This window comes from Bacteroides sp. 1001302B_160321_D4 (assembly GCF_015667765.1).
GTDB classification, from domain to species: Bacteria; Bacteroidota; Bacteroidia; order Bacteroidales; family Bacteroidaceae; genus Bacteroides; species Bacteroides xylanisolvens.
Map to the genome: position 1 here is coordinate 1 of NZ_JADPLO010000053.1, position 49832 is coordinate 49832.

General features: G+C 40.2%; 35 protein-coding genes and 1 pseudogene. 17 read left to right on the forward strand and 19 right to left on the reverse strand.

The window, feature by feature from the left end:
* From KFO40_RS18565 to KFO40_RS18580, 4 genes are all read right to left on the reverse strand, one after another.
* On the reverse strand, positions 1–1105 hold a 1105-nt coding region (locus tag KFO40_RS18565; protein WP_211146692.1), incomplete at its 3' end, for a DUF1735 and LamG domain-containing protein.
* A 31-nt stretch (positions 1106–1136) separates the two neighbouring features.
* Complete coding sequence (locus tag KFO40_RS18570; protein ID WP_128859217.1) at positions 1137–2273, reverse strand: glycoside hydrolase family 18; 1137 nt, start codon at positions 2271–2273, stop codon at positions 1137–1139.
* Between the two features lie 25 nt (positions 2274–2298).
* Positions 2299–3873: a SusD/RagB family nutrient-binding outer membrane lipoprotein gene (locus tag KFO40_RS18575; RefSeq protein ID WP_248005604.1), complete on the reverse strand. Its 1575-nt coding sequence runs from the start codon at positions 3871–3873 to the stop codon at positions 2299–2301.
* A gap of 11 nt (positions 3874–3884) precedes the next feature.
* Positions 3885–7196 carry a TonB-dependent receptor gene (locus KFO40_RS18580; protein WP_151923314.1) on the reverse strand — a complete coding sequence of 1104 codons (3312 nt, stop codon included), beginning with the start codon at positions 7194–7196 and terminating at the stop codon, positions 3885–3887.
* Between the two features lie 379 nt (positions 7197–7575).
* On the opposite strand from KFO40_RS18580, the gene KFO40_RS18585 reads away from it, so the two are divergent.
* The 6 genes from KFO40_RS18585 to KFO40_RS18610 all read left to right on the forward strand — a co-directional run bounded on the left by KFO40_RS18585 (position 7576) and on the right by KFO40_RS18610 (position 17160).
* Complete coding sequence (locus KFO40_RS18585) at positions 7576–8811, forward strand: site-specific integrase (RefSeq protein ID WP_049702915.1); 1236 nt, start codon at positions 7576–7578, stop codon at positions 8809–8811.
* A gap of 624 nt (positions 8812–9435) precedes the next feature.
* A complete protein-coding gene (locus tag KFO40_RS18590; protein WP_128859708.1) occupies positions 9436–12240 on the forward strand; it encodes a SusC/RagA family TonB-linked outer membrane protein in 2805 nt (934 codons plus the stop codon).
* Positions 12241–12257: 17 nt separating this feature from the next.
* On the forward strand, positions 12258–13808 hold the full coding sequence (locus tag KFO40_RS18595; RefSeq protein WP_128859709.1) for a SusD/RagB family nutrient-binding outer membrane lipoprotein: 1551 nt from the start codon (positions 12258–12260) through the stop codon (positions 13806–13808).
* A 27-nt stretch (positions 13809–13835) separates the two neighbouring features.
* Positions 13836–14975: a glycoside hydrolase family 18 gene (locus KFO40_RS18600; RefSeq protein ID WP_004313624.1), complete on the forward strand. Its 1140-nt coding sequence runs from the start codon at positions 13836–13838 to the stop codon at positions 14973–14975.
* Positions 14976–14983: 8 nt separating this feature from the next.
* Positions 14984–16183: a DUF1735 and LamG domain-containing protein gene (locus KFO40_RS18605; protein ID WP_004313623.1), complete on the forward strand. Its 1200-nt coding sequence runs from the start codon at positions 14984–14986 to the stop codon at positions 16181–16183.
* A 23-nt stretch (positions 16184–16206) separates the two neighbouring features.
* Positions 16207–17160, forward strand: coding sequence for a DUF4999 domain-containing protein (locus tag KFO40_RS18610; protein WP_008770989.1), 954 nt, complete (start codon positions 16207–16209; stop codon positions 17158–17160).
* 665 nt (positions 17161–17825) lie between these two features.
* Here the strand turns inward: KFO40_RS18610 and KFO40_RS18615 are convergent.
* Positions 17826–18818, reverse strand: coding sequence for a FecR family protein (locus KFO40_RS18615; RefSeq protein WP_008022195.1), 993 nt, complete (start codon positions 18816–18818; stop codon positions 17826–17828).
* A 163-nt stretch (positions 18819–18981) separates the two neighbouring features.
* Between KFO40_RS18615 and KFO40_RS18620 the strand changes: the two genes are divergently transcribed.
* Genes KFO40_RS18620 through KFO40_RS18645 form a run of 6 tightly spaced genes read left to right on the forward strand, consistent with a single transcriptional unit; the run spans position 18982 to position 27741 of the window.
* The gene (locus KFO40_RS18620) at positions 18982–19590 is read left to right on the forward strand and encodes an RNA polymerase sigma-70 factor (protein WP_008022194.1); all 609 of its coding nucleotides are present in this window, start codon (positions 18982–18984) and stop codon (positions 19588–19590) included.
* A complete protein-coding gene (locus KFO40_RS18625; RefSeq protein WP_008022193.1) occupies positions 19587–20213 on the forward strand; it encodes a YhcH/YjgK/YiaL family protein in 627 nt (208 codons plus the stop codon). Before KFO40_RS18620 ends, KFO40_RS18625 begins: the two co-directional genes overlap by 4 nt.
* Positions 20214–20221: 8 nt before the next feature.
* A complete protein-coding gene (locus KFO40_RS18630; protein WP_087321850.1) occupies positions 20222–23392 on the forward strand; it encodes a UvrD-helicase domain-containing protein in 3171 nt (1056 codons plus the stop codon).
* On the forward strand, positions 23389–24006 hold the full coding sequence (locus tag KFO40_RS18635; protein WP_008022191.1) for a radical SAM protein: 618 nt from the start codon (positions 23389–23391) through the stop codon (positions 24004–24006). Before KFO40_RS18630 ends, KFO40_RS18635 begins: the two co-directional genes overlap by 4 nt.
* A 4-nt stretch (positions 24007–24010) precedes the next feature.
* Positions 24011–24832, forward strand: coding sequence for an energy transducer TonB (locus tag KFO40_RS18640; RefSeq protein ID WP_409012588.1), 822 nt, complete (start codon positions 24011–24013; stop codon positions 24830–24832).
* Positions 24833–24861: 29 nt separating this feature from the next.
* Positions 24862–27741 carry a PD-(D/E)XK nuclease family protein gene (locus tag KFO40_RS18645; protein WP_008022189.1) on the forward strand — a complete coding sequence of 960 codons (2880 nt, stop codon included), beginning with the start codon at positions 24862–24864 and terminating at the stop codon, positions 27739–27741.
* Between the two features lie 147 nt (positions 27742–27888).
* Here KFO40_RS18645 and KFO40_RS18650 read toward each other — a convergent pair whose 3' ends face one another.
* Both KFO40_RS18650 and KFO40_RS18655 read right to left on the reverse strand, forming a co-directional pair.
* Positions 27889–29022 (reverse strand): hybrid sensor histidine kinase/response regulator, encoded by a 1134-nt coding sequence (locus tag KFO40_RS18650; RefSeq protein WP_008017655.1) that lies wholly within the window; start codon positions 29020–29022, stop codon positions 27889–27891.
* A gap of 19 nt (positions 29023–29041) precedes the next feature.
* On the reverse strand, positions 29042–29971 hold the full coding sequence (locus KFO40_RS18655; RefSeq protein ID WP_004300450.1) for a UDP-glucuronic acid decarboxylase family protein: 930 nt from the start codon (positions 29969–29971) through the stop codon (positions 29042–29044).
* Positions 29972–30171: 200 nt separating this feature from the next.
* Between KFO40_RS18655 and KFO40_RS18660 the strand changes: the two genes are divergently transcribed.
* Positions 30172–31131: a hypothetical protein gene (locus tag KFO40_RS18660; RefSeq protein WP_004313613.1), complete on the forward strand. Its 960-nt coding sequence runs from the start codon at positions 30172–30174 to the stop codon at positions 31129–31131.
* A gap of 236 nt (positions 31132–31367) precedes the next feature.
* Positions 31368–32327: a hypothetical protein gene (locus KFO40_RS18665; RefSeq protein ID WP_211146693.1), complete on the forward strand. Its 960-nt coding sequence runs from the start codon at positions 31368–31370 to the stop codon at positions 32325–32327.
* Between the two features lie 99 nt (positions 32328–32426).
* Here the strand turns inward: KFO40_RS18665 and KFO40_RS18670 are convergent, their stop codons facing one another.
* The 12 genes from KFO40_RS18670 to KFO40_RS18725 form a co-directional block, all read right to left on the reverse strand.
* Positions 32427–35654 (reverse strand): fimbrial protein, encoded by a 3228-nt coding sequence (locus tag KFO40_RS18670; RefSeq protein ID WP_211146694.1) that lies wholly within the window; start codon positions 35652–35654, stop codon positions 32427–32429.
* Positions 35655–35698: 44 nt separating this feature from the next.
* On the reverse strand, positions 35699–37306 hold the full coding sequence (locus KFO40_RS18675; RefSeq protein ID WP_211146695.1) for a fimbrillin family protein: 1608 nt from the start codon (positions 37304–37306) through the stop codon (positions 35699–35701).
* Positions 37307–37347: 41 nt separating this feature from the next.
* The gene (locus KFO40_RS18680) at positions 37348–38460 is read right to left on the reverse strand and encodes a fimbrial protein (protein WP_004308184.1); all 1113 of its coding nucleotides are present in this window, start codon (positions 38458–38460) and stop codon (positions 37348–37350) included.
* Positions 38461–38462: 2 nt separating this feature from the next.
* Positions 38463–39461 carry a FimB/Mfa2 family fimbrial subunit gene (locus tag KFO40_RS18685; RefSeq protein WP_004308186.1) on the reverse strand — a complete coding sequence of 333 codons (999 nt, stop codon included), beginning with the start codon at positions 39459–39461 and terminating at the stop codon, positions 38463–38465.
* A 276-nt stretch (positions 39462–39737) separates the two neighbouring features.
* Positions 39738–41447 (reverse strand): Mfa1 family fimbria major subunit, encoded by a 1710-nt coding sequence (locus KFO40_RS18690; protein ID WP_211146696.1) that lies wholly within the window; start codon positions 41445–41447, stop codon positions 39738–39740.
* 57 nt (positions 41448–41504) lie between these two features.
* Positions 41505–43016: a DUF3868 domain-containing protein gene (locus tag KFO40_RS18695; RefSeq protein WP_087321852.1), complete on the reverse strand. Its 1512-nt coding sequence runs from the start codon at positions 43014–43016 to the stop codon at positions 41505–41507.
* Between the two features lie 8 nt (positions 43017–43024).
* Entirely contained in the window at positions 43025–43597 is a 573-nt protein-coding gene (locus KFO40_RS18700) for a DUF3575 domain-containing protein (protein ID WP_004313607.1), read from the reverse strand.
* 21 nt (positions 43598–43618) lie between these two features.
* Complete coding sequence (locus KFO40_RS18705) at positions 43619–43984, reverse strand: hypothetical protein (protein ID WP_004313606.1); 366 nt, start codon at positions 43982–43984, stop codon at positions 43619–43621.
* A gap of 702 nt (positions 43985–44686) precedes the next feature.
* Entirely contained in the window at positions 44687–45229 is a 543-nt protein-coding gene (locus tag KFO40_RS18710; protein WP_004313605.1) for an IbrB-like domain-containing protein, read from the reverse strand.
* The gene (locus KFO40_RS18715) at positions 45226–46530 is read right to left on the reverse strand and encodes a DUF3440 domain-containing protein (protein WP_008640579.1); all 1305 of its coding nucleotides are present in this window, start codon (positions 46528–46530) and stop codon (positions 45226–45228) included. Before KFO40_RS18715 ends, KFO40_RS18710 begins: the two co-directional genes overlap by 4 nt.
* Before the next feature lie 3 nt (positions 46531–46533).
* Positions 46534–46941: a hypothetical protein gene (locus KFO40_RS18720; protein ID WP_008770983.1), complete on the reverse strand. Its 408-nt coding sequence runs from the start codon at positions 46939–46941 to the stop codon at positions 46534–46536.
* Between the two features lie 112 nt (positions 46942–47053).
* Positions 47054–47461 (reverse strand): hypothetical protein, encoded by a 408-nt coding sequence (locus tag KFO40_RS18725; protein WP_087317949.1) that lies wholly within the window; start codon positions 47459–47461, stop codon positions 47054–47056.
* A 232-nt stretch (positions 47462–47693) separates the two neighbouring features.
* Between KFO40_RS18725 and KFO40_RS18730 the strand changes: the two genes are divergently transcribed.
* The 3 genes and pseudogenes from KFO40_RS18730 to KFO40_RS18740 form a co-directional block, all read left to right on the forward strand.
* Positions 47694–47996 (forward strand): DUF4248 domain-containing protein, encoded by a 303-nt coding sequence (locus KFO40_RS18730; RefSeq protein ID WP_055236512.1) that lies wholly within the window; start codon positions 47694–47696, stop codon positions 47994–47996.
* 285 nt (positions 47997–48281) lie between these two features.
* Positions 48282–48530 (forward strand): annotated as a pseudogene (locus KFO40_RS18735) (DnaB-like helicase N-terminal domain-containing protein); the annotation flags it as partial.
* Positions 48531–48839: 309 nt separating this feature from the next.
* On the forward strand, positions 48840–49832 hold a 993-nt coding region (locus tag KFO40_RS18740), incomplete at its 3' end, for a beta-ketoacyl-ACP synthase III (RefSeq protein ID WP_211146697.1).

Below are 49832 nucleotides of genomic sequence, written 5' to 3' on the forward strand. Positions count from 1 at the left end.
ACCTTTGAAGTGCACCATTAGATGTTGCATTGTGTCCGTTTCCTGTAGCATCTCTAAAGGAAGTGCCATCTCCTTCATCCATCGGCCAAAGGGCAATCAAATTAGGATTCTTAGGATTAACTTCAAAATACATATTGTTTGCGATCTCCGATTCTGTACGAGCTACTTTCCATAGGCGAACCTGACTCATAGCACAATTATTACGGAAATAGCTACCACTATCCACTATTTTCATAAAATCAAAGCGTACGCTTCCACCTTTCGGTACAGGAGGATCAAAGAAGGTATCTTGTTTTCCATTCCTATAAATGGTAAGTGTTGTTCCATTATAAACGAAAGCCCAATGATACCAAGTGTTTGCTTCCAAATCACTGGCTGTTTGTTTTTGACCTCCCAAAGACTTTATCTGTAGATAATTGTAAGGCCTATTGGCATCTCCAAAACGGATATAGATTTCATGATCATTACTTCCGGAAGTGAAAATAGCCTGATTATTTATACTATAACCATCCATACGTACCCATGCTTCCAATGTCCATGCATCTACTGTAATTCCCCAATCCGTTTCAGGAAGTGTTGTTACATTTCCGGCATTACCACGTAATACAGGAACAGAAACATTCAAAGGCTTAGCTAATACATAAATAAATTTACTTTGAGCTTTTGATTTTACAATATTACCTTTTATAACATTTCCTAATGTAAGAGGAATGGCATAAGTAATACCATTAGTCACAAAATCATCCACATGAAGTCGATAATTAGCACTAATTTCACCTGCCGGAATTATCACTGTCGCATTCTTTGGAAGCATATCGGCTGGCAAGACTTCATATTCCGTACCGCTAGTTGCATTGTATTCAGCCAGTAATTCAGGAGAGAACTGGATTTCCACTTCCACATCTTCCATAACTTTTTGAGCTAAACGCACAACAACGTTAATGTCTGCACCATCATCCATGGTAACAGTAGTAGCATTGTTTGTACCAGCCGCATCTGTTATGTAAAGGCTGTTTGACTGTGCCTTGTATTCTGCATTCTCACATCCTATAAGAAAGAATGCTGACAATGCAATCATAAGACTTGATAAATAGATATATTTCATAATTTTCATTCTTATAAAATTCGTTTAATCATTATTCTTCGTTGGCAGCATTCATGCGATCATAGAAATTCCTATATATGTTTGTAATTCCCTGACGCAAGAAATAATATTCCGGTGAACCATCATAATCGCCCTTACCTTGTGCATAGTCAAAGCCTACACGATAAAGACCACATCCACCAATTAACTGGTCTATTTCATAAGGTTTTCCATTAACAGTATAAGTATTTTTATATACGTAGTTTGACATACCTAGGAATCCTCCTCCAGTATTAGCATACGATTCAAAATTCTCGGTAGCTATGGTTCTACGGACAATTTCATCCGGAGTAATAATCCCCTGTTGTATCCAATCATCCATATCACGCAACACGCCTGTCATTCTATAATCTGCCATTCCACCATAAGCTTGCAATACAAAATAGTCTACATAGTATGAAAGCCATTCTTTATCCATACCTGTTCGGATTCCAACCTCACCGTCAATCAAGAAAAGAAGGCGTTTCTCTGGCATAGGGCGATCTCCACGATCGCGGTTAGGATCCATAGCACCATGTCCAAACCAGTAGGAAAGTTCCTCGACAAAAATAGTTCTCTGTACTTTATTTGACCAAAGCGGACCAACTCCCATTCCACCACCAGGCTCATAATCCCAGTCATAACCATCATATCCACATTCAAGACAAGCTTTATAAATATCCTCTGCATAGGCTTTAATTGCAGGCCTCACCTTTTCCGGATCACTACTGGTTCCAGCTTCGTGATAAATTTCTTTATCCGGAAGGTCGTCGCCTACATTTTGAGAAAATAAGGTAACAACAACCTTTGTGCCTTTCACTTTTTGTACATATTCCATATCAGCCTTTCGCTCCGAAGTTAATTCAAATTTCGGATGCCCACCCCAGTTGGAAGCAATGGTTACAGAATCAGGCAGACCTCTCAAGCTATTTTCACCAGTAGGAGAAGTTCCTGTCCAATTGTCGAACCAAACGAACACTTGTGGAAGTCCCGGTGTTTCTTTCCACTTGCGCAAAGCAGCATAATATTCATCAGTTTTAATTGTTTGATTCAAATCAACATCATTAATAGATTCCACATCCGTACATCCAACGAAGAATATAGCGGCAAATACAAATCCGAATGCATTTTTTATATGCTTTATATTCATATTCTATATTTTATCAGGTTAAAATTTAATTCTTTTTCGCCCACCACAAATCTGTAGCTCCGGTGTCCGGACCACCTAACATAGTTGCAATAGCTGCTTCTACATTGGCTGAGTTACTAGATTTTTCCGTTGTAGGATATGGTAAACGACGTACCATACGTTTACTATCAATATCACCGATATAACCAACAGAGCTTAGATTATCTCGCGCCGTAAACAATTCAGGATAACCAGTTCGGCGATAATCACACCACGCTTCGATTCCCAATGGATAGTTGGCAATCCATTTTTGAGTAATAATCTTCTGAAGTTTATTACTTCCGTTTTCCCATGCAACAGTAGGAACATCAGTAAATGAAATATTATTTTGAGAGTTCCATCGATCTGTATACCCTTGAGGAACAACTGTACTTGAAAGATAATCACCAATCTCTACGCCATATTGATTCATTGAAATTTGAATACCTTGTTCATAGTAACTCTTAGCTGCCGCTGTTCCACCTGCAATCCATCCTTGTAAAGCCGCTTCAGCTTTTAAGAAATAAGTCTCTGCCGCATAAAAAACTGGCATAGGAAAAGCATCTGTTACAGCTGGTTTAGAGTACCTTGCAGCACTACCTTCAACGCTTTTACTTGTATCTTTAATACCCATACGTACACCACGATACTCTCTATACGAAGTCGAGGTATTCATATATTTGCTGATACGTGGATCATTATATCCATTCATGTATGCAGAAAGTGTTGCATTGATAGCTAAATCACCCCAATCTGAAGCAATCCAAAATGGGTTATATGGCATAGATGGAAAAAAGGCATTATCATCATTAGATTCTATTACTCCGCCATCAATCGCTTCCGCCATCATTTGTTTGGCATATTCTGTATCTTCAGTATTAGAAGCGATACGTACGGCCATACGAAGTTTTAATGAGTTAGCGTATTTGATCCATTTGCTAAAATCACCATTATATATGATATCATATTCGGCAACAGGTACTTCTTTTCCTTCATTTTCCTGAACAAATGCCGAAAGTACATTGATACTACGTGTCAAATCATCAAACATATTATGATAGAGTGTTTTCACATCGTCATATGCCACTTGGAATTCTCCTTTTCCCATTTCAGAGTAAGGGATAGGACCATAAATATCAGCTACACGAAGCATAACACCGACCCGCAGAATAGATGCCCACGCATAAATATATCCGGTACCTCCTGTAGATTCTTTTATTGTCTGGAAATTCGGATAAAACTCTGTAAACATATCTTTATAAGGAACATCTACCCAGTCAGCACTAGGATTGAATGTTCCAAAATTAGTACCATTCCAAGGAGCAGTTGTTGCAAAATACCCGCCATACTGCCCTACCATTTGTTCAGTGTGTTGACTGTTATTTTCCTGACAGGCATTCAATAAGCGAGTCATAGCCACAAACAACGTACCGACCCGTTCCGTCGGAGTCATATCTTCGGGATACACGTCTGTTGGATGTGTGTTTAATTCGTCAAAGTTTCCCGTACATGAAGCGAATAGCAGAGTAGTAGTGAAAGCTGCCACGCTTACAGTCTTAATTATATTGAATCTTTTCATCATTCGTTGCTTTATTAGAATTGTACTTTTATACTAAATCCCATGTTTCTCAAGCTAGGTTGCATGAAATAATCCACACCAGTATAGAATGTACTGGTAGATGACGCAACCAATTCAGGATCGAACGGTGCCTTGCAATATATCATGCCCAGATTATTTCCGATTAAACCTAATGTTACATCAGCAATGTTATACAACCACTTTTTAGGGAGTGTATATTCAAGACTAACCTCCTGCAAACGAATATTGGTTGCTTCATATACATAGTGGTCACCTTCACCAGTACCAGCCGCTACTATGCTGAGATAATCCTTAGCGGATACATTTCTGTTATTGATGGTTACTCCTCCAGCCTGACGAAGTTGTGCGCTATATTCGGAAACACCACAACGATCAAGGAAAGCTTGTGTATTAGATACAACCAAACCACCAAAACGTCCGCTTAACAATATATTCAGACGTAAACCTTTATAAGTAAATGAGTTTCTCCATCCTAAATTAACCTTTGGAAGCAATGAACCGATTTTCTTATATTCGGTTTCCACCATACTTGGCAAACCTGTCTTGGCATCCAAATAGATATAACCATTATTATCGCGTTTAAAGTCACGGTTGATATACAGGTCTCCCATAGAACCACCTTCTGTCAGGCGTACTACCGGTGAAGTAGAGCCTCCTAATCTTGCTTTGTCTACATAAGGCATTTCAATCGGTTCCCCCGTAATTCTGTTTGTAACACCATCAGCCAATCTTTTAATTTTATTCTTATTATAAGTAAAAGTAAAATTACTGGACCAACCGAAATCACGCCACTCATTTTTATATCCTAAGGCCATCTCTATACCTTGGTTCTGTACACTACCTGCTTGGATGTTAACAGCCGTATACCCAGAACTTGCCGGAAGAGGCGCAGCGAATGTTTGGTTACGTGTATCAGAGTTGTAATAAGTAATATCAAAATTCAATGTATTCTTGAAGAAACGCATATTCAATCCCGCCTCATAAGATTTAGTAATTTCTGGTTTCAAATCAGAGTTTGGATACAAGGATTCTGCTTTATATTGGTCAAGCTGATCATCATAAACATAACGTACCTTTGTCAAATATGGATCATAGGCATTACCCACCGAAGTGAAAGAAAAACGTGCTTTTAAGAATGAGAACCATTCAGGCAAATCAATAACTTCACTCAAAATGCTTGAAAGACCAATAGAAGGATAGAAAAACGGTTTATTTCCTCTTTCTGAAAGAGCCAGAGAAGAATCCCAGTCAGCACGTCCGGTGAGACTTAAGTAGAGAAAACTTCTCCAGCCTATTTCCGCATTGGCAAAAACTGATTGTGTCTGACGCTTTAAACCATCAGCATTTACTTTATAATAACCACTGCGTGTAAGGTTTTCGATAGTAAAATGATTAGTTACATTGTTCAAGTCTCCATGTAAAGAAGTCAACTCCATACGAAGATCCTTAATAGAAGCACCCAAATTGGCCGTTACATTAAATTCATTGAACGTTTTATTGAAGTTCGCCAATACATCAGCATACACTTGTCTGTCTAGACGGTTTTCTTCTTTATATCGCCCTTTTGGACCGGCAAAATTACCGACCGTACCTGCGTGGAATTTTTCGGTGTATTTACTTTCGGTGTTATCGATGCTCACACGTCCTTGTACATTTAGCCCTTCAATGATATTATATTGTAGACTAGCAGCCAATTTATAACGTCTTCTATCGTTCTCACGATTCATACGATTCATAATCCAATAAGGATTTTGAGACGAAACACCGCCTAAATCACCATATGGCCAATACTGAGTATTTACACCCGACAAATCATCATAACGTTCGTATACAGCTACATCAGAAAAATCTTCGCCACGTGGGAACAAGTACAAAGAAGTAAGCGGGTTAAAATACTGCCCTTGCGATACCATATTCTTATCGTTTTGAATAATATAGTTAGCACTTGTATCCAAAATAAACTTATTATTCAAGAAGTTGGTAGTATTACGGAATGAGAAATTATATCTATCATAGTCATTATTGGGCATAATGCCTGTTGCATTAGTTGTGGCTACAGAGATATAGCTTTGACTCTTATCATTACCTGTAGAGAGAGAAAGTGCATTGGATACATTGCTTCCTGTATTAAAAAAATTTGCAGGATCGTATCTCTTATCAGTTTCTAATCCCCAGCTCATCATTTCACCTGTCATATTACCATAAGTGTTTTGAAACTTAGGCATCATCATAGGATCACTGAATGTGGTATTATTACTATAAGTCACGGTTGTCTTATCAGCACGTCCCTTCTTGGTAGTAATTAATACTACTCCATTAGCTCCTTCATATCCATACAATGCAGCTGCAGAAGGTCCTGTCAACAACGACATGCTCTCAATATCATCCGGATTAATGTCAGCTATTGATTCACTGCTCGGTTGTGTAGCCATAGCTCCATCACCCCCGGAAGAAGCACGATTATACATTGGAATACCATCAATCACATAGAGAGCGTTATTATTCTGCGTAATAGATTTAGCACCTCGCATTACAACCTTTACACCACCGCCTGGACCTGAAGCACTAGAATTAATCTGTACCCCTGCTGCTTTACCAGCCAGTGCTCCCATAAAGTTAGTACTCTTTACAGTTGTAAGTTCATCCCCTTTCACCTGTTGTACATTATACGTCAATGCTTTCTCTGACCGCTTGATACCCAATGCAGTAACAACTACTTCATCCAATACTTGCGTATCTTCTCCTAGGGTAACTTTCATGGGTTGTGCGTTGGTAAGTGTGATTGCTTGGGAGGCATAACCGATATAGGATACTTCAAGTACATCACCTTTAGCTGCTTGTATTTTGAAATTTCCATCCATATCAGTGATAGTACCATTTGAAGTTCCTTTTACCAAAATACTAACTCCAATCAATGGTTCTCCTTTTGAATCAGTAACAGTACCACTTGCAGTAATTGGTGTTTTTTTCTGCTGCTCTTCTTTATTACTCTTCGCAGAAAGTACAATATGATTATCTACTATTGAAAAACTGACATTAACTCCTCTGAATAACTGATTCATTACATTATTCAAAGATTCTTTTGTTACCTTGATAGATATGACACGATTTATATCGACATCATTTGTGTTATAGACTACTGACATTGAAGTTTGTTTCTCAATTTCTTTCAAAGCAGTGTTCAAGGGTACTTTCGATAGATTAAGAGTGATCGTTCGTTTTTGCCCATAAGCTGAAGCAAAACACGAAACCAACAAAAGGAAGAATAACAAGTGTGAGAACTTGTGTTTTATAATTTCTTTCATCTTATTCTTTTTAATTAGAAATAGTTTTTAGAGAGTTTGTAATTAGAAGCGGTAAATGTGATTACCGTTTTCACACAAAGGTTTCATGTATCTCTGTTTATCATAATTAATAAATTTAAAGGTTACACTTAAAATAAATTCCATAAGCGCTTATTCAATAGTAATACATTTTATGTTGTAACCTTACTAAACGAAGATAAGATTTTTTTTATCAAAAAAATAGAATAGGTAGATTTCTAATTGAAAAATAAATACTCAAATATTTGATAAATAGAAGCTTATGCGTTTATTAAAATCAGGCTGATTTATTACATTTGCATACATTTTGCATACAATATATGTATGCTTTACCTATTGTATAGATATAAATATTCATTTTATGTTCAAATATTCAAAAGATGGAATTTCGGTTTTAACCATATTAGATACCAGAAGAGCAAAAAAGAGTGGACAATTTCCTGTTAAAGTTCAAGTGGTATATAGAAGAAAGCAAAAATATTACTCAACTGGGAAAGAATTGTCAAAAGAAGATTGGGCAAGGTTATTAAAAGTAAAAAGCCGGTTATTGGCAGAAATTCGATCAGATATAGAGAGTAGTTTTTCAACTATTAAGCAACAAGTTAACGAACTGATACAAAAAGGAGAATTTAGTATTGAAACATTAAGCGCCAGGTTAGGAAGGCAGATGAATGATATGACTTTGCGCAGTGCTTTTCGCTTAAAAATGAAAGAACTGGAAGCCAATGAACAAGCAAACACTTACTTAAATTATCAAAGTGCTTTAAAAAGTTTAGAAGATTTCGGAGGTTCCACTATACCTTTGGAAAACATTACAATTGATTGGCTTAAACGTTGTGAAAAATTTTGGATATCAGAAGGTAAAAGCTATTCAAGCATAAGTATTTATTTCCGAGCTTTAAAGTGTGTCTTAAATCGTGCTGTACATGATGGTATCATAAAAGAATCATCTTTTCCTTTTGGAAAGAATAAATATGAAATTTCTGAAGGGTGTGGACGTAAATTAGCACTTACTCTTTCTGAAATAAAAAAAGTAATGTCTTATCAATGTGAAACAAAAGATATAGAAGAATTTAGGGATCTCTGGGTGTTTTCTTATTTATGTAATGGCATTAATTTTATGGATTTATTATTTCTTCAGTATTCAAATATTATGGATGGAGAAATATGCTTTGTACGCTCTAAGACATCTCGAACTACCAAACATAACAAAGAGATACATGCAATCATTACTCCTGAAATGTGGAATATTATTCAAAAATGGGGTAATCCAAGATTAAGCCCGCAAACGTATATTTTTAAATATGCTAGAGGATCTGAAGATGCCTTTGAAAAGATTAGATTGGTACGGCGTATTATAACCAAATGTAACAGAAGACTTAAAAAAATAGCCCAAGACATTGGAATTTTTCAGTTGACGACTTACACGGCAAGGCATTCTTTTGCTACAGTATTAAAACGTGGAGGTGCGAAAACCTCATATATTTCTGAAAGCTTGGGACACTCTAACTTATCTGTAACCGAGCACTATTTAGCATACTTTGAAAAAGAGGAAAGAATAAGGAATGCTCAATTATTGACTAACTTTAATCTCTAGATTAATACATTTGCATGCAAATTGTATGTACAATGAAAAATGGACCAATAATTGATATAGGATAAAAGTGAGTATAATATTAAAAAACGCATATTCAGATTACCTATAATTTAGAATATGCATCTTGTTATCAGGAGTGTTTTGAAAACCGCAGGGATTTCCACTTTAGCCAAACGTAATTCAAATAAAAAAGGATAATATTATTGCAAATTATTCTTTTTATCGCCCGCGTAGTGATAGAATAGTATCTAATATTGACAATATTAATCAAATGAAAAGATTCCGTTCTTTGTATTATCGGCACTAACTAGAAGAAAACAACTACTATAAAACAAGTTATTATTATTCTTTAAATGATTTGTTAGGTTCCATTTAAAGAATCAAAATGTTCCACACCGAGAAACGAAGTGATTCTCGGTGTGGAACATTCCTGAGAAAACGTCTTTTATCGAATATTCATACCGCATATATGAATAAAAACAATTTAATTACTGCATATTCATGTGCAATCTTACTAACTTTTTCTTTCATTCATTGATTTTGCTCAATTGTATTTAGCCTGATATCTTAAAAATAGAACATCTAATCTATTTATCTAACAAGAATTGGATCTAGAAAAAGTATATGAAACTGATTTTCTCCCAAACAATCACGCTTGCCAACGCACAACCTATAAAAGTAACTTTAGGAGAAGATACGCAAGTATTGGACGAAGTAGTTGTTACTGCATTGGGTATCAAGCGTGCAACTAAGGCGTTAAGTTATAATGTACAAGAGGTAAAAGGTGACGAATTGACAGCTGTAAAGGACGCCAATTTTATGAATTCACTATCAGGAAAGGTTGCCGGTGTTCAAATTAATAGTGGTGCAACCGGTGCTGGTGGTGCCACACGTGTTGTTATGCGTGGTATGAAATCTCTGACTAAAGATAACAATGCATTGTATGTAATTGATGGTGTACCTATTTTTAATACAGGAAAAAGCGGTGGCGAAGGATTATTTGGAGAGATGGGAGGATCAGATGCTGTTGCTGACTTAAATCCGGATGATATTGCTAGTATTAGTATGATGACCGGTCCTTCTGCGGCAGCACTATATGGTTCTGCTGCGGCAAACGGTGTTGTTTTAATTACTACTAAAAAAGGCCAAACAGAGAAAACTACCATAACAGTATCCAACAGTACTACTTTCTCTAAAGCATATATTATGCCGGATATGCAGAACCGTTATGGTACAAGTTCCGGATTATTCAGCTGGGGAGAATTGACAAACCGTCGATATAACCCATCTGACTTCTTTGAAACAGGATCCAATGTTATCAATTCGGTAGCATTATCTACAGGAAATACCAAAAACCAGACCTATCTTTCTGCTTCTACAACTAACTCCGGTGGAATTCTTCCGAATAACTCCTATAACCGTTATAATTTTACGGCACGTAATACCACCCATTTCCTGAATGATAAACTTACTCTGGATATCGGTGCACAATATATCGTTCAGAACAACAAAAACATGGTTTCTCAAGGACAGTATTATAACCCTCTCCCATCACTGTATCTATTCCCTCGTGGAGACAACTTTGACGAAATTCGTTTGTATGAACGTTATAATACTAACTACGGCTATATGGAACAATATTGGCCTTATGGTGATGCAAGTTTGTCATTACAAAATCCATATTGGATACAAAATCGCATCAACCGTACTTCCAACAAGAAACGTTATATGATGAACGCTTCTTTGAAATGGCAGGCTACAGATTGGCTCAATGTTGTCGGTCGCGTCAATCTGGACAATTCCGACTACCGGAATAAAAACGAAAAATCAGCTTCTACATTAACAACATTCTGTGGTGTAAGTGGTGGTTTTGAAGATGCCATGCGTCAGGAACGTTCTTTATATGCCGATTTCCTGGCTAATATAGATAAAACATTTGGTGATTTTCATTTAACAGCCAATGTTGGTGCTTCCATATATCATACTTCAATGGATCAGTTATATATTGCAGGTGACCTGGTTATCCCCAACTTCTTCCAGATCAACAATATTAATTTCTCTGCCAACTATAAACCGGATCCTACCGGATATGAAGATGAAATTCAAAGTATTTTTGCCAGTGCTGAATTAAGTTGGAAAAATCAACTGTATCTAACTGTAACCGGACGTAATGACTGGGATTCAAAACTCGCATTCTCCAAACAAAAATCGTTCTTTTATCCGTCAGTCGGTTTATCGGCTTTATTATCAGAAATGGTTAAACTACCAGAGGTGATTTCTTATGCTAAAATACGCGGTTCGTATACAGTGGTAGCCTCTTCTTTCGATCGTTTCCTTACTAATCCGGGGTACGAATACAACAGCCAGACACATAACTGGGCGAATCCGACCGTATATCCGATGGACAATATGAAACCTGAAAAGACTAAATCCTGGGAAATCGGTTTGAACTTGAAATTCTGGGGAAATCGTTTTAATTTAGACGCTACTTACTATCGTTCTAACACACTGAACCAAACATTTAAGGTAGATATCCCCTCTTCTTCCGGATATAAACAAGCGATTGTACAAGCTGGTAACGTGCAAAATCAGGGTATTGAATTAGCTTTAGGATTCAGTGATAAATGGGCAGGATTCGGATGGTCTTCTAATGCAACCTTCACTCTAAACCGTAACAAGGTGAAACGACTGGCAAGCGGTAGCGTGAATCCCGTGACAGGAGAAGCTATCCAAATGGATGAAATGAATGTGGGTTGGTTAGGTAAAGAGAATGTAGCTCCTCGCGTCATCCTGACAGAAGGAGGTTCCATGACTGATATCTATGTATACAACCAACTGACAAAAGACAATAACGGTAATATAAAAGTCGATCAGAATGGTAATCTGGGTATCACTTCATCAAACACTCCGGTAAAAGTAGGTAATCTGGATGCTGATTTCAATCTCGGATGGACCAATCATTTCACTTATAAAGGAATTGATTTAGGAGTTGTATTATCAGCCCGTGTAGGCGGATTAGCTTATTCGGCTACTCAAGGTATTTTAGATTATTATGGAGTATCCGAAACATCTGCAACGGTTCGTGATAATGGTGGTATACCTATTAATAACGGCAAAGTTAACGCCCAAAAGTATTACCAGACTATTGGTACGGGTGAAGGTGGCTACGGTCGTTATTATCTATATAGTGCAACCAATGTACGTTTGCAGGAATTAAGTCTAAACTATACACTTCCTAAAAGATGGTTTAAAAATGTGGCGAATGTTACTTTGGGTATTGTAGGACGTAATTTATGGATGATTTATTGTAAAGCCCCATTCGACCCGGAATTGTCTGCCTCTACCTCCAGTAACTATTATATGAATGTAGACTACTTTATGCAACCTAGCTTGCGTAACTTCGGTTTTAATGTGAAAGTTCAATTCTAAAAGAAAAAGCTAATGTTATGAGAAAATATTTAAGAAATATCACAGTCGGTGCCGCTCTGTTGTTACTGGCAGGAAATTGTACCGATAAATTTGAGGAGTATAATACGAATCAATATCAAATTCATGATGCAGACCCTGCGACTTTGATGAAGTCTATGATTGAAACAATTGTGAATATTCAACAGAATGACTCTCAAATGCAAGATCAGATGGTGGGACAGCTGGGCGGCTATCTATGCTGTTCTAACACATGGAGTGGTACAAACTTCAGCACATTCAATCAGAGTGATGCCTGGAATGCTACCCCCTGGAACACTCCGTTTGAAAAAATATATGGAAACTTTTTCCAAATACAGGAAGCAACTAATTCTACGGGACATTATTATGCTTTTGCGTGTATGATACGTGCAATAACGATGCTTCGTGTAGCAGACTGTTATGGACCGATGCCTTATAGTCAAGTAAAGAAAGGTAATTTTTATGTTTCTTATGATACTCAGGAACAAGTTTATGCAAATATATTAAGTGATTTAGCTAATGCTGCTGACGTTCTTTATAATTATTATGTAGAGACTAATGGTAACGCACCATTAGGTGCCAATGACCCGGTTTTCGATGGAGATTATTCAGGTTGGGCTAAGCTAGCCAATTCAATGCGTTTACGTGTTGCTATGCGAATCAGCGGAACATGGCCTGGCATTGCTCAAGAGGCAGCTGAAGCAGCAGTAACACATAAAGCAGGATTGATTGAAAGTAATTCGGATAATGCTATGCTTTCTTGTGGCACACAGAGTAATCCATATCAACTGGCAGCTGTAAGTTGGGGTGATCTGCGTGTGAATGCAAATATTGTAGATTATATGAATGCATATGGCGATCCACGTATGCCGAAGTTCTTTAATAAGTCTACCCTTGCCGGGAAAACAGATAAATATGTAGGTATGCGTACTGGAGATGCCGATTTTAAAAAGGCAGATGCAGCAGGATTCTCTATTCCTGCATATACGGCAACTTCTAAATTAATGGTTTTCTGTGCTGCAGAGACAGCGTTTTTACGTGCAGAAGGAAAATTGCGTGGTTGGAATGTCGGTTCTAAAACAGCAAAAGCCTATTATGAAGATGGTATTAATTTGTCAATGGAACAATATCAGGTTTCAGCCACTGAATACATGAAGATTGACGAAGCTCCTGTCGTATCACATGAAAGTGATGCTGTGCAAAATGCTACTGCTACAATTACCAATACAGTGAGTGTGATGTGGGATGACAGTGAGGCTGACAACGTAAATGGAAAAAATTTCCAACGTGTCATTACTCAAAAATGGATCGCCAATTATCCATTAGGATTGGAAGCATGGGCTGAATATCGCCGTACAGGTTATCCGGAACTTTATCCTTGTATCGACAATCTATCAGATTGTGGTGTGAGCAGCCAACGCGGTATGCGTCGTCTAAGTTTCCCTTATACAGAGGCACAAAACAATAAAGCCAATTATGATCTGGGAGTAGCAGAACTAGGCGGTGCTGATAACGAAGCTACTGACTTAAAGTGGGCTAAAAAGAACTAATTTATATAATGCATAAAAAGGACTTTTATGAAGAAAATTTATTTATTATACATTGTACTCATATCACTGGCAACGACCTCATTGATCGGTTGCAGTGACTGGACGGAGTCAGAAGCAAAAACTTTTCCCGAATCGATCGTATCGGATGAATATTATGCGGCCTTGCGTGCCTATAAACAGACAGATCACCAAGTTGCATTTGGTTGGTTTGGTGGCTGGAGTGGTGAAGGTGCCTATATGAAAAGTTCTTTAGCCGGTATTCCTGATAGTGTAGATATTGTTTCTATTTGGGGAAATTGGTCGAACATTACAGAAGCTCAAAAAAAAGATCTGGAATTTTGCCAACAAGTTAAAGGTACTCGTTTTACCATGTGTTTTATTATCAGAAGTGTAGGCGATCAAATTACTCCGCAGAATATTCGTGAAAATTGGGAAAATATGGGATTTTCATCCGAAAAAGAAGCTGTGAATGATTTTTGGGGATGGCCTTCCGATGAATCAAATAAGGAAGCAATAGAAGCATCCATTCGCAAATATGCAAGCGCCATTGCCGATACAGTAAACAAATATGGTTACGACGGCTTTGATATCGATTATGAACCTAATTTTGGCAACCCCGGTAATATCGTAGACGAAGACGATAGAATGTTTGCATTTGTTGATGAACTAGGCAAATATTTCGGTCCGAAATCAGGAACTGGCAAATTATTAGTTATCGATGGCGAACCACAGAGCATAACAGGTAGACCTGAAGTCGGGTTATATTTTGACTATTTTATCATTCAGGCTTACAATAATAGTAGTCCTGGCAGTGATTCTAAACTCGATAAACGTCTTATCACAGGCGGCGTAGCAGGTGCAGGACTTGTTCAGACGTATAGCAGTGTCATGTCTGAAGAACAAATCACGAAGATGACCATCATGACCGAGAATTTCGAGGCTACCGATGCTGCTATGGACGGTGGATATGATTACACTGATCGTTATGGTAACAAAATGAAATCTCTCGAAGGAATGGCACGCTGGCAACCAAGTAACGGATTCCGTAAAGGTGGTGCAGGAACCTATCATATGGAAGCAGAGTATGGAACTTCACCAGAATATAAAAATATACGCCGTGCTATTCAAATTATGAACCCGTCATCACATTCATTACTTAAAAATTAATGTAAACTATGAAACGTATGAATTATATAAAAATTTTATGCTTCTCCGCAGTCATAACAGGCTTAGGAAGTATAGTAAGTTGTGGAGATGCAAAATACGATACTTTAGATACACATGCTTATATTGAAGAAGCTCTTTCCAGTACAAGTCAAAAAGTGACCGTACAGGCTACTGGAGAAAGTTTTACTACCCTAAATGTGCATCTAAGTAATCTTTCTTCTACAGACAATCATTATAAATTGGTTACAGATCAATCAGTACTGGACACTTATAACCATATTAATGGAACCGGATATATAATGTTGCCCAAAGATTATTATACGTTGCCGGAAACGATTACTGTAAAAGCAGGACAATATGCAGCCGATGCCCTCTCCATCGCTTTGAAAGCTTTCAGTCAGGAAATGATGAAATCGGGAGAATCATATGCACTGCCTGTAAAACTAGTATCGCAAGATGGAAGTATTTCACCGATGGAAAATACCGGAACCTTTGTTATCTTGGCAGAAAGTATTATCGAATTTTCAGCTCCAATGTTTGTTGGCGCTCCTAGTTTAAAAGCTAATAAATTCACAGAATCTCCCGAAACGTATTCACAATATACGATAGAGGTTCGTTTTCAGGTAGCCAACACAGCTGACCGTGACCGTGCAGTATTTAAGAACGGAGGAGATGATGCAAACTTCATCCTTTTACGTTTTGAGGATCCTCAAAGTGACAATGAAAATTATAAGGCACATTCATTAGTACAGATTGTAGGACGTAACCGGCTTTATTTGAATCCAAGTAATTCTTTCAAGCCAAACGAATGGCAACATTTAGCATTGGTCTGTGATGGTTCCAACTATCGACTTTACATAAACGGAGTTGATTCGGGTGTGTTGAGTATACCAACAGGAGCAACAACTTTCTCTGATGTAAATTGGTTCTGCTTAGGTGATGATTCTTATAGTAGATGGGGAAACTGTAAAATTTTGATGAGTGAAGCACGTATTTGGTCCGTAGTTCGTTCCGCTTCTCAAATTCAGAATAACATGACGCAAGTTAGCCCTAAATCTGTAGGTTTGGAAGCTTATTGGCGATTCAATGAAGGACAAGGTAATGTGTTCGAAGATGCAACCGGTAAAGGTCATACTTTGACAACTTCTGCTACTCCTACCTGGATTGACGGTATTTTATCTACAGATAAGGCTACTGAATGGAAATAGTAAAAATTAAATTGTATATGTATATGAAAAATATATTTCAATCACTATCAATAGCAACTCTACTCGGCTTGTTTGTCCCATTCATTTCGTCCTGTAGTGATGATGAAGAAGTTTTTAACGAGTGGAATGCTACGTATGTGTCTCTACAGAGAAATGACTATTTATCGGGGAATGTAAAAAAGTTCAATCTGACTCATGATGCGAATGGAATCGGAGGAGATGAAATTAAGATGGCTTTTACTGTAAAAACACAGAAAGCAGTCTCTACAGATATGGTTATCGCATTAAGTGCAAAAAGTGAAACAGAAGGGCTTGATGCAAGCCAGATCGTTTTAAGTTCCTCACAGGTTACTCTCAAAGAAGGACAGATGACTTCTGAAGAAATCACTGCAACGGTCGATCCAACGATATTCGCCAGTATCATGGAAAAAACAAGTTTCTCTTTCAGTGTATCAATCAGTAATGTAACTACCAATGATAAGAACACTGTCATTAGCAGTAATTTAAGTATCTTACCTGTCATCATTAATAAAGCTGCCTACTGTAATCTAAAAAGTGGTACTCCTAGCAATAGCCAACTTATCAGTAATCGTGCAGGTTGGATTGTTAATGTGGAAGAAGGAGTAGACGGCGCACCTAATAATTTAATTGATGGCAAGACTGGAACTGACGTTGCTCTAAATAATAAAGGCTTCTGGTTCACCGTTGATTTAGGAGAAACTAAGGTTTTAACAGGCATCAAAACGAATCACTGGGGAAATGCATATGCTCCTAGAGAAGTGGAAATATTACAGTCTGAAAATGGTATGACATGGAAATCATTAAGTTCATTAGCAATACCCGGTAGTAGTACACAAAACATCACGTTCATCTCTCCTATTACTACGCGATATCTAAAATATCAGATTATCACTATCTCTACAAACGGTCGTACGGATGTTACAGAATTTAATGTTTACGAACCCAAAAGTGAATAAACATAATGAATAGGTAACATAGAAATGATAAAATAGAGGGTAATCCAATGGATTACCCTCTATTTTAGAAACATACTTCACAAACATACTTCCAGACTATCAATCTATCTCCCAAAAGAATACTCCAGATCTCTACTTGTTAGTTCATCTTCGTACATCTTTCTTATGACTTATGGTTTTGAATTAAATTTCTCCTACTGAATCTTTACGCTATCATCCGGTTTCAGCCGTTTCAGTCTTGTTCGTAAACGCCTTGATAAAGAGCGACATTGACATGTCGGGTTAAAGTCGTCGACATGCCGGGTTAGTAAATCAGAGTCTCTATTCGCATAAAACGAAGGCCATGTTTCACTCAAACAGCGGCTCTATTGAAGGTAAATAGAGACTCTAAAAAAGAGACTATTTACATCTCCTTTTTGTTTTCAGGTTCGCGTTCAGCCAAAAGCACCGATGAAAAGGAACTTTTTAAGTAGACTGAAAGCTGAATGCGGTTTTTAACTAATTCTATTTAGATGGGCTCATCACGGTGAAGTTTGTTCAAAACTGCACCAAAACAAAATTTTCGATCAAACACTTGTTTCTCTAATGATCTAAGAAAGCCATAAAGGAAAGGGGGATTCTTAATGAGTTAAGAATCCCCCTGTAAAAAGACTTATGTTTATATCTTATTTCTTCATCACCCGAATAATCCGTCCGTCTTTCTTATAAGAAAAATGATTTGTATGCATCAAAACATTCAATATTTCATCAGCAGTGCTATCAGTAGAGAATTCACCGGTAAACCGTTCTGATTTCAAAGCATCATCCTTATAGATAAATTTAATATCATACAACTTCTCCATAATATTGGTTATTTCCAATAAAGAATGTTGTTTGAATTCCAACTTACCTTTCATCCACAGGAGCACATCCGTAGGCTGGTTATATTCAATCAACTCTGCCTGATAAGTATCCGTATTCACATTCAATGTCTGTCCCGGTTTCAGTAAATAGCCATTCTCTTCCGTTCGTGGAGAATCCACCCGCACCAAACCTTGAAGCAAGGTAGTCACTACCCTATTCTCTTCTTCACGCGCACGCACATTAAATTTCGTACCAAGCACACAAGTCTTGATTTGTTTACTGTTTACGATAAATGGAGCATGTTTATCATGGGAAACCTCGAAATAAGCTTCACCCGACAAATCGATTTGGCGATCCGAACTCCAGAAAGAATTATGATAAACTAATTTAGAAGATGCATTCAGCCATACCCTACTACCATCCGGCAGTACAGTCTGTGCTCTCTGTCCGGCAGCAGTTATCACCTCATAATCTGAAAGTTTATCGGAAAGTAATCCCCAGGCAATTCCACCGGCAAAAACAAGTCCGGTAAGAAAAGCAGCAGCCACAGTAGCATAACGCCCCCAACGGATTGAGATATTTTTCTGTTTAGTATTTCTCTCCTTTTCTCTGATAGCCGACTTAAATTTATCTAATGACGCCTCTGTATCTACAGCATTCATCACCGCTATACGTTCACCTACAAAAAGAGTATAATAAAGTTGCTCTAAAGTTTTCCGATTCCCCGGTTCTTCCTCGCACCAAGTTTCCACCCGGGCAGCTTCTTCATCATTACATTCACCCTGCAGATAATTCAACAAGATAGTTTCATCCATGCTCATTTGACCTTTTACAATAAAAAAACTATAAAACCTTTGTAGTAATACAGTTGTGAGTACAAATATACTAAACGAAAAAAGAAAAAAATATTTTTTCTCGCATTTTTATTTCATTTATCTACTTCTTTCATTATTTTTGTCTTACATAAATTAAAAGAGAATGTCACAATCTTCGATATATTTGGATATTAATAATAATAAGTCCGTTATTACTGCCCTAAAAGCAGGAGAAGAAAAAGTTTTTGACGTCGTCTACAGACATTATTTCCGTAGGCTATGTGCTTTTTGTTCTCAATACGTAAGTGAGCAGGAAGAAATAGAGGAGATTGTGCAGGAAACAATGATGTGGCTGTGGGAAAACCGTTGTACTCTGATGGAAGAACTGACACTCAAAACTCTTCTTTTTACGATTGTCAAGAACAAAGCCCTCAACCGTCTTTCCCATTTTGAAATTAAACGAAAAGTACATCAGGAAATCGTTGATAAATATGATAGTGAGCTCAATAACCCGGACTTCTATTTGAGTGATGAGCTTTTCCGTCTATATGAAGAAGCACTAAAAAGACTTCCGAAAGAATATCTCGAAGCCTACGAGATGAACCGTAATCAACATCTGACGCATAAAGAAATTGCCGAGAAACTGAATGTATCTCCACAAACGATTAATTACAGGATTGGACAAGCTTTAAAGCTATTACGAGTAGCTTTAAAAGACTATCTACCTTTATTCATACTTATTTTCGGACCTAACTTTTTCGAACAATCATGAAATCAAACTTCGTATTTAGTAGTTCAAGCCTGTTTATCGGACTTTTTCTTTTCTTCTTCACAGAAAATGTATATTCACAAGAATCTGCTGACAACTGGACTCTTAAACAAGCCCGCCAATGGACACAGAAGCAAAAATGGGCGAACGGGCTGAAGGCAATGCCTCATAAGACAACCGATTATCAGGAGTTTGCCTCACAATATCACAAGAACAAGAAAGTGTGGGACAAGACTTTCCAATGGCTAGCTACCCACGACCTCGTAAATATGCCTGCCGGACGATACGAAGTAGATGGTGAACATTGCTACATCAATGTGCAGGATGCAACAACACAAGATGTCAGTAAACGTAAAATTGAAGCACACCGCCACGGCATCGATCTGCAATATGTAGTAAAAGGTACCGAACGTTTCGGAATTACTTCAGCCGAATATGCGGAGCCTATCACCGAATATAAACCGGATGTTACTTTCTACAAAGCCAAAAAAATAAAATATGTAGATTCCACTCCGGACACATTCTTCATGTTCTTCCCTAAAAACTTCCATCAGGCATTAGTAAAAGCCGGGAAAGAACCGGAAGAGATACGAGTAATCGTTGCTAAAATCGAATATATCCCTTAAACAAAAACATGAGTGAACTTTTAGTCTATAAAGCCTCTGCAGGTTCGGGTAAAACATTTACCCTGGCCGTGGAATACATCAAACTATTAATTTTCAATCCCCGTGCCTACCGGCAAATTCTCGCTGTTACCTTTACCAATAAGGCAACAGCAGAAATGAAGGAACGTATTCTTAGTCAGCTTTACGGCATACAGATAGGTGATAAAGATTCGGAAGCCTATCTCAACCGTATCAAAGAAGAGACTGGAAAAACCGAACAGGAGATACGGGAAGCGGCAGGTGTCGCCCTTAACTATATGCTGCATGATTACAGCCGGTTCAGGGTAGAGACTATTGACTCATTTTTCCAATCTGTCATGCGTAATCTCGCACGGGAACTGGAACTTAGCCCGAATCTGAATATCGAGTTAAACAATACCGAAGTTCTTAGTGACGCCGTAGATAGTATGATCGAGAAGTTAGGTCCCACTTCCCCTGTCCTCGCATGGTTATTAGACTATATCAACGAACGAATTGCCGATGATAAACGATGGAATGTATCAGACGAAGTTAAAAGTTTCGGACGCAATATTTTCGATGAAGGCTATATTGAAAAAGGAGAAGGACTTCGGCAACGACTGCGTAATCCGAACACCATCAAAGAATACCGCAAACAACTGAAAGCTCTGGAAACGGAAATACTGGAGCAAATGAAAGGATTCTACGACCAATTCGAAGGAGAACTGGATGGTCACGCATTAACTGCTGATGATCTGAAAAACGGTTCACGGGGAATCGGAAGTTATTTCCGTAAACTGAATAATGGCGTTTTAAGCAATGATATCCGTAATGCCACAGTAGAGAAATGTCTGGAAGATGCCAAAAATTGGGCAACCAAGACTTCTCCCCGTTATGCGGATATCATCAACCTGGCTAATTCCAGCCTTATACAAATTCTGGAAGATGCTGAAAAGTTGCGTTCCAAGAATAATTTGTTACTGAATAGTTGCCGGTTATCCTTGCAACATCTCAATAAAGTGCAACTTCTCGCCAATATCGACGAAGAAGTACGTCAGTTGAACCACGACAACAACCGTTTTCTGTTGTCAGACACGAACGCCCTGCTTCACCAACTGGTGAAAGACGGTGACTCCTCTTTTGTATTCGAAAAGATAGGGACAAATATCCATAATGTCATGATAGACGAGTTTCAGGATACCAGCCGAATGCAATGGGGCAACTTCAAACTGCTTTTGCTCGAAGGGCTGTCTCAAGGAGCAGACAGTTTGATTGTAGGAGACGTCAAACAGTCCATTTATCGTTGGCGGAATGGTGATTGGGGAATTCTCAACAGCCTGAATGACCACATCGAGCATTTCCCGATCCGCGTCAAGACGTTAGCCACCAATCGGAGAAGTGAAACGAATGTCATCCGGTTTAACAATCGAATCTTCACAGCTGCTGCCAACTATCTAAACGGAGTGTATAAACAGCAATTAGGCAAAGATTGTGAGGATTTGCAGAAAGCCTATGCCGACGTTGTGCAGGAATCTCCCCGAAGTACAGAAAAAGGATACGTTAAAGTCTCTTTTCTCGAACCCGACGAAGAACATGACTATACCGAGCAGACACTTATTAGCCTGGGAGCAGAAGTGGAAAACCTCCTCGCCTCCGGAGTACAGCTTAATGACATCGCCATCTTAGTACGAAAAAATAAAAGTATTCCCCGTATTGCCGATTACTTTGATAAGGAGCTACACTACAAAGTGGTATCAGACGAAGCCTTTCGCCTTGACGCCTCTCTTGCCATTTGTATGATGCTGGACGCCTTGCGATTTCTTTCCGACGAAAACAATAAAATAGCACGTGCCCAGCTGGCCATAGCCTATCAAAACGAAGTTTTACAAAAAGGATTGGATTGGAATACCCTCCTACTCCTCCCTGCCGAGAATTATCTTCCCGCCGCTTTTCTTGAAAAGATAAAAGAATTAAGGCTAATGCCTCTCTATGAGCTATTGGAAGAGCTTTTCAGTATATTCGAGATGAATCTTATCAAAGACCAGGATGCCTACTTATTCGCATTCTTCGATGCTGTCACTGACTATCTACAAAGTAACTCTTCCGAACTCGACGGATTCATCCGGTATTGGAATGAAACGTTATGCAGTAAAACAATTCCAAGCGGAGAAGTAGAAGGAATCCGGATTTTCTCCATACACAAATCCAAAGGATTGGAATTCCATACCGTGCTCCTCCCTTTCTGCGACTGGAAACTGGAGAATGAGACCAATAACCAACTTGTATGGTGTACCCCGCAAGCAGCACCATTCGACGCGTTGGATATTCTCCCTATCAACTACTCCACCCAAATGGCAGAATCTATTTATGGAAACGACTACCTGCAAGAGCGTCTCCAACTTTGGGTAGATAACCTCAATCTGTTATACGTTGCTTTTACCCGTGCAGGAAAAAACCTTATTATCTGGAGCAGAAAAAATCAAAAAGGTACCATGTCCGAACTGTTGGCAAACACTCTCCCAATCGTAGCTAAGGAAGAAGGTATTGATTGGGAAGAAGACTGTTACGAACAAGGACAACTATGTCCGTCAGAAAAAGAAAGAACAAAGACATCGACCAACAAGCTAACCCAGAAACCGGAAAAGCTCCCTATCCGGATGGAATCCATGCGCCATGATATTGAGTTTCGTCAGTCCAACCGTTCAGCGGACTTCATCCAGGGAATTGAGGAAGAAGACTCGGACGACCGCTTTATCAACCGCGGGCGTATGTTACACACCCTGTTTTCTGTTATCGAAACAGCAGAAGATATAGATCCGGCCATCGAACGACTTATTTTTGAAGGAGTGATCAGAAATGATGAGAAAGAAAAAGTAGCCCGCGAAGTTGCAACGAAGGCTTTTTCTTCTCCTGAAATTCAAGATTGGTATTCCGGGAAGTGGACATTATTTAATGAGTGCGCCATTATCTATAAAGAAAAAGGAGTGCTGCAAACCCGTCGCCCGGACCGCGTAATGATGAAAGACAACCAAGTTGTTGTAGTTGATTTCAAATTTGGTAAGGAAAACCCTAAATATAATAAACAGGTAAAAGGCTACATGCAGCTACTTACCAAGATGGGATATAAGAATATCACCGGTTACTTGTGGTATGTGGATGAAGAAAAAATAGAAAAAGTATGAAAGCAGTTCCCCTCATCGGCATCGCCCGCCATCGACTAACAATTGACGGTGAAGGAGTTACAACACTAGTTGCATTTCACGGCTGCCCATTGCGTTGCAAATACTGTCTCAACCCGACATCTTTGCAGCCTAACGGTGTTTGGGAGAGCTATAATTGTAACCAGCTCTACGAGGAAGTACGCAAAGATGAACTTTACTTTTTGGCGAGTTGCGGCGGAGTCACATTTGGAGGTGGAGAACCTTTATTACAAAGCGAATTTATCAGGCAATTCCGCCAACTCTGTGGCCCGGAATGGAGAATCACTGTCGAAACCTCTCTCAATGTTCCGCAACAGAATGTAGAAGAACTGATTTCTATTATAGATAATTACATAATCGACATCAAAGATATGAATAATGACATCTATCAGCGATATACCGGAAAGAATAATGAAAACGTCTTAGGTAATTTACGGTATTTAATCGGGCAAGACAAAACCAAGCAAATCGTTATTCGGACACCACTCATCCCCTCCTATAATACGGAGAAGGATATTGACCAAAGCATAGAACTTCTGAAAGAAATGGGAATTACCCAGTTCGACCGGTTCACTTATAAAACCCCTAATGATTAATGACATGGTACGAGGAAAACAAACTTGCAAAATTTTAAAAGAGATTCGTCGGCAGATAGCTGAAGCGAATGATATTGAATTCATCACCTCTGAATGTCAGTATCAGGGAGACTGTTTGGGCACTTGTCCCAAATGCGAAGCGGAAGTTCGTTATTTGGAGCAGCAGCTTGAACGAAAACAGATAGCGGGAAAAGCAATCACAGTATTAGGCATATCTGCAGGGCTGATAGCCATGACTCCAATGACTTCATGCACTAATTCGGCTAATAAAGGAATGAATAAAGAAGTGTCTAGTGATACAACTTCCTATGAAAATCTCATTATGGGAGAGCCTGTCCCCACTCCGGCAGAAGACACCATCATTGCCTCCATAAAAGATGCACCACCTCCCCCGCCACCAGCGCCAACACCCGATGATGTGCTAGAAGGAGATATTTGTGAAGAACCACCTGTAGTAGTTGGATTTGTTGCCCCCGATATATCAAATACTTCACTGTCGGCTAGTGATACACTGGAAGTAGCTCCGGTTATGCCGGAATTCCCGGGAGGTCAACAAGCATTAATACAATTCCTTGGAAAAAAAATAAAGTATCCGACAGTCGCTCAAGGAGAGATGGGACCACAGGGACGTGTTATTATCCGGTTTGTTGTTGATAAGGAAGGAAATGTAGTCAACCCCAAAGTTGTACGCAGCGTAGATCCTTACTTGGATAAAGAAGCATTGCGCATCATCAACCAAATGCCCAAATGGAAGCCGGGAGAACTGGAAGATGGTACTAAAGTAGCCGTTTATTTCACCGTTCCAGTTATGTTCCGGGCACAATAAATATATGAATTAGAAAAAACTTAATCAATATGCAATCATTTCTCCAACTAGTCGCTCACGATTTATATGCCAAAATAGGAAATAACCTGTCACGTACAGCACTCATTTTCCCCAATAAACGTGCTAACTTGTTTTTCAATGAATATTTGGCAGGAGAATCCGATCAACCGATCTGGTCACCAGCCGCCATGAGTATCAGCGACCTGTTTCAGAAACTATCAGTACAAAAAAGCGGTGACCCTATTCGATTGGTTTGTGAGCTTTATAAAGTATTCAAAGAGGAAACACAGAGTCAGGAAACATTGGATGATTTCTACTTCTGGGGAGAGTTGTTGATTAGTGATTTTGATGATGTGGATAAGAATATGGTTGATGCCGACAAACTATTCAGTAATCTGCAAGATCTGAAGAACCTGATGGACGACTATGAATTCCTCGACAAAGAACAGGAAGAAGCCATTCAACAGTTTTTTCAGAATTTCTCCATTGAAAGACGAACCGAACTCAAAGAGAAATTTATTTCCCTTTGGGACAAACTAGGCACTATCTACCATCATTACCGGGAAAACCTGACAGAGCTAGGCATCGCATACGAAGGCATGCTCTACCGGAATGTGATTGAGCAACTCGATACCGATCAACTCAAATACGACAAATACATATTTGTCGGTTTCAATGTACTGAACAAAGTAGAAAACGAATTTTTCAGAAAGCTGAAAGATGCAGGCAAAGCACTTTTTTATTGGGACTACGATATTTTCTACACCCAACAAATCAGAAAACATGAAGCCGGAGAATTTCTGAAACGTAATCTGGGGGAATTTCCGAACGAACTTCCGGAAAGCTTTTTCGATACCTTCAAAGAACCGAAAAAAATACGTTATATTTCCGCTTCCACCGAGAATGCACAAGCCCGTTTCCTCCCCGAATGGATCAAAATGATTACGGACAATCATTCACAAATCGCTGAAGAAAAGGAAAAAGAAAATGCCGTAGTACTTTGTAATGAAGCCCTGCTGCTCCCTGTACTTCATTCCATTCCGCAGGAAGTGAAGAATGTCAATATCACCATGGGATTCCCATTGGCTCAAACTCCTATTTACAGTTTTATCAATGCCGCTATGGAGCTACAAACCAACGGTTACCGCTCCGATACCGGCCGATTCACTTACGAGGCGGTATCAGCCATATTGAAACATCCCTATACCCGGCAAATCTCATCCCATGCCGGTCCACTGGAACGCGAACTAACCAAAACAAACCGCTTCTATCCACTTCCATCGGAACTGAAGCAAGATGATTTCCTGGCTACCCTCTTCACTCCCCGTAATGGCATTAAAGAGCTATGCGATTATCTGATTGAATTAATCAAAGATATTTCAACCATTTATCGCAAAGAAGGGGAATACAATGATATTTTCAATCAACTTTATAGAGAATCCCTCTTCCAAAGCCACACCAAAATCAACCGTCTCTACAGTTTGATTGAAAGCGGAGAACTAAGTATACGCACCGACACCCTGAAACGACTGATTACCAAAGCATTGACAGCTTCCAATATTCCTTTCCACGGAGAACCCGCTATCGGAATGCAAGTTATGGGAGTACTGGAAACACGTAATCTGGACTTCCGAAATCTCATCATATTATCTCTCAACGAAGGACAACTCCCCAAATCCGGAGGAGAATCTTCTTTTATTCCCTATAACCTCCGGAAAGCTTTTGGCATGACCACTATCGAACATAAGAATGCAGTGTATGCCTACTACTTCTATCGCCTGATACAGCGGGCAGAAAATATCACTCTGCTCTACAATACTTCCTCGGACGGTCTCAACCGTGGAGAAGAGTCCCGCTTCATGCTACAATTACTCGTGGAAGGTCCGCATGATATCACTCGTGAGTATCTGGAAGCCGGACAATCTCCGCAAAGTATCCAAGAGATACAGATAGAAAAAACACCTGAAGTACTAAGACGAATTTATCGTACTTACGATAGCACTAATCCTTCATCGGTAATTCTCTCCCCTTCCGCCCTCAATGCTTATCTTGATTGCCGGTTGAGATTCTATTACCGTTACGTAGCGGGATTAAAAACACCGGATGAAGTCAGTGCAGAAATTGATTCAGCTTTGTTTGGAACCATTTTCCATCTCTCTGCCCAATTGGCATACACCGATCTGACTGCCAATGGAAAAATGATACAGAAAGAAGATATTGAACGCTTATTACGTAATGAAGTAAAGTTGCAAAGCTATGTCGATCAAGCCTTCAAGGAAGAATTATTCAAGGTCGCTCCCGAAGAAAAGCCCGAATATAACGGCATACAGCTTATCAACTCCAAAGTAATTGTTTCCTATCTGAAACAATTGCTCCGCAACGACCTTCAATATACTCCTTTTGAAATGGTCGCCATGGAAAAGAAGGTTTCAGAAGAGATAACCATACAAACGGGACAAGGACCGTTCACTCTCCGCCTGGGTGGGACAATCGACCGTATGGATGCTAAGGAAAGTACCCTGCGGATTGTTGACTACAAAACAGGAGGAAGCCCTAAGATTCCAGCCAACATCGAGCAACTGTTTACGCCATCAGAAACACGCCCGAACTATATCTTCCAGACTTTCCTGTATGCCGCTATCATGAGCCGGAAGCAATCATTAATGGTAGCTCCTGCCCTGCTCTACATTCATCGGGCAGCATCGGAAAGCTATTCGCCTGTTATTGAAATGGGAGAACCCCGCAAACCGAAAATACCGGTAAACAACTTCGCCTTTTTTGAAGATGAATTCCGTGAACGCTTACAGGCATTATTAGAAGAGATCTTTAATGAAAAAGAGCCTTTCATGCAGACAGAGGACACTAAAAAGTGTTCGTATTGCGATTTTAAAGCTATCTGCAAGCGATAGATTAAATTAAAAATTCAGGCACGAATTAGACGGATCACGGTTTTCCCAATTATCTTAAACCGTATAATTCCGTGTAATCCGTGCCTGAATAAAATATAAAGAAGTTTCAACGCATCCTTTAACAGAGACAAAAACGCATTGAATCAATTATTTTTCGAGCAATGGAATTGAGAAACTAAATGTAGATCCGTCTCCCTTCTTTGAAGTAAACCACAGTTTACCACCATTCTTGACAACAAAGTCCTGACACAATAATAATCCGAGTCCCGAACCTTCCTCATTGTTTGTACCGAAGGTACTGAAATGAGTATCAGTGTGCAACAACTTCTTCTGATTTTCGTCATCAATACCGCAACCACTATCTTTCACACTTACGATTGCCATACCATCTTCCTCTGTCAGTGACACCACTACTTCCGAACCTTCATTGCTAAACTTAATCGCATTGCTGATCAAATTACGAATCACTGTCTTAATCATGTCAATATCAGCACGAACAGCCACATTCTCTACAGGCACATCTTGTACTATCTTAATATTTTTCAGGCTGGCCACCATCGTAAAGATTTCACTTACGCCCTCTACGACTTCCACCATATTAATATCCTGATAAACCACTTTCAGCTTACCAATCTGGCTCTTCGTCCATTTCAGCAGATTATCAAGCAATGAGAATACATCTTCTGTTGTCTGATTAGCCATCGTTAGCAATTCATACATCTCATCACCGATTGTATCACTCGGCAAATTCAGAATCAGCATGTTCAATACCATCTTGATAGATCCCATTGGTGAACGCAAGTCATGTGCAATCACAGAATAGAGTTTGTCGCGTCCCATGATCGTCTTACGCAACTCTTCCGTTTGTGCAACAATGATTCTTTTCGCTGCAACCAACGAAATCTGGTGCGTCACACGAATAATCAATTCTTCTTTATTGAATGGCTTTGAAATAAAGTCATTACCACCCACCTGAAATCCTTTTACGATATCCGCCGTACTGTTTAGAGCAGTCAGGAAGATAATGGGAATTTCAGCCATTTCGGGGTCCGCTTTCATTTGTTGAGCTACCTCAAAGCCACTGATATCCGGCATCATTACATCCAGTAATACAAGATCCGGATTTTCCTTCTTCACTTGTTCCAACGCCTGCGTTCCATTACCGGCAGTCACAATTTTGAATTTCTCGTTAGTCAAAAGTACCTTTAATAAAAGGACGTTTGAAATCACATCGTCCACAATAAGGACTTTATATTCAGAAGGATTAATTTCCATATTCATAATTTTCTTTTTTTATGCTTCAGACATTTTTAAAATATTCAATCATACGCTTCAACCCCTCTTCAAGTTCAACAGTAGGCTGCCAGCCCAATTTCTCTTTAGCCAATGTAATATCCGGTTGGCGTTGCTTCGGATCATCATCCGGTAAAGACTTAAATACAATCTTCGAAGATGAACCGGTCATACTAATGATCCTTTCCGCCAATTCCAATACCGGAAATTCATTCGGATTCCCCAGGTTTATAGGACCTGTAAACTCGTCCTCCGTATTCATCATTCTTATCATTCCTTCAATCAAATCATCAATATACTGGAAGCTGCGCGTCTGCTTCCCATCACCATATATCGTTATATCTTCATTATTCAACGCTTGAAGAATAAAATTAGAAACAACCCGTCCGTCATTCGGCAACATTCGCGGACCATACGTATTAAAAATACGGATAATCTTCACACGCACATTGTTCTGACGGTGATAATCCATAAATAACGTTTCTGCACAACGCTTTCCCTCATCATAGCAAGACCGGTATCCCACCGGATTCACATTTCCCCAATAGCTTTCCGGTTGCGGATGAACGATTGGATCTCCATATACCTCGCTCGTAGAAGCTTGCAGAATCTTGGCATCCAGTCTCATTGCCAATCCCAGCATATTAATAGCTCCCATCACAGATGTTTTGGCAGTTTGAATCGGGTCATGTTGATAATGAATGGGAGATGCCGGACAGGCCAAATTATAGATTTCATCTACTTCAGCCGAATAAGGATAAGTGACATCATGCCTCACCACCTCAAAATGATGATTATCCATCAAGTGAATGATATTATCTTTCGAACCCGTAAAAAAATTATCCAGGCATATCACGTCATGACCTTCGTTTATAAGCCGTGTACAGAGATGAGAGCCTATAAAACCGGCTCCGCCACTTACCAATATTCTTTTCATTCTAAATATTTCTATTGTTTACTAAAGAGACGCTGTCTCTTCGTTTTGTTTATGGTCACAAATGTAACCGATTTGCTTAAAATAAACAATTTTCGGAGAGGATATTTTAAAAAAAAGAAGATTTAAATAGTTTCAATTTCCGAAACAACTTGCCACTGACAAATGTTTATAATAAAAAAGTATTATTTATTAGAACTATTATGATGACAAATAATCCAAATGCAAACCTCATAGAAGCGATGAAGGAAAAGCTCCCGCTCAAAGGGCAACTGGCAGATATGTTAATGGACACGCTATACATAGGAAAAGAGGCAGTATATAGAAGATTGCGCGGTGAAGTACCTTTCACCTTGCAAGAGTCGGCTCTTATTTCAAGAAAACTGGGTATATCGTTAGACAAAATTATAGGACTAAGTTTCAAATCGAACGCCATGTTCAATATAAACATTGTAGATTATGACGACCCGTTCGAGAGTTACTACAATATCCTTGAAAAATATGTCTCGCTGATTAATACGATGCCGGATGACCCGAATTCTGTAATGGGAACTTCCGCCAACATTATTCCACAGACTCTCTATCTGAAACATGAGCTTCTGGCAAAATTCCGTTTATTCAAATGGATGTACCAGAATAAATATATTGATTGCAAGAGTTTCGAAGAGTTGGATATTCCACCGAAACTGGTCAATATCCAAAAAGACTATGTAGCAATGACACGTCATATCCACTCCATAGACTATATATGGGATAATATGATTTTCCAGCATCTCATCAACGATATTCAATACTTCGCCAGCATCCATCTCATTTCCGACGAAACAAAAGAAGAAATCAAAAAAGAATTATTCTTATTGGCGGATGAACTGGAAGAACTGGCTATCAACGGTAAAACAGCCGACGGCAATCGTGTACGCATCTATGTGTCGAATATCAACTTCGAGGCAACATATAGTTATGTAGACACCAATAACCTGCAACTGAGCCTCATACGTATTTATTCTATCAACTCCATTACCACGATGGACAACGAAATTTTCTGTACCTTGAAAGAATGGATTCAATCTCTGAAAAAGTTCTCCACTTTGATATCCGAAAGCGGCGAAATGCAGCGTATTCAATTCTTCAAGCAACAGCGAGAAATTATTGACGCTCTTTAATTTTATTTTCGCAGATTAGAACTTCAAAAAAAATTAAGTTCCAATAAATGAAAGTAGATAAGAATCTTATCTACTTTTTTTCATTCCCTGTTCCCATCCTACCCACTTGATTCCCAATCAGAAAAAGACCTGTACGCTCATCTCTGTTTTACCACACAAATCTTTCAAACACAAGACGTAATTTTGCATAGAATGTATCACAGAGATTATTAACATTAAAATTAAAGGAACAAACAATGAAAAACGGTATTCTAAACGAATTAATATCTACAATGAGGGAGCGAATTCCTCAAGATATGAATCTGGCCAATACTTTGGCTGATATTTTATGCATGGGAAAGGAAGCTGTCTATCGCAGATTGAGGGGTGAGGTGTCTTTTACAATAGACGAAGTAGCGCTGCTTTCTCAAAAACTCGGTATTTCTATCGACCAGATTGTCGGTAGCCATGTATCTAATAAAGTTACTTTCGACCTGAACTTGCTTCATGCTTCCAGTGCGCTGGAAAGTTATTACGAAATAATCAACCGTTATCTGCAAATTTTCGACTATGTGAAAACAGATAATACGACGGAGGTGCATACTGCATCCAATTCCCTGCCCTTTACACTTTATTCTTCCTATGAGAATTTGTCTAAATTTCGTCTTTGCCGATGGATGTATCAGAATGGAGATATAAAGACGCCACATTCTTTGGAAGAGATGTCTGTGGATGAACGGATCGTCAATGTGCATAAGAAGCTGAGTGAAAGTATAAGACAGTGTCCAAAAACGTTTTTCATCTGGGACACAAATATCTTTTATTCTTTTGTGAAAGAGATCAAGTACTTTGCCAGTCTGAATCTGATAAGCAAGGACGATGTCATGCATTTGAAGGAAGAGCTTCTTCAGTTACTTGGCGTGGTAGAACATCTGTCCATAAAAGGAGAGTTCAGCGAAAACAAGAAAGTATCTTTCTATCTGTCCAATATCAGTTTCGAAGCCACTTACAGTTATATCGAGAAACATGATTACCAAGTCAGCCTGCTGCGGGTATATTCTATCAATTCGATGGATTCGCAAAGCTCGTATATCTGCCAGATGCAACGCAATTGGATTCAATCGTTGAAGCGCCACTCTATTCTAGTTTCAGAAAGTGGAGAAGCACAGCGTATCGCTTTTTTACAAAAGCAATTGGAAGTTATCAATACGTTGTAAACAATTGTAGATTTTAGGATATAAAGGAAAGGGGGAAAAGACGAGCTGTATCAGAATGTTGTTTATCTTCATTCTGATACAGCTCTTTTCTTTTAGCTTTTATTCTATTGTGCGCACACAACGATACCAAGCCCAATCTGTGGATTCTCCAGTAGTCCATGCGCCGAATTCTCCATTATTATGTCCGACCACCCAATAGCCGCCATCGCGTGAAGTCAATGTCCAATGTACAGCGCTAATCTTCTCGAATCCGCTCCCTGTCCAAGTAGTCGAACCACCGAAACCTTGGTTTTCAATGCTGGTAACGGCCCCTCCCATACTGAGCACCAGATACATCTCACGCTGGGTAGGCAGACGCCAGCCACTCCCTTTGTTTTCGCATGCCGCTTTTGCTTCCGACCAAGTTTTACCATTACTACTGGTATTTTCAATCTGAAACTTAGGAGCAATCTTATTCATCGCGTCACTTGTACCCGGAGTTTCACCTGAAGCAAATAATACCGAAGGATCCGTTCCTCCACTGGCATCACGAGAGACAATAGTGACCCCCGAGGATTCTACCGTTAGATAAGGGTACTTCTTTCCACTATTTGTATTATTCCTCACGCAACGGAAATAATTATTCTTGCTAATAGATTCGGAATCCAAAAAACCTGCCGACATCTCCATCCAAAAACGGGTAGCAGAGCCTTTAGCCTCATAGTATGATGAAGTCCAGTAATTACCGGTCCAGTTTTGATACCACCCATATATATTCTGGCTATCATGATTATTATAATTCTCTGCATTGCCACCCAAAGCATTTTCATAAGCGAATGACAGCAACAGTTCACTGGCAGTAGGCAGACGCCAACCATCGCCTATATTCCTACAGATATCCTCCGCATCGGCTACATTTTCCAACCGTCCCACACTTTGCTTCGTCTCGCCTATTTCCTTATAATATAGCCTGTTATCAAACCGAAGTGGATAAAGATAGAAAAGAGGTTCCCCTGCAGTTGTGTAAGATTTGGTTTCGGATACCATCTGAAGGTCAATCGTACGATAAAACGGGAATTCTTCATCCGACACAGTATGCATTACATTTCTGAACGTGATTCTTATCGTTCCACTTTTTCCCTCTTTCCACTTGCCAGGGTGAAGCTTCAGCCTAAAATCGTATCCGTGGCCAACCACATCATTACCCTTTCCGTCATTATAGCCTATGATAGACTCAAGATACATCTTGTCGTCCGCATTCTTTCTGCCTATAATTACATCATTATCCGAATCGGTCCGAATCAGTCCGGTACCATCATCGTTCGTTATATTCAATTCCTCAATATCCATAATTTCCCAATTGTTATTGACAAACAATTGCAAGTATTGCTCCGCACCCAGATTGACTTTATAAGTACGGCTATTGACTGTAGTGGGAATATATCGGAATGAGAATTCCAACTCCCCTTGATTGATGGGGAATTGTACATGAGTGAGGTATCCCTCCTTATCGTACAGGCCGAATAAGATGAAATCCCAACGCCACCACCAACCTTCACCATCTTCAACAGTACCATCACCTGCTCTTCGCGGATTAGGCTGTATGGTAAACGCCTGCACCCTTTCACTGAATGGTACCGTATTCGTCCTGTCTAATTGCGGAATTAAACCGCCGGCATTATATTGGATCATACCGATATCGTTAGCGTCAAAAAGTTTACCTTCTATCTTATCCACGGAAAACATGACATACACCGTCTGCGGTTCGAGAGGGAGTTCGTCGCCATCAGGATTTCGAATTGGAAAAAAAAGACCTCTCTCCAACACATTTCCGTATGCATCGACAAATTTGATAATTCCCGGATCTATTGTATACTGTGTCACTTCAATATTGTGAGTCAGGCGCCCTGCCGTCAACGTAACAGTAGCCTTACGCCCAACGCCAATATTTTCATTATTAAAATATGGAATTTTCAATTTGAGTTGGGTATCATCGTTCGCAACGCCCGATGCCGCATCAGCTCCACCTTCAAATTTGAGCCAGTCGCTCCCTGCAGTAACGGTGGCCTTCCAGCCGCCGGGACTGTCAGTAAAAACGTCTATGGCATAACTGTTATTCTGGTATTGAGTTACAGCGACCTCCGATTCACCCACTCCGAGCATATATTGCCCATTGTAGACTACATCTTTGACTTTGTCACGGTCATAGTGTATCAACCGGATTTTAAGGTTGGACATGACTGTATAAGATGCCAACGCCTCGCTAAAACTTTTATAACCGGTACCCAACGCCTTAGTAATGGTAATGATGTATTTATGGTTTCGCTTCAAGGGCAAATATTCCACCTGCTCTCCTGTATTTCCGTTTTTGGTAAAATCCACCCGGTAAAATGTCGATTCACCCGTACCGATCTTTCCTTTCACAATCAGGCAAGTAGCATCTTTACGGCTCGCTTCTCCGTCTTGTCCCGCACCACCGGCATCCCCTGCCGCCAGGGACTCAAATGTATAAATCTCCCCATCGTAGGGTGTGTTACCATTTACGGAATAAAGGATTGCATTCCCTTCCTCCGTCATTTTACCACTGCCCGTGGGGAGAACAGGAGTATCCGGAGCCGGTTCAGTAACCTGTCCGTTTGTGTTCCATGCCGGAGCAATGTATCCGGTGGTATTATAATTGGCCAGGTAAACCTCTTCGACCGTGAAATTTGAAGTGACACTGTTATTACGGATATCGATACGCGCTAGCATACGTTTCATATTAATGTCGGTTATCGGATTCATCGAAGGAGTGATTTTGCTTATTACCTTCTCCCCGTACATCGGAATCCGCGTATACCCACCAGTTGTCGAGCCGTCTGCCAGCCATTTGCCGGTTTGGGTGTGAAGCATCTCTTCCATTGCCCGAACCTTGGTGGTCACTCCCTTCGTGAAGCCCGACACAATATCATCAAGTTCCTTATTTGCTACGACCACGATGCAGGTAGATGCGGTAGTGGGAGAAAGTACGGCAGAGAAACTCACAGTGGAATTGTCAGCCAAATCCTGCGTAACTTCTGTAGCGCTGGCCCATTCCAGAAATACTGCCGGCGTTTTTGACATATCAAAAACAAGAATATCCACCGTTTCTATTTCGTCTTCTTTCTTTGCTGTTCCCGTTCCGGTCATCGTACGCGAAGATACGGACGGAAGGTTTACATCGGGAACCGTTAATGTAAAGCGAATACCGTTTCCTGCCGGAGAAGGCGTCGACTCAAATTCTTCCTGTACGCATCCGGTAAGCCATACCGTCATCAACAGAACAGACAAAAGATAGCACTTTCTTTTTATTGAAAACCCATATTGCATATTTCTATTTCCTTTCCTTAAACTTTGATATTGCATATTCGTCATTATGGTGCGGTCAATGTCACCGTTATTGGCAGATTATCACCATTCGTATTGGTTAGTGTGAGTCTAGCCGTATCACCGGACACAGCATCGGCTCTAAAGTAGAAGTAAACCGCATCACCACTCACGCCACTTGTTTCGAGCATTGTCTCACTGTTAAGCAGAATTTTATCCGGATCCTGTATCTGGGTTATCTTCCACTCCCATATTCCCGGATTGCCCGAAGTAAAAACAATCTTGCGACGTCGCATATTTCCGGTTCCATTATCGTTGCTGTCCAACTCTACGTTCGAGGTCAGCCACTCTCCGTCTTCTCTCCACTGGCTCAACAGTACATGGTGCCGCAAATTACCGGCATTGATATAAAAGCCTGTTTCCCGCTTAGTTCCGGTTCCTGAATTAAATCTGGGCATCACAACCTGGATATTATACGTATACACTCCTTCCGAAAGGGATGTCTGAGTCATATTAACTGTCGGCCACGTATCCATGGTACTTTTGTTTAATGACGCCCCCGGCAGAAATCCTGTATCCGGACTAGCATCATAATTCGTTTTCACTTCTATATTGACAGTGACCCCATCACCAGCCGTCTGTACCTTGGTCTGCGATAATTTGAGATAATATTGTTTGTCGAAAATTACATTCACCGGACTTTCCGTCCATTCAAGCGGGGTAGCTGAAAGCTGATAGGTTTCGTTGGATATCGTAAGATTGTAGTTGATGTACTCGCCCGATTCCCAAGAATGCGGATTCTTGGCGAGAATATCACTGAACAGGAATTCCCGACCGCCAAAGTTGGTGGTAACAACAATTTTGGCGGTTGCAGAGAAAGCGTCAGTCGGCAACATGAGGAATGTATCCCCCATCAAGGTGGCATCTTCGGTCACCGTTTTGTTATCGGTGAGAGTAGAAACGACCTTCCCGGTGGCGACATCGCTCCAGACAAACTTCGGTTTGCCGTTTTTCGTCGTGGTGGTCGGAATTTCAGTCATGGCAAGTTTACCGCTTTTTCCCACATTCTGGAATTCTATTTTCTCGATAGTCACCTCATCCGGTACAGGAGCTACTTTCTTGAATGTAAAGGTAACCTTAGTCAATGTGTGGTAGAAGTGTATATTCACACCCTCAACCCATACAGGGCCCGATATAGCCGCCAGTACATCGACATGATTGGCGGCGGATGCATTCGCTGTATAATTCAGCACCATTTCTCCGGGATCAGTGAAACTCGCAGTCGGCGCATTCGCATCGTTGTACGGATACCAGGAGAAGAATTTCATGCTCGCATTCAGCAATCCGGGCCAATATTGCAACGGCGAGATGGTGGCTGTCAGGTCGGCGTTAACCGTGGCACTTGCATTGAAGTATGGTTGGGGAACGGAAGCATTGGGAGTCAGTGAGCCGTAAAGACCGAAAGTCTCTTCTTTCAGATCAGTATTCGAAGAGATTGCCGCACCACGAGTGTAGACATAGCCGCCTTCTCCGATACGTTGCACAACAATTAATTCCTTATCACACGTCATCTCTTCTCTGACACACGAAAAGAGGACAGCCGAAAGGACAGCCATTGCCATAATCATCTTAATATTATTTATAGTCTTTATCATCTTACTTCTTTTCCGAAATTAAAAACAATCAACGAAAGATATTACAAGTCCATATCCAGATCAATGTCTTGTCTTTCACCCCAATCTTCTACGCTTATCGTCAGTATTTGAATACCTATTTTTCCTACGCGTGCCGTTACCTGATACACATTGTTCCGACGGATCTCTGTAAAAGGTTGCGCTGTCGGACTGCCTGTACCGTCAACCTTTGTTACGCTTTCAATTACTTTCTCGGTTATTCCGGTGACGTCCGAAGGGCCTTTCGGGACATTAGCCATACTGATAGACAGTCGGTCGGAATAATCCGACTTGAATAGACGTTCGGCTGTGTAGAACGAGCAAAGCAACTTCCGGTTTTCAGCTCCGGGAGCAGATGAATATGCCCAAGTTTCTGTAGTCGCAGCTGTCCACTTATGCGTTAACAAATTGCTTTCCGACACGTCTTCCTTCACTTTTCCGTAGTTTTTTGAAGAGTCGGTGTTATCACGCGTGCCGTTGTCCACGTTTCCCATCACGAAATAGCTATCGTAGGAGAAATTGTGCAAGGTGACACTAGTGCTTCCGGCAATATATCCGGTCACCGCCCCACCGTCTATAGCTTCGATAAAGACATCTACCCGGGCTACGGCACGTTCGATCACCATTTGTACTGTTTTGGTTTCATCAGGTGCTATGGATATATCCCGGATCACTCCTGTCATAGGCATTCCGGTTGCCGAAATAATCTGCCCGTCACTATTCAGTATGCTGGAGATATCGTAAATCATCTCCTGCAACGTCAAAAGATTGGCTATACCGTCAAGTTTGCTTGTGAGGCTCTGCGGTTCGTTGGCAATAACTACGACCAGGATATCATTACTGGACGTCACTTCGAGAAGTTGCGCATCTATATCAGTAGCTGTCTCCGGAGTACTCAACAGGATGTGTTCATTCACATCCAGCCTCACGCCACCGGGCGTGCTGCCGAATACGATAAACCGCATGGAGTTTATCTTCTCCTGTTGTTCCACATCCCCATTGTTCACCAAGTCGATGCTAAGTTGCGCCCGGGTAGTATGGGCAGGCAACTCATAAGCCACATCAGCTTCTCTACTACATGAGAACAAAAGGATGGTGGATGCCAGACAAATGATATGTAATAGCTTTTTTCTCATTCTTAAACTTCCATCCCGTGGAGCCAATGAATCCAGTTCCCCACGACAATACCAATTTGAAGGAATCCTCCTCCGTTTTTTTCAACAACTGTAAATATCAGGTTCCATTCACTCTGCCTGTCAAGATATTCCTGAAAGGGAAGCTCCGTTCCGTCGTAACGGGAAACCGGCCGTGCAATACTCAAGAGTGTCATCAGATTATAGCTCCAGACTTCAGCTTCGGTATTCGCATCCCTTATAATAAATTTATAATCCCATCCACTCCTGTTGAGCAAACGCATCGTGTTCAGGCGTGCGGACATAACCACGTCGGATATTTCACCCGGACCTGTATAGTAAGGCACATAAGTAACCGGCCCTTGTCCTGCGGGTTCGTTTTCCCAGGAATAAACTGCATTTTCCGGCGCCTGAATTTCAAATGTATATTGTGTGCCATCCACTTTATTTTCCTCATATCCCATTAACGCGAGATTAAACCGATTGGTGTCACGTATCAGGTTCACCGGATAAATTTTATGGTCGGTACTGGATGGCAGGTGGTCCACTTCTACAACCTCTCCGAAGTAAAGATGCTGAAACTCGAAATTAACAACATCCGTCTCTCGCTTCAGGGATACAATGACCTGTTGGAGGGTGCTAGTTCCCGGTGCCAGTTTATTACCTGCATTGTCCGAAAGACGGAATCTGTCAGACAGACTTCCGACGGTCAGTACTTTATAACTTCCGAAATCGAGCTCGTCGGTCAACGACATCCGGTTTCCACCCACCAGCGCAGCAACCTCGGCACTTTTGGTGAAAAGCAATTTATCATCGCTGTCGAACACAAGTACATCCACCGATTTAACCTGCGGATTAAATGCATCCGCATATTCCATATTGTAGTCGAATACAAATTCCAACCAAAGCTCGCACCGTGGAAGGTCTTCGCGTATACTGTCGCACGAAGCCATACATAGCATCGAAGCAACGATAAGGAACAGCGATTTAGTTTTTCCGAACATATCTTTTTCTTTTAGGAGGCAACCCTATCGGTTTGCCATTTTATATTGTCAGAGATCTCTATTTTGTGACCTCCGGTTATTTCCTCTTTTAGGGGCGCGCTTTGCATTTCATTGCATCTCGGATGCGCCGGTATATTTCAGTGCTGTTTTTGGGAAGCCTGTCACCGGCTTGTTTTTACTTTTTTCGGCGGTCTGTTCCGCACAGAATATCTATTAAAAAAAGTACAGGGCAGGCAGTCCGCACTGCCCTGTTTTCTTTGAAAGTAAAGAGTTTCTTTAGATTTCGAAATTTGTAGTCCAGTATATCCACGGAGCAACTTTAATCTCAAAGTGGAGATAAGCACCTTTCTTATCGATATCTTCTTCTTCATCCGGATCTTCGGGTCCACCACCAGGATACCACGGTGTACCGTTACCATTTACCTTTGTCAGCGTAAGCGTATAATAGTTATTACGTACTACACCGTATTTTCCATACTCCATATAAGAGTTGGCTGCATTGTCATGACGAATCTCATAGTAGTAATAGTTGAGACTCTTTGGATACCAATAGATGCAACCTTCTTTTTTACACAGTTCACCACCATTCTTAATGTTGTTGTCATCAAGAATAGTCTGTGTAAGAAGAGCAAAACTACCCGGATCATTGGTGGTAAGTTCAGATTGTATCTGAGTATAGAACAGTTCGCATGCTGTAACCAAGAGTTTCTCCTGGGCGGTCATAGGGTCTGAGTTTGTTTGTTTAGCTTTAGCAGGTGTATAAGCAGCCAGCAAGTCAGCAAAACTTTTGAAGTTTACAGAGTTAGTTCCGTTAGGAAGACGATACCAGTCATCTCCCAAAGTAAATTCACCGGACTTCCAAGGTGCATACTGTCCCTTAAGTACCAGACGCGTAGCCGCACCGAACTTCTGATATCCTTCAGCCATCGTATTCTCGATACAGTATTTATAATTATCACCCGCATCTGCACTTTCAGCAACCCACTCTACCTTAGGTTCGCGGTTAGCATCAAGTGTATTCTTAACAATGCCTGTAAGATATTCAGTTCCACCTGCAGTCGTAAAGTTCGGGTCAACTGTATAGAAGTTACTTTTGTAGAATCCGGTAGTATGAGATGACGCTGTGGTAGTCTTCTTTGCAAAAGGATAGAACAGAGAGTTATAGTAGTCTATAGTCCAGTTTCCAAAATCAAATTGTCCAAGACTTGCATTTGTTCCATCTTCAAAAGGTCCAACTGCTAATGGACTGCCAATCATAACTTCCAACTTTGCAGCAAGGCGTTCTATCTCAAGAGTAGCCGGATTACTTTTCGCTGCATTCTGAGCTTGCGCTTCCGATTTATAGTCACTGACCAAAACAATCTTGTCCGATACATCGAGCAGACATTCATCTTTCCATGCATGATTGGATGGATCCGAATCGGAATCATCGTAGAATCCGACATTAATCATTGCACAACCATTGGAGTGTATAACCTCCTCTACCAGATAAGCATTGTTGGGCTTAGTATTGTTTTCAGGAACTGTAACCATTGCATTGATGGTAGCATAGGTTGCACCCTCTGAAAGGTTATCCAAGCGATCCTTTAATTGGTAACCCGGATTGGCTATAACAAGCAAATACTTAGTATTCGGATCCACTTTAACCGGAGTATTCGGAGTCGTAACTCCACTATTTGTTCCGAAAGAACCTGATCCCAATACCGTGGCATACTTAGTTGCCTTTTCATCCTTAGTCACCACCTTACCCGCATCGAACGTAATCACATAAAGCTCATTAATCGCGCTTTCTGCAGGCAAAGCCGGCTGTTCACCAGAAGCACGTGAACCAGGCACTTTTGGATTAGTCAGACTAATTGATACGTAAGCTACATCATAACCTGCTCCCCCTTCAACCTCCGGATTTTCCTCCAGATTCTCATTTGAACAACTTGCTAATGCCACAACGGCCAGCAACGAAACTAAAATTGATTTAATCTTTAGCATAATACAAAAAATTATTAGAATTAATACATATATAATTTCCCACTTAATTAGTAAGTTTTACTTACCATTTTTTCTCATCTCGGCAGCATTAGCCTTCTTCCTGACTAATTCTTCCAGATTGCCCCTAGCTGCATCCAGACCTAACTGCTCTGCGACCTTCAAATACTTCTTCGATAATTCATAATCTCCCTTCATTAACATTAATATTCCCATAGCATTATTATATTCCGGCAAATTCTTATTCGAATTCACCATACCCAGATAACGTTCGGCCGAAACCAAGTCATTGCGTGATAAAGCGGCAGTAGCAGCATTTATATTTGCAATCTCACTCTGCGGATACATCCGTACAGCCGTTTCGAACACATCAATAAACTCTTGCGAGCCTGTCGGATAGGTATTAGCCACCAGAAACATTTCATTCAAGCTCAAATTCTGCGGACGCGTCTTGATAATCTCTTTCGCTTCCTCCACACTAAAATTCCTCACTTCGTAATTCACTTTGCAGATAGCCACACGCAAACTTGGAAAAATATACTTCAACAAGTATCGGTAAGGTGTTCCTCCGTGAAGTTGCATCAGTTTTGTTTCTCTTCCTTTTTCAATAGGTATATTCCTGATAATATCCAGCACTTCGTCTTTATATTCCAATTCGATTGTTTCAAGCGCCTTCTCCAGTCCGTCCCAGTTTTCACCTCCAAAGACAATGTAGTATTGGTTTCTCGGAAAATCGTATCTGTGTGCCAGATAATCCCGAAGCGCCATGGCACGCCCTTCAGACAGACGTTTGTTCGCTGCCAATGTTCCTTCCGGAGAAGCATAACCGATAATATCCAGACGGTTCACTTTCACATTCGGATCGGACTTCAGCTCATCGATCATCTTGCGGATTTTAGCTAGTTCCTGAGGATTATTCATGTATTCGGGACGAATATTGACTTTATTCACCTCGAAATCCAGAAAACATTCTGCTTGAATATCCCGTTGTTTGATTTCTTCCGCTTTCGGTTGCAGATAAGCAAACTGAGGAACCGCTACGTAAGGCGTCCATACACGTTCCAACGTCACTTTGCCAAACTCCTCTATGTTCATCAATGCTGTTTCGCCGCAACCACATTCATCACGCTGCACGTCCAAGCGCGCATCCTTCATCCATGATTCGAACGGAACCAGATATTGATACCGAATCGTATCATTTCTTAGTTTTCCAGCTTTTTCCACTATATATGGCTTCTCGTAGTTTCTTTTCTCTTTGGCGCTCATCAACGCAAGCTCACGCTCATACGCCAGATACTCGTCACGACCTTTAATAGAAACTTTCGGAAGATTCTGAGTACGTCCGGGAGTCACCAGCCGCGGAATAAAATCCATTCCCCGGGCAGATTTCACTTTCACATTATTCAAAACAAAATCTATATCGACATGAATAAAATCACCTTTCTGTTCCAACCGCACCGGATTCACAGTAATGACACCTTCGTAAGAGCGGGATTGAGCCATAGCTGTGTTTATATTCAGGCTGCAAACCACCAACATACACACAAGGAAACCTATTTTTCTTATTATCATACTCCTCATTATTTAATTACATAAATAAGTGACACACTTGCTTTAGTAGGCCCGAAATAGTTTTTGCTGCTTTCCTTTAGTCTCGTACCACAAGTAGCGCAAGGATACTTGTCATATACAATGTGCGCATATCCCACTCCGACAGATGTTTCTATACTCCAGCGTTTTTTCAGAATCCACGAATATCCTACGGAAAAGCCACCACCATAAAGATATCCTTGATAACGCGTATGCTGCATATTGTCACTGATAAAAGACCAGTCGGGCCATCCCCCTACATTGAAATCGGCATAATGTCCATGCATTCCGACAAACATACGGCGAAAACTCTCACAAAACCAGTAACGGATTTCGGGTTGTACCCCCAAATGACGGAGGCGTTTGCCGTCGGAAAGTTTCCACGGATTATAATTGACCGGAATATCCAGCGTCCATTTACGCGCCAGTCCGATCTCCAGTCCCAGATTCATGGTAGTAGTAGCGTCATACAGCAGATTGCTTTTCAGCGCAACCTTCTGGGCATGACCCTCGGAAATGGCACATCCGAGCATGAATAATATGAGTATAGCAACTTTCTTCATTTATATCACATTTACTGTTGTTTATTGCCCCAATTGAGTAACATCTATTTTTATGCGTTGCACATTACTGATGCCCGTTTTAACGGAAGACACCATTGTTGTGAGATGTACGATTCCGTTTCTGGAATCCGCCTCTACATTGGGCAATACCTTAATATAGATCTTACCGTCTTCAACGATAATGCGTTCTTCTCCTGTATGTCCCTCCGGCATTACGGAAGAATACAGACGAATCCAATTTTTAGCACTTTCATCCACTTCGCCCGTAAGGCAGAAATAATCGATTTCATACACCTCCGAATTTGAATTTCCAGTAGGCATGAGCTGAAGTGTACTTCCCGTAGCAGGAACAGCTTCCCTTTGTCTAATATGAACTTCTTTTTCCAAATTTCCTGTTTTTAATGTTATAAATTCATGGGGATAGTTTCTTGAGTGTCACTAATAAGACAGAGAGCCAAGCAAAGGATTGCTCAACGGCTTAGTCAACAACCTGGCATATATATCCGCACAAGTTGTCACCTTCGATGTTAATTGAAAGAGAGTGCCGGTCACATTCGACCCCTGCACACACATCACAGATAATAAAAAAATCAAATATAAAATACTGATTGTAAGTTTTGTTATTTCTCTCATTAATTCTCCAATATACTTTCTTCTACTTCTTGTATATCTCTCTTATTTCTCTTTTTGCTTTTCTCTCTGGACAATATTTTTGTCCAAATCTCATATTGCAAATTTCGGAATATTAAAGGAGATACAAAATTGTATTCATTTCTGTTACAGAGAATCAACTTAGAATAAAGGGGCTAATTATGCAGGTAGCGAACAAGAGGGTTACGAAATTCACAACAAAAATATTTAATATCCTCATTTCTTTCGATATGCGAACATTAAAAAATCCCAAGTTTCTCTCATAAAAACTTGGACAATGGAGGGAAGTTATGGTTTTCTGTGTCATTTAGACACAACTTAGGCACAAATTAGACAAAAGACATAGCTATTTTATACAACAAAACAGCCCAATAACTTGTATAATTTGTGCCTAAATGACAAAAAGTTCAATTTCTATATGTATATATAGTTATCAAATTATAAGGTTTTACGCTCAGTTTCCGTAGGTGCCACCTCATCAGGAATACTGAATTCGCGATTAGCAAACAGATCAGCAAGACCTGAAATTTGTTTCAGGCGCAACAATTCATCACGATCCATACCAATATTTTTCATTATCCATTGATCGGACATACCTGCCTTGTCAAGTTCCGCAACAATATTGCACATCAATTCAATGTTATGCATTCCACGCGCACGGTTGTGCCGGATGGTCGAACTCATACGGTTAGACAGGTCTTTGTCTATCACCACAATCGGCAATAAGCCGTTTTCACGCTTATAGATTCGTTGGGAAGTTTTCAATACCGTATAGCGATGGTAGCCGTCCACCAGTATATAATGGTCTTCATCTTTATTGTAGTAACATACACATGGCATCGTAAAGCCATCTTCCCAAATAGAAAGTTCCAGCAACTTCATTTCAGGCGGTGCAACGACATTCGGATTATAATCGTTCGCATATACTTTTTCTACGGGTACCGCTTTTACCTCGTAAACAGGGCTTTTATCTACACTCATGATACTATGATTCTATATTGTTCCATAATTTGACTCCTCTTACTCATCTCCTCCTTCGTAGGTGAGAATCCCATATATTTGCAGGCATGGTCATTTTTAAGAATACAAACACACATTCGCTTATACGTGGGTATTTCTTTGAATTCCGGAATGTCGATATCATCCTGATATTCCATACGTACCGGTTTTTTCAACGTTTTGTAGTTACTGTTGTCCATAACGATAATCGGCACTTTCGCATCAATCAACTTTTGGATGGTAGCATCACTTAGGCATCCACCTTTTGTCCGCCAGAAATTCACACTCACTGATAGTTTACGGAGATAGTTTTTCCTCGCCCGTTCCGGCAAAGTGGACAACAAGAAATACATAAACTCACGCCATGTATATCCTTCGGGAAGTTTCACCGACTGCCATCCCATCGCATGAGTACCGCCATACATACCGGTAAAGTTCACACCGTTCACCCTTCCGACCATTTTACCCCAGGTATTGGGATCTAGCACCCGGTAAAGTTGCAGGCTCTCTTGCGCTTCGTTAATAAAAGGACTTGCTACACGCTGACGCTCCAAATTGACTCCAGCACGATAGTAAAGGTCATATAAAGTATTATAATCCCACTGGAATTTTCCATTGGCCGTCCATACATCCGTCGTCTTCCAGTCGAATATAGGATAGGCATTATAAATATCATTCCCTACTTTTGAAGTCCATTTGTATTTATGATACATCTGGAATTTACGGCTCATATAGATACACCTCCACCGGTTGAAACTCTCCTGTGTACGGATTCCGATCAGACAACAAGTGCGCACAGCGTCATTTTTAGTATGTATCCATTGCGCAAAGCGCATCTGGAATTCATAATCCCACATGGTTGTATTATAAAAAGGAAAATCATCTTTAGTCATTGCCTTTTTAGGCATGGAACGAACCCATATATTCTTTTTATTATCTTCCCAGGGACGCCAAAAGGATTGATACATCGAGGTACAGGTAGCCACACGGAAAGGAATACATACCCGGTACACATCCAGAATATCCTTGTTAGCTTCCAGCATCCGGTCCACATAGTCGATGGTCATTTTATACTGGATTTCATAATCCATGTGAAAAACTCCCAAACGTACCTTCAGGTTATTCTTCCGGATATAATCGATACACATATTCAGCAGTACCCCGCTGTCTTTACCTCCGGAGAATGACACATATATATTATCAAATTCATTAAATATAACTTTCAGTCGTTCTTGTGCTAATTCATATACATTCTTTGTGCCTGCTATTTTCTTTTTCGCCATAAGTTATCTATACATTTTTACATACCGTGTCCATTTCTTGTCCATCGATACAAATTCAAACTTTTCAAATGTTTCTTTATCTTGTACCAGTGTGACCGAATTGAGCAACCAACTCTCAGGCCCGAATTCCGCAATGACGGCAGGCAACAAATGCGACAGGATTTCCTCCCGTCCGGCGTCTTCTGCCTTTACATAATAATTATTGATTACAGCTTTCTTCCGGCTTTTCTGTTCCACCGGCACGAAGCCCACCACTTCTTTATCTTCAATCGCAATAAACCACACATACTCTTCGCCCGTCTTGAAAGGGTAATTATTGTTTGCGCGTATCACTTCGGGATCCATCACCATCGGCGCCAGAAGCCGATATAAATGTTTGTCTTTTCCTTTTAATCGTATTATCTGCATCATATCATTCAAAAATGGACACACAAAAATAAGGAAAAAATATCAAATTCGTCATTTCTGTTCCTAAAACATTTGTTTTTCATGTTATTATCTCTATATTTCGATATTTTTGAAATCACCCGTCCGTCATTCCTCTCTCACGTTTAAAGTAAGTCAGTATGGTGGCAAAGCTTAGATATTCCCGCCCGGGAGTATGCGACCGGCTTTGAAATTGATAACGGGCAAAGATGACTTCACATGCCAGTTTATATTTAAAATGCAGCTTTAAGCGATGCTGTAAAAACTCAAACACCCGACAGAGATATGCAAACACGTCTCCCACTTTGTCATTGGGAATCACTCGTGGCTCACGATGCGTATCCGATATGTGTTCCATTTCACTAAGAACATATTCCAGCTGCTCTATTTCCTCGCTAGTGTTTTGCATTGTACATTTCATTTGTTCTATTTTCTCTTCCTGACGAATGTACTGTTCACGCTTTCGTTGTAAACGATCTTTTATGATCTCTATTCCTTTTGACATTATAAAATTTAGTTATATATAAACGGTTTGACCTTACTGATTACTAACCGGAAAAAATGCCATATAAAATCTAATCTCACATGCAAATATAGAGAAGATTGTTTAAATAATTAGATTTTTATTTAAAAATATTCATACTTATAACACATTTAAATTACCAGCATCATAAAATCGGTTTTTCCTTCCAATGAAACGAATCGTACTTTTGCGGAATATTTAAATATTTTAAACAATGGATAATCAATCTTTTGACTGGCTGCTTCATGGCTGCCATGCACTGTCCGAAGTGGCAGTAGCTTATTTTCCGAACTATCAGTATAATTGTTCAGCGGTGAAAGCGTTCCGTCGGATCATCAAAGAACATGCGGTATTACTGAACCAACTCACGGAAGCGGGATTCACCCCGCATACCACAACGCTCACTCCTCAGCAAATTGCGATTATTGTAAGGTTCTGGGGAACGCCTGCATTAGTATACGAAATGATAAAAAAGAATTCATATCTTGCTGTCCCGAAAATGGGGAAAAAGATATAATGTATTTTAATACATTTTTTTTTTCATTTATATATTAATGGATGAAGGGGTGGTCGAAGTGCTAAGATAGGCATGCCGGCCTCCCCTTTTAACAGGGCGTTTGAGCAAGAGTAGAAGAAGGCAGACAGAGAGGTCCAAAAATATGGGCAATAATCAGGGGTATTGGACACATGAGCCAATATTAAAATATTTAGCCGTTCATAACCGTAAAATTGTACACCTCAACCAACCGGACTACCTGTCAAATAAGGCATTTATGAATGAATATGATTATTAGAAAAGAAAATGAGTGAGATAACAAACCCACAGGACGCCGAACTCGAAGAAGTCGTGCTCGGTGCCTGCCTGCTGGAAAGCAAAGCTATTACACTGGTTGCCGGCATATTACGGCCGGAAGTATTTTACACTGAAACGAACCGTGAGATTTATGCTGCCTTGCAAAGTATGTACCATGCCGGGCGAGTAATTGATATCATGACCATAAAAGAAAAATTTGCCCGGCGTGGCAAGCTCGAATTTATAGGAGGGTTTTATACAAATTGAATAACCGATATGCCATCTTTATGCCCAAACAAGTTACTCGACAAACTTCTTGGTTGCCAATATTGGAATAGCACTCATGATGCTCTATCAATCAAGTATTTACGACAGTCCGTCACTTTAAACAAAAATCGTCAATTAAAAAGTTAGACAAAATTTGGTCAAATATTCCTTTTTATTAATTAAAAAGGCTACAGTTTCACAAACTAATATTGGATTTCAGTCTCTTTTCCATATATTTGCGCCCGCATTTTTATTATTGGATCAACCTCCTTATTCAATTTACCAAACTAGATAAAACAAATGGAAAATATAAACGCAGTAATTACAGGAGTCGGAGGATATGTACCCGATTATATCTTGACCAATGATGAGATTTCAAAAATGGTAGATACCACCGATGAATGGATTATGGGGCGTATTGGTATTAAGGAAAGGCGTATTCTGAAAGATGAAGGACTAGGAACTTCTTACATAGCTCGTAAAGCTGTCAAACAACTGATAAAACGCACCCATACAAATCCGGATAATATTGATCTGGTAATTGTAGCTACAACAACTCCTGATTACCGCCTTCCTTCCACTGCTTCTATTTTATGTGAGAGACTGGAACTGAAAAGAGCTTTTGCTTTCGACATACAGGCCGTTTGCAGTGGTTTTTTATATGCATTGGAAACAGGAGCTAACTTTATCCGTTCCGGAAATTACAAGAAAGTGGTGGTTGTAGGTGCTGAAAAGATGTCGTCAATAATAAACTATACCGATCGGGCAACTTGTCCTATTTTCGGCGATGGCGGAGCAGCCGTCATGCTTGAACCTACTACTGAAGATTTGGGTATTATGGATGCTGTGTTAAGGACAGATGGTAAAGGATTACCTTTTTTACATATTAAAGCCGGTGGTTCCGTATGCACCCCTTCTTATTATTCATTGGATAATCAAATGCACTACATCTATCAGGAAGGACGCACTGTATTCAAATACGCGGTATCTAACATGGCAGATGCCTGTGAATCTATTATTGCAAGAAACCATCTAAGCAAAGAGAATATCGACTGGGTGATTCCCCATCAAGCTAATCAACGCATTATCACTGCTGTAACACAACGTTTGGAAGTTCCCGCCGAAAAGGTCATGGTTAATATTGAACGATACGGTAATACCAGTGCAGGCACTCTCCCACTCTGCCTTTGGGATTTTGAAGATAAACTCAAAAAAGGAGATAACCTAATTCTCACTGCATTCGGAGCAGGATTTGCCTGGGGAGCTATTTATATAAAATGGGGATATGATGGA

Excerpts from the sequence above, each read along its gene's own strand:
- KFO40_RS18570 (WP_128859217.1), bottom strand. The coding sequence starts at position 2,273 with ATGAATATAAAGCATATAAAAAATGCATTCGGATTTGTATTTGCCGCT.
- KFO40_RS18575 (WP_248005604.1), bottom strand. The coding sequence starts at position 3,873 with ATGATGAAAAGATTCAATATAATTAAGACTGTAAGCGTGGCAGCTTTC.
- KFO40_RS18580 (WP_151923314.1), bottom strand. The coding sequence starts at position 7,196 with ATGAAAGAAATTATAAAACACAAGTTCTCACACTTGTTATTCTTCCTT.
- KFO40_RS18585 (WP_049702915.1), top strand. The coding sequence starts at position 7,576 with ATGTTCAAATATTCAAAAGATGGAATTTCGGTTTTAACCATATTAGAT.
- KFO40_RS18590 (WP_128859708.1), top strand. The coding sequence starts at position 9,436 with ATGAAACTGATTTTCTCCCAAACAATCACGCTTGCCAACGCACAACCT.
- KFO40_RS18595 (WP_128859709.1), top strand. The coding sequence starts at position 12,258 with ATGAGAAAATATTTAAGAAATATCACAGTCGGTGCCGCTCTGTTGTTA.
- KFO40_RS18600 (WP_004313624.1), top strand. The coding sequence starts at position 13,836 with ATGAAGAAAATTTATTTATTATACATTGTACTCATATCACTGGCAACG.
- KFO40_RS18605 (WP_004313623.1), top strand. The coding sequence starts at position 14,984 with ATGAAACGTATGAATTATATAAAAATTTTATGCTTCTCCGCAGTCATA.
- KFO40_RS18610 (WP_008770989.1), top strand. The coding sequence starts at position 16,207 with ATGAAAAATATATTTCAATCACTATCAATAGCAACTCTACTCGGCTTG.
- KFO40_RS18615 (WP_008022195.1), bottom strand. The coding sequence starts at position 18,818 with ATGGATGAAACTATCTTGTTGAATTATCTGCAGGGTGAATGTAATGAT.
- KFO40_RS18620 (WP_008022194.1), top strand. The coding sequence starts at position 18,982 with ATGTCACAATCTTCGATATATTTGGATATTAATAATAATAAGTCCGTT.
- KFO40_RS18625 (WP_008022193.1), top strand. The coding sequence starts at position 19,587 with ATGAAATCAAACTTCGTATTTAGTAGTTCAAGCCTGTTTATCGGACTT.
- KFO40_RS18630 (WP_087321850.1), top strand. The coding sequence starts at position 20,222 with ATGAGTGAACTTTTAGTCTATAAAGCCTCTGCAGGTTCGGGTAAAACA.
- KFO40_RS18635 (WP_008022191.1), top strand. The coding sequence starts at position 23,389 with ATGAAAGCAGTTCCCCTCATCGGCATCGCCCGCCATCGACTAACAATT.
- KFO40_RS18640 (WP_409012588.1), top strand. The coding sequence starts at position 24,011 with ATGGTACGAGGAAAACAAACTTGCAAAATTTTAAAAGAGATTCGTCGG.
- KFO40_RS18645 (WP_008022189.1), top strand. The coding sequence starts at position 24,862 with ATGCAATCATTTCTCCAACTAGTCGCTCACGATTTATATGCCAAAATA.
- KFO40_RS18650 (WP_008017655.1), bottom strand. The coding sequence starts at position 29,022 with ATGAATATGGAAATTAATCCTTCTGAATATAAAGTCCTTATTGTGGAC.
- KFO40_RS18655 (WP_004300450.1), bottom strand. The coding sequence starts at position 29,971 with ATGAAAAGAATATTGGTAAGTGGCGGAGCCGGTTTTATAGGCTCTCAT.
- KFO40_RS18660 (WP_004313613.1), top strand. The coding sequence starts at position 30,172 with ATGATGACAAATAATCCAAATGCAAACCTCATAGAAGCGATGAAGGAA.
- KFO40_RS18665 (WP_211146693.1), top strand. The coding sequence starts at position 31,368 with ATGAAAAACGGTATTCTAAACGAATTAATATCTACAATGAGGGAGCGA.
- KFO40_RS18670 (WP_211146694.1), bottom strand. The coding sequence starts at position 35,654 with ATGCAATATGGGTTTTCAATAAAAAGAAAGTGCTATCTTTTGTCTGTT.
- KFO40_RS18675 (WP_211146695.1), bottom strand. The coding sequence starts at position 37,306 with ATGATAAAGACTATAAATAATATTAAGATGATTATGGCAATGGCTGTC.
- KFO40_RS18680 (WP_004308184.1), bottom strand. The coding sequence starts at position 38,460 with ATGAGAAAAAAGCTATTACATATCATTTGTCTGGCATCCACCATCCTT.
- KFO40_RS18685 (WP_004308186.1), bottom strand. The coding sequence starts at position 39,461 with ATGTTCGGAAAAACTAAATCGCTGTTCCTTATCGTTGCTTCGATGCTA.
- KFO40_RS18690 (WP_211146696.1), bottom strand. The coding sequence starts at position 41,447 with ATGCTAAAGATTAAATCAATTTTAGTTTCGTTGCTGGCCGTTGTGGCA.
- KFO40_RS18695 (WP_087321852.1), bottom strand. The coding sequence starts at position 43,016 with ATGATAATAAGAAAAATAGGTTTCCTTGTGTGTATGTTGGTGGTTTGC.
- KFO40_RS18700 (WP_004313607.1), bottom strand. The coding sequence starts at position 43,597 with ATGAAGAAAGTTGCTATACTCATATTATTCATGCTCGGATGTGCCATT.
- KFO40_RS18710 (WP_004313605.1), bottom strand. The coding sequence starts at position 45,229 with ATGAGTGTAGATAAAAGCCCTGTTTACGAGGTAAAAGCGGTACCCGTA.
- KFO40_RS18715 (WP_008640579.1), bottom strand. The coding sequence starts at position 46,530 with ATGGCGAAAAAGAAAATAGCAGGCACAAAGAATGTATATGAATTAGCA.
- KFO40_RS18720 (WP_008770983.1), bottom strand. The coding sequence starts at position 46,941 with ATGATGCAGATAATACGATTAAAAGGAAAAGACAAACATTTATATCGG.
- KFO40_RS18725 (WP_087317949.1), bottom strand. The coding sequence starts at position 47,461 with ATGTCAAAAGGAATAGAGATCATAAAAGATCGTTTACAACGAAAGCGT.
- KFO40_RS18730 (WP_055236512.1), top strand. The coding sequence starts at position 47,694 with ATGGATAATCAATCTTTTGACTGGCTGCTTCATGGCTGCCATGCACTG.